The sequence below is a fragment of the Sphingopyxis granuli NBRC 100800 genome (genome assembly GCF_001591045.1).
Classification (GTDB): domain Bacteria; phylum Pseudomonadota; class Alphaproteobacteria; order Sphingomonadales; family Sphingomonadaceae; genus Sphingopyxis; species Sphingopyxis granuli.
In genome coordinates, this window is sequence record NZ_BCUA01000020.1 from 1 (window position 1) to 54,366 (window position 54,366).

Annotated in this window: 41 protein-coding genes and 1 riboswitch; of the genes, 24 read left to right on the plus strand and 17 right to left on the minus strand. The window is 67.0% G+C overall.

Annotation, left to right across the window (positions count from 1 at the left end; translation table 11 throughout):
• Positions 1-41 precede the first annotated feature (41 nt).
• On the minus strand, positions 42-1,292 hold the full coding sequence (locus SGR02S_RS07000; RefSeq protein ID WP_067107239.1) for a NupC/NupG family nucleoside CNT transporter: 1,251 nt from the start codon (positions 1,290-1,292) through the stop codon (positions 42-44).
• A 126-nt stretch (positions 1,293-1,418) separates the two neighbouring features.
• Between SGR02S_RS07000 and SGR02S_RS07005 the strand changes: the two genes are divergently transcribed.
• The 6 genes from SGR02S_RS07005 to SGR02S_RS07030 are packed head-to-tail and all read left to right on the plus strand — an operon-like array spanning position 1,419 to position 5,548.
• Positions 1,419-2,093, plus strand: a complete 675-nt coding sequence (locus SGR02S_RS07005) for a queuosine precursor transporter (protein ID WP_067107241.1) — start codon at positions 1,419-1,421, stop codon at positions 2,091-2,093.
• Positions 2,090-2,998, plus strand: coding sequence for an acetylglutamate kinase (gene argB / locus SGR02S_RS07010; protein ID WP_404950385.1), 909 nt, complete (start codon positions 2,090-2,092; stop codon positions 2,996-2,998). Before SGR02S_RS07005 ends, argB begins: the two co-directional genes overlap by 4 nt.
• A 45-nt stretch (positions 2,999-3,043) precedes the next feature.
• Entirely contained in the window at positions 3,044-3,343 is a 300-nt protein-coding gene (locus SGR02S_RS07015; protein ID WP_067107243.1) for a YggT family protein, read from the plus strand.
• Positions 3,343-4,242 carry a bifunctional methylenetetrahydrofolate dehydrogenase/methenyltetrahydrofolate cyclohydrolase FolD gene (gene folD, locus SGR02S_RS07020; protein ID WP_067107245.1) on the plus strand — a complete coding sequence of 300 codons (900 nt, stop codon included), beginning with the start codon at positions 3,343-3,345 and terminating at the stop codon, positions 4,240-4,242. Before SGR02S_RS07015 ends, folD begins: the two co-directional genes overlap by 1 nt.
• Positions 4,242-4,922, plus strand: coding sequence for a hypothetical protein (locus SGR02S_RS07025; protein ID WP_067107247.1), 681 nt, complete (start codon positions 4,242-4,244; stop codon positions 4,920-4,922). Before folD ends, SGR02S_RS07025 begins: the two co-directional genes overlap by 1 nt.
• Positions 4,919-5,548 (plus strand): MarC family protein, encoded by a 630-nt coding sequence (locus tag SGR02S_RS07030; RefSeq protein ID WP_067107249.1) that lies wholly within the window; start codon positions 4,919-4,921, stop codon positions 5,546-5,548. The genes SGR02S_RS07025 and SGR02S_RS07030 overlap by 4 nt, the downstream gene beginning before the upstream one ends.
• 54 nt (positions 5,549-5,602) lie before the next feature.
• Here the strand turns inward: SGR02S_RS07030 and SGR02S_RS07035 are convergent, their stop codons facing one another.
• On the minus strand, positions 5,603-6,292 hold the full coding sequence (locus SGR02S_RS07035) for a YiaD family glycine zipper/OmpA-like lipoprotein (protein ID WP_067107252.1): 690 nt from the start codon (positions 6,290-6,292) through the stop codon (positions 5,603-5,605).
• A gap of 217 nt (positions 6,293-6,509) precedes the next feature.
• Between SGR02S_RS07035 and SGR02S_RS07040 the strand changes: the two genes are divergently transcribed.
• On the plus strand, positions 6,510-7,832 hold the full coding sequence (locus SGR02S_RS07040; protein WP_067107255.1) for a hemolysin family protein: 1,323 nt from the start codon (positions 6,510-6,512) through the stop codon (positions 7,830-7,832).
• A 49-nt stretch (positions 7,833-7,881) separates the two neighbouring features.
• Here the strand turns inward: SGR02S_RS07040 and SGR02S_RS07045 are convergent, their stop codons facing one another.
• The 3 genes from SGR02S_RS07045 to purD form a co-directional block, all read right to left on the minus strand.
• Positions 7,882-8,259 carry a hypothetical protein gene (locus SGR02S_RS07045; protein ID WP_067107258.1) on the minus strand — a complete coding sequence of 126 codons (378 nt, stop codon included), beginning with the start codon at positions 8,257-8,259 and terminating at the stop codon, positions 7,882-7,884.
• A gap of 275 nt (positions 8,260-8,534) precedes the next feature.
• Complete coding sequence (locus SGR02S_RS07050) at positions 8,535-9,104, minus strand: helix-hairpin-helix domain-containing protein (protein ID WP_067107261.1); 570 nt, start codon at positions 9,102-9,104, stop codon at positions 8,535-8,537.
• 189 nt (positions 9,105-9,293) lie between these two features.
• Positions 9,294-10,571: a phosphoribosylamine--glycine ligase gene (gene purD, locus SGR02S_RS07055; protein WP_067107264.1), complete on the minus strand. Its 1,278-nt coding sequence runs from the start codon at positions 10,569-10,571 to the stop codon at positions 9,294-9,296.
• Between purD and xseA the strand changes: the two genes are divergently transcribed.
• The 4 genes from xseA to SGR02S_RS07075 all read left to right on the plus strand — a co-directional run bounded on the left by xseA (position 10,570) and on the right by SGR02S_RS07075 (position 16,534).
• A complete protein-coding gene (gene xseA, locus SGR02S_RS07060; protein ID WP_067107267.1) occupies positions 10,570-12,024 on the plus strand; it encodes an exodeoxyribonuclease VII large subunit in 1,455 nt (484 codons plus the stop codon). The two genes, purD and xseA, sit on opposite strands and share 2 nt — an antisense overlap.
• 76 nt (positions 12,025-12,100) lie before the next feature.
• The gene (locus SGR02S_RS07065) at positions 12,101-12,313 is read left to right on the plus strand and encodes a DUF2093 domain-containing protein (protein ID WP_067107269.1); all 213 of its coding nucleotides are present in this window, start codon (positions 12,101-12,103) and stop codon (positions 12,311-12,313) included.
• Positions 12,310-13,251, plus strand: coding sequence for a M23 family metallopeptidase (locus SGR02S_RS07070; RefSeq protein ID WP_067107271.1), 942 nt, complete (start codon positions 12,310-12,312; stop codon positions 13,249-13,251). Before SGR02S_RS07065 ends, SGR02S_RS07070 begins: the two co-directional genes overlap by 4 nt.
• Before the next feature lie 268 nt (positions 13,252-13,519).
• Entirely contained in the window at positions 13,520-16,534 is a 3,015-nt protein-coding gene (locus tag SGR02S_RS07075; protein WP_067107273.1) for a TonB-dependent receptor, read from the plus strand.
• A 338-nt stretch (positions 16,535-16,872) separates the two neighbouring features.
• Here the strand turns inward: SGR02S_RS07075 and SGR02S_RS07085 are convergent, their stop codons facing one another.
• Entirely contained in the window at positions 16,873-17,913 is a 1,041-nt protein-coding gene (locus SGR02S_RS07085) for a hypothetical protein (RefSeq protein WP_067107277.1), read from the minus strand.
• Between the two features lie 76 nt (positions 17,914-17,989).
• Here SGR02S_RS07085 and SGR02S_RS07090 point away from each other — a divergent pair, with 76 nt between their 5' ends.
• Entirely contained in the window at positions 17,990-19,168 is a 1,179-nt protein-coding gene (locus tag SGR02S_RS07090; RefSeq protein WP_067107279.1) for an aspartyl/asparaginyl beta-hydroxylase domain-containing protein, read from the plus strand.
• 60 nt (positions 19,169-19,228) lie between these two features.
• Positions 19,229-19,471, plus strand: coding sequence for a hypothetical protein (locus SGR02S_RS07095; protein ID WP_067107281.1), 243 nt, complete (start codon positions 19,229-19,231; stop codon positions 19,469-19,471).
• A gap of 121 nt (positions 19,472-19,592) precedes the next feature.
• Here the strand turns inward: SGR02S_RS07095 and clpB are convergent, their stop codons facing one another.
• A complete protein-coding gene (gene clpB / locus SGR02S_RS07100; RefSeq protein ID WP_067107283.1) occupies positions 19,593-22,172 on the minus strand; it encodes an ATP-dependent chaperone ClpB in 2,580 nt (859 codons plus the stop codon).
• A gap of 446 nt (positions 22,173-22,618) precedes the next feature.
• Here clpB and SGR02S_RS07105 point away from each other — a divergent pair, with 446 nt between their 5' ends.
• From SGR02S_RS07105 to SGR02S_RS07120, 4 genes are all read left to right on the plus strand, one after another.
• Positions 22,619-24,775, plus strand: coding sequence for an acylase (locus SGR02S_RS07105; protein WP_174521639.1), 2,157 nt, complete (start codon positions 22,619-22,621; stop codon positions 24,773-24,775).
• Positions 24,776-24,870: 95 nt separating this feature from the next.
• Entirely contained in the window at positions 24,871-27,756 is a 2,886-nt protein-coding gene (locus SGR02S_RS07110) for a M16 family metallopeptidase (RefSeq protein WP_067107284.1), read from the plus strand.
• Positions 27,757-27,781: 25 nt separating this feature from the next.
• Positions 27,782-28,084 carry a hypothetical protein gene (locus SGR02S_RS07115; protein WP_067107285.1) on the plus strand — a complete coding sequence of 101 codons (303 nt, stop codon included), beginning with the start codon at positions 27,782-27,784 and terminating at the stop codon, positions 28,082-28,084.
• Between the two features lie 208 nt (positions 28,085-28,292).
• On the plus strand, positions 28,293-29,477 hold the full coding sequence (locus SGR02S_RS07120; RefSeq protein WP_234002514.1) for a multidrug effflux MFS transporter: 1,185 nt from the start codon (positions 28,293-28,295) through the stop codon (positions 29,475-29,477).
• Between the two features lie 94 nt (positions 29,478-29,571).
• Here SGR02S_RS07120 and SGR02S_RS07125 read toward each other — a convergent pair whose 3' ends face one another.
• The 5 genes from SGR02S_RS07125 to SGR02S_RS07145 all read right to left on the minus strand — a co-directional run bounded on the left by SGR02S_RS07125 (position 29,572) and on the right by SGR02S_RS07145 (position 40,585).
• Positions 29,572-31,101 carry an amino acid permease gene (locus SGR02S_RS07125; protein WP_067107288.1) on the minus strand — a complete coding sequence of 510 codons (1,530 nt, stop codon included), beginning with the start codon at positions 31,099-31,101 and terminating at the stop codon, positions 29,572-29,574.
• A gap of 170 nt (positions 31,102-31,271) precedes the next feature.
• Complete coding sequence (gene pbpC, locus SGR02S_RS07130) at positions 31,272-33,407, minus strand: penicillin-binding protein 1C (RefSeq protein ID WP_067107290.1); 2,136 nt, start codon at positions 33,405-33,407, stop codon at positions 31,272-31,274.
• A 65-nt stretch (positions 33,408-33,472) separates the two neighbouring features.
• Entirely contained in the window at positions 33,473-39,304 is a 5,832-nt protein-coding gene (locus tag SGR02S_RS07135) for an alpha-2-macroglobulin family protein (RefSeq protein ID WP_082797003.1), read from the minus strand.
• Between the two features lie 529 nt (positions 39,305-39,833).
• Positions 39,834-40,211 (minus strand): histidine triad nucleotide-binding protein, encoded by a 378-nt coding sequence (locus tag SGR02S_RS07140; RefSeq protein ID WP_067107293.1) that lies wholly within the window; start codon positions 40,209-40,211, stop codon positions 39,834-39,836.
• Between the two features lie 11 nt (positions 40,212-40,222).
• The gene (locus SGR02S_RS07145; RefSeq protein WP_067107332.1) at positions 40,223-40,585 is read right to left on the minus strand and encodes a phosphoribosyl-ATP diphosphatase; all 363 of its coding nucleotides are present in this window, start codon (positions 40,583-40,585) and stop codon (positions 40,223-40,225) included.
• A 196-nt stretch (positions 40,586-40,781) separates the two neighbouring features.
• On the opposite strand from SGR02S_RS07145, the gene SGR02S_RS07150 reads away from it, so the two are divergent.
• From SGR02S_RS07150 to SGR02S_RS07170, 5 genes are all read left to right on the plus strand, one after another.
• Positions 40,782-43,076: a TonB-dependent receptor domain-containing protein gene (locus SGR02S_RS07150; RefSeq protein ID WP_067107296.1), complete on the plus strand. Its 2,295-nt coding sequence runs from the start codon at positions 40,782-40,784 to the stop codon at positions 43,074-43,076.
• Positions 43,077-43,145: 69 nt separating this feature from the next.
• On the plus strand, positions 43,146-44,003 hold the full coding sequence (locus tag SGR02S_RS07155; protein ID WP_169799652.1) for a TonB-dependent receptor domain-containing protein: 858 nt from the start codon (positions 43,146-43,148) through the stop codon (positions 44,001-44,003).
• 113 nt (positions 44,004-44,116) lie between these two features.
• Positions 44,117-44,830 carry a uracil-DNA glycosylase gene (gene ung, locus SGR02S_RS07160; protein ID WP_067107301.1) on the plus strand — a complete coding sequence of 238 codons (714 nt, stop codon included), beginning with the start codon at positions 44,117-44,119 and terminating at the stop codon, positions 44,828-44,830.
• A 106-nt stretch (positions 44,831-44,936) separates the two neighbouring features.
• Positions 44,937-45,191, plus strand: coding sequence for a DUF2061 domain-containing protein (locus SGR02S_RS07165; RefSeq protein ID WP_067107304.1), 255 nt, complete (start codon positions 44,937-44,939; stop codon positions 45,189-45,191).
• 12 nt (positions 45,192-45,203) lie between these two features.
• On the plus strand, positions 45,204-45,635 hold the full coding sequence (locus tag SGR02S_RS07170; RefSeq protein WP_067107307.1) for an OsmC family protein: 432 nt from the start codon (positions 45,204-45,206) through the stop codon (positions 45,633-45,635).
• A 10-nt stretch (positions 45,636-45,645) separates the two neighbouring features.
• On the opposite strand, the gene SGR02S_RS07175 is transcribed toward SGR02S_RS07170, so the two are convergent.
• Both SGR02S_RS07175 and SGR02S_RS07180 read right to left on the minus strand, forming a co-directional pair.
• Positions 45,646-46,233, minus strand: coding sequence for an Ivy family c-type lysozyme inhibitor (locus SGR02S_RS07175; RefSeq protein ID WP_067107310.1), 588 nt, complete (start codon positions 46,231-46,233; stop codon positions 45,646-45,648).
• A gap of 218 nt (positions 46,234-46,451) precedes the next feature.
• Positions 46,452-46,832, minus strand: coding sequence for a glycine zipper 2TM domain-containing protein (locus SGR02S_RS07180; protein ID WP_067107313.1), 381 nt, complete (start codon positions 46,830-46,832; stop codon positions 46,452-46,454).
• A gap of 176 nt (positions 46,833-47,008) precedes the next feature.
• Between SGR02S_RS07180 and SGR02S_RS07185 the strand changes: the two genes are divergently transcribed.
• Entirely contained in the window at positions 47,009-47,896 is an 888-nt protein-coding gene (locus SGR02S_RS07185; protein ID WP_082797005.1) for an arylamine N-acetyltransferase family protein, read from the plus strand.
• Positions 47,897-47,998: 102 nt separating this feature from the next.
• On the opposite strand, the gene SGR02S_RS07190 is transcribed toward SGR02S_RS07185, so the two are convergent.
• Positions 47,999-48,511, minus strand: coding sequence for a 2'-5' RNA ligase family protein (locus SGR02S_RS07190; protein WP_067186357.1), 513 nt, complete (start codon positions 48,509-48,511; stop codon positions 47,999-48,001).
• Between the two features lie 202 nt (positions 48,512-48,713).
• Here SGR02S_RS07190 and SGR02S_RS07195 point away from each other — a divergent pair, with 202 nt between their 5' ends.
• A complete protein-coding gene (locus tag SGR02S_RS07195; protein WP_082737372.1) occupies positions 48,714-50,396 on the plus strand; it encodes an ATP-dependent nuclease in 1,683 nt (560 codons plus the stop codon).
• 40 nt (positions 50,397-50,436) lie between these two features.
• Here the strand turns inward: SGR02S_RS07195 and thiC are convergent, their stop codons facing one another.
• The gene (gene thiC, locus SGR02S_RS07200) at positions 50,437-52,329 is read right to left on the minus strand and encodes a phosphomethylpyrimidine synthase ThiC (protein ID WP_067107320.1); all 1,893 of its coding nucleotides are present in this window, start codon (positions 52,327-52,329) and stop codon (positions 50,437-50,439) included.
• 40 nt (positions 52,330-52,369) lie between these two features.
• A riboswitch (TPP riboswitch) is annotated at positions 52,370-52,481 on the minus strand.
• Between the two features lie 44 nt (positions 52,482-52,525).
• Positions 52,526-54,091, minus strand: a complete 1,566-nt coding sequence (locus tag SGR02S_RS07205) for a flavin-containing monooxygenase (protein ID WP_067107322.1) — start codon at positions 54,089-54,091, stop codon at positions 52,526-52,528.
• Between the last annotated feature and the right edge of the window lie 275 nt (positions 54,092-54,366).

Consider the following 54,366-nt stretch of genomic DNA (forward strand, 5'->3'; position numbering starts at 1 on the left):
CGCACGATGCTTTAAGGGGGCGGCGGGACGCCGCGGCGGCGCTACAGCGGCGCGGTGAAGGACAGCATCAGCCCGGCGAGCGCCGCCGACATCAGGTTCGACAGGCTGCCCGCAAGCAGCGCCTTCAGGCCCAGCCGCGCGATCATCGGGCGCTGGTTCGGGGCGAGGCCGCCGGTCACCGCCATCTGGATCGCGATCGAGCTGAAATTGGCGAAGCCGCACAGCGCGAAGGTCGCGATCGCCACCGAAGTCGCCGACAGCCCGCCCTGTATCTTGCCGAGGTCGATGAAGGCGACGAATTCGTTGAGCACGACCTTGGTGCCGAACAGCCCGCCCACCGACGCGCTCTCGTCCCACGGCACCCCCATCAGCCACATTACCGGGCGAAAGATCGCGCCGATGATCGCCTGGAACGACAGGTCGGGCTGGCCGAACCAGCCGCCGACCCCCGCGAGCAGCCCGTTCGCCAGCGCGACCAGCGCGACGAAGGCGAGCACCATCGCGCCGACCGCGACCGCCAGCCGGACGCCGGTCTGCGCGCCCTGCGCCGCCGCCATGATGATGTTCGCGGGCTTCTCCTCGTCATGGCTCGCCTCGGGCATGATCACGGGTTCGATGCCGATGTCCCTGGGGTCGTCGGGCATCATGATCTTCGCCATCAGGATGCCGCCGGGCGCCGACATGAAGCTCGCGGCGAGCAGATAGGGCAGCAGCTGCTCGCCGATCATGCTCGCATAGGCGCCGAGGATCGTCCCCGCGACCCCCGCCATCCCCACGGTCATCACCGTGAAGAGCTGCGACGGCGTCAGCCCGGCGAGATAGGGGCGGATGACCAGCGGGCTTTCGCTCTGCCCGACGAAGATGTTCGCGGCGGCGCCCAGGCTCTCGACCTTGGTGATGCCCGTCACCTTCTGGATCGCGCCGCCGACCCATTTGATTACGAGCTGCATGATGCCGAGATAATAGAGGATCGAGATCAGCGAGGCGAAGAAGATGATCACCGGCAGCGCGGCGATGGCGAAACTGTTCGCGCCCATTTCGGGCGAGGCGAGCGGGCCGAAGATGAAGTCGGTGCCCGCCTTCGCATAGCCGAGCAGGTTGGAAACGCCGTTCGACATCGCCTGGATGACCGCGCGCCCCCACGGCGTGCCGATCACCAGCAGCGCGAACCCCGCCTGCAGCAGGAAGGCGGGGACGACGACGCGCAGACGGATCCAGCGGCGGTTCGAGGAAAAGAGCACGGCGATCGCGAGCAATGCGACGATGCCGAGCAGACCGATCAGGCGTTCCATGGATAGAGTGCGTACCCCGCAAGGTTGTTTCGCCTGTCTAGCGGGCTTTGGCGGCGGGGCAAGGGGCGCGCGCCGAGCCGTGTTTCTCGGCCTTCCCTGTCCTGGCAAAACCGACTATCGGGCGGCATGACCGACACCACATCGACGGCGTTGCCGCGCACGTTGTCCCCATCGCTGTTCCTGTTCTCCATCCTCTACGGCGGGATGGTGGTGCTGGCGGGCGTGCTCGGGAACAAGCAGGTGGCGCTGGGAAGCTGGCTGGCGGTCGAGGCCGGAATATTCGCCTTCCTGCTGCTGGTCGCCCTGTCGAGCGCGGTGTCCGAACTGCACGGACAATCGGTCGCCAATCGGCTGGTGCTGTGGGGGTTCGTCCCGCTGGTGCTGTCGATCATGCTGACGGCGCTGGTGCTCGCGCTGCCCGCGTCGCCCGAAATGCAGCCCGAACGGCTGGCGGCGTTCGACATGATCCTGGGGCAGAGCCCGCGCCTGATGGCGGCGGGCATCGTCGCCTACGGGACGTCGCAATTCCTGAACGTCACCATCTTTTCCCGGCTGCGCGGCAGCGTCGGGACAGGCACGTCGACATGGCTGGCGATCCGCGGCGCGATCGCCAGCGCGCTCAGTCAGATCGTCGACACGCTGCTGTTCGTCACCATTGCCTTTTACGGCGTGTTTCCGATCGCGAACCTGATGGGCGGCCAGATGCTCGCCAAGGTCGCGCTGTCGGTGCTCGTCATCCCGTTCGTGATTACCGGCCTTGTCGCTCTCGGCCGCAACCTCGATGCAAAGACCGCTGGATGATATCGATGACCGACCCTTCGAAAATGCCCGACCTGCTTGCCAAGGCTGAAACGCTCGTCGAGGCGCTGCCCTATCTGCAACGCTATGCAGGCCAGACCTTCGTCATCAAATATGGCGGCCATGCGATGGGCGATCCGGAGGCGCAGCGCGACTTCGCCGAGGATGTCGTGCTGCTGAAAGCCGTGGGGATCAACCCGGTGGTCGTCCATGGCGGCGGCCCGCAGATCGGCCGGATGCTGAAACAGCTCGGGATCGAATCGACCTTCGTCGGCGGACTGCGCGTCACCGACGCCGCGACCGCGGAGGTCGCGGAAATGGTACTCGCGGGCAAGATCAACAAGGAGATCGTCGGCTGGATCGCCGGGCTCGGCGGCCGCGCGGTCGGCCTGTCGGGCAAGGACGCCAACCTCGTCCTCGCCGAAAAGGTGCGCCGGACCGAACCCGACCCCAATTCGGGGATCGAGCGCCATGTCGACCTGGGCTTCGTCGGCGAGCCGGTGGCGGTCGATCCGACGATCCTGACCAATCTGGCGAACGACAATTTCATTCCGGTGGTGGCGCCGGTCGCGCTCGGGGCCGACGGTGCGACCTACAACATCAACGCCGATACCATGGCGGGGGCGATCGCCGGCGCGCTCGGCGCGAAGCGCTTCTTCCTGCTCACCGATGTCGCCGGGGTGCTGGGCAAGGACGGCGCGCTGCTCACCGATCTCGACCGTGGCGGGATCGAGGCGCTGAAGGCCGACGCGACGATCACCGGCGGCATGATCCCGAAGGTAGACACCTGCCTGGCGGCGGTCGACGCGGGGGTCGAGGCGGCGGTCATCCTCGACGGCCGCATCCCGCACGCGATGCTGCTCGAAATTTTCACCGCAAGGGGTGCGGGCACGCTCATTCACCGCTAAGAAAGCGGACCAACGCCTCTAGACGGAGACCCTGCCTTGCTTCTCATGCTCCTCCAGATCGTCGACATCCTGCTGACGGTGCTGTGGTGGTTCATCATCGCGCAGGCGGTGATGTCGTGGCTGATCGCCTTCAACGTGATCAACACGCACAATGATTTCGTCGGCCAGCTGTGGATGGTGCTCGACCGGATCACCGAACCGCTCTACCGGCCCTTCCGCCGCATCATGCCCGATTTCGGGGGCATCGACCTGACCCCGATGCTGGTGCTGATCCTGATCATCATCCTGCAGGGACCGGTGCTCGGTTACCTCGCGCGCTTCGCCTACACCAACGGGCTCGCGTGATGGCGGCGGGGGCGCACATCATCGACGGCAAGGCGTTCGCGGCGGGCCTGCGGGTCCGGATCGCAGAAGCGGTGCCGGCGTTCCGCGCCGCGACCGGGCGCGCGCCCGGACTGGCGGTCGTGCTCGTCGGCGACGATCCGGCGAGCGCGGTCTATGTCGGCTCGAAGGGCAAGGCGACGGTCGCCGCGGGCATGGAAAGCTTCGAGCACCGCCTGCCCGCCGATGCGACGCAGGAAGAGGTCGAGGCGCTGCTCGCCTCGCTCAACGCCGACGACGCGGTCGACGGCATCCTGCTCCAGCTTCCGCTGCCCGGCCATCTCGACGAGCAGCGCGCGGTGGCGACGATCGATCCCGACAAGGACGTCGACGGGCTGACCCCGGTCAGCGCCGGGCGCCTCGCGCTCGGCATAGCCGGCATGGTGCCGTGCACGCCCTATGGCTGTCTGCTGCTGCTGCAGGACCGGCTCGGCGACCTCAGCGGCAAGGATGCGGTCGTCGTCGGCCGCTCGATCCTGGTCGGCAAGCCGATGGCGGCGCTGCTGCTCGGCGCCAACTGCACCGTCACCGTCGCGCACAGCCGCACGAAGGACCTGCCCGCGCTCGTCCGCCGCGCCGACATCGTGGTCGCGGCGGTCGGGCGGCCGGAGATGGTGCGCGGCGACTGGATCAAGCCCGGCGCGGTGGTCATCGACGTCGGCATCAACCGCCTGCCGCCCGCCGACGGCGCGGCGAAGGGCCGACTGGTCGGCGACGTCGCCTATGCCGAGGCGGCCGCCGTCGCCGACGCGATCACCCCGGTGCCGGGCGGCGTCGGTCCGATGACCATCGCCTGCCTGCTACGCAACACGCTGGTCGCGGCGCACCGCCGCGCCGGCCTCGCCGATCCGGAGGGATTCTGATGCGGCGGCTCTGGCTCGCGGGCGCCGCGCTCGCGCTGCTCGGCGGCTGCGCCGGGCCGGGGTCCGACATGCGGAACCGGCCGCTCGCGCCCAATCCGAGCGGCTTCGTCGCCGCCGAACTCGCCTTCGCGCGGCTCGCGCAGGACAAGGGACAATGGACGGCGTTCCGCGAGACCTCGGCGCCCGATGCGGTGATGTTCGTGCCGGAGCGGGTCAATGCGAAGGCCTGGCTCAAGGGGCGCGCCGACCCGCCGGCGTCGGTCCGCTGGCAGCCGCACGCGGTCTTTTCGAGCTGCGACGGCAGCGCCGGCGCGACGACCGGGGCGTGGCAACAGCCCGACGGCAGCACCGGCTATTACACCACCGTCTGGCTGCGCGACCCGTTGAAGGGCGAACTGCGCTGGGTGCTCGACCATGGCGACGGGCTGGTGACGCCGCGCGAAGTGCCCGAGTTCATCGCATCGAAGCAGGCGGCGTGCGGCGCCCGCCCGGCGGTAGGAATCGAAGCCGGCGGTGAGGGCGACGATACCGCGGTCGGCCTGTCGCGCGACCAGACGATGAGCTGGACCTCGACCGTCCGGCCGGACAAGTCGCGGCGCGTCACCATCCGCCTTTGGGACGGCGAGGCGATGGTGCCCGTCGTCGACGACGTGGTCGCGGCGCCCGGCGCGGCGGCATGATCGACCTCTTCATCTCCGCCTTCGTCACGCTGTTCGTGGTGATCGACCCGCCCGGCTGCGCGCCGATCTATGCCAGCCTGACGACCGGCGCGGGCGCGGCGCAGCGGCGCTCGATGGCGTTCCGCGCGGTCGCGATCGCGGGCTGCATCCTGATCTTCTTCGCGATGTTCGGCGAGGCGCTGCTCAGCTTCCTGCACATCGACCTCGACAGTTTCCGCATCGCCGGCGGGATCATGCTGTTCATCATCGCCATCGACATGGTGTTCGAGAAACGCACCGAACGACGCGAACAACGCGCCGAGAAAGTGAAGGCCGCGGCCGAGGTCGACGATGTGTCGGTGTTCCCGATGGCGATGCCGATGCTTGCGGGTCCCGGCTCGATCGCATCGGTGATGCTGCTCGTCGCGCAGAACAACGGGCTCGACCGCGCGCTGGTGATCTTTGCCGCGCTGCTGCTCGTGCTGCTGCTGACGCTGGCGGCGCTGCTGATGGCGGGGCCGATGATGCGGCTGATCGGCAACAAGGGCGAGGCGGTGATCACGCGCCTGCTCGGCGTGCTGCTCGCCGCGCTTGCCGCGCAGTTCGTGATCGACGGGCTGAAGGCGAGCTTCCCGACGCTGGCCTGACGCAGGCCCCGCCCGGCATCCCGAAGCGCGGGAGGCCGGACGGGGGAGCGTGGCTTACCGCGCGGCGTTGACGTCGTTCTGCGTCACCGGCGCGATGCGGATTTCGACGCGGCGGTTGCACTGATAATCGGCCTCGCTGCGTTCGGGCGCGCATTTGAGCTGCGATTCGCCATAGCCGATCGTCGCCATGCGCGCGCGGTTGACGCCCCGGCCGGCGAGATAGTCGGCGACCGACGAGGCGCGCCGTTCGGACAGGCCCTGGTTGTAGCTGTCGCTGCCGGTCGAATCGGTGTGGCCGTAGACGTCGATATAGGTGCTGGGATATTCGGAGAGCGTCGAGGCGACGCTGTCGAGCGCGCTGCGGAACTGCGATTTCACGACCGCGCTGTTATAGTCGAAGGTCACGTCGCCGGGCATGTTGAGGACGAGCTGGTCGCCCTGGCGCTCGACGTCGATGCCGGTGCCGGCGGTGCGTTCGCGCAGCTTCTTTTCCTGCTGGTCCATGTAATAGCCCGCGCCCGCACCCGCCACGGCACCGATGCCGGCCCCGACGATCTTTTCGGTGCGGTCGCGCTTGCCGCCGATGAGGTCGCCGAGCAGATAGCCGCCGAGCGCGCCGCCGACGCCGCCGATCGCGGCCTTGGAAATGCGCTGCTGTCCGGTCTCCGGATCGGTCACGCAGCCGGTGAGCATCAGCGCGCCGACGGCGGTGAACATGGTGAGCTTGATCGTCCTGTTCTTCATGGGTCGCTCCCTTTCATGGGCGCCGCCGGCTGGTCTTGCGGCGGCCGCCCTCCATGGCGATAACATATGGCCGCGCATCTGGTTCCAGAATCTTGCTGAACGGCGGCTGAGCCGGCTTGCGGAGCATATTGTTGTGCAACGCGGCGGCTTTGCCGTATAGGGGCGCCATGACCGATCCTTGCAGGGGCCAGGCGCCGGAGCGCCCGTTGCCCGTCCCATGACGCCCTTCCCCTGGTCGGACGTCGCCATCATCGCGATCCTCGTCCTGCTCAACGGCGTTTTCGCCATGTCCGAACTGGCCATCGTGTCGTCGCGCGACCCGCGGCTGCAAGCGGCCGAGAAAAGAGGGAGCAACGGCGCACGGATCGCGCGTCAGCTCGCCGCCGATCCGGGCCGCTTCCTGTCGACGGTGCAGGTCGGCATCACGCTGATCGGCGTTCTGACCGGTGCCTATTCGGGCGCCAGCCTGGGCCAGCCGGTCGCCGACCGGCTGGCGGCGTTGTTCGGAATCGACCCGCAGACAGCGCTGAGCGCGGCGTTTGCCATCGTCATCGCGCTGACCACCTATGCCTCGCTGATCGCCGGCGAACTGGTGCCCAAGCAGTTCGCGCTGCGCTCGCCCGAGCGCGTCGCGATCATCGTCGCACCCTTCATGTACTGGCTGTCGCGCATCGCCGCGCCGCTGGTCTGGCTGCTCGACACCAGTTCGAGTCTCGTCTTTCGCCTGCTCGGCCTCAACCGCGAATCGGAGGACAGGGTGACGGCGGAGGAATTGCACCTGATCGTCGCCGAGGCGTCGAAATCGGGGGTGATCGAGGAAAGCGAGCGCGCGATCATCTCGGGCGTCGTGCGGCTGGCCGACCGGCCGGTGCGCGAGGTGATGACGCCGCGCAAGGACGTCGACTGGATCGACGTCGCCGCCGACGCCGCCGCGGTGCGCGCCAAGCTGCTCGAAACGCCGCACACGCGGCTGCCGGTGGCGCGCGGATCGGTCGACGACATCGTCGGCGTCGTGCAGGCGCGCGACATCGCCGCCGCGCTGTTCCGCGGCGAGACGCTCGCGCTCGAGACGCTGACCCGCCATGCGAGCGTCATCCATGATCAGATCGACGCGATGGACGCGCTGGAAGGCCTGCGTGCGGCCGACGTGCCGATGCTGCTCGTCCACGACGAATATGGGCATTTTGAGGGGCTGGTGACCCCCGCCGACCTGCTGTCAGCGATCGCCGGCGAATTCGCGTCCGACCAGGATATCGGCAGCGAGCCCTTCGTCGTCGAGCGTGACGACGGCAGCCTGCTGATCGCCGGATCGATGCCCGCCGACCAGATGGCCGAGCGGCTGGGGATCGAACTCGACGACGACCGCGACTATGCGACCGCCGCCGGCCATGCGCTCGCGGTGCTCAAGCGCCTGCCTGAGGAGGGCGAGCATTTCACCGACAAGGGCTGGCGTTTCGAGATCGTCGACATGGACGGGCGCAAGATCGACAAGCTGCTGGTCAGCGAAATCCGCAAGCCGCGGGAGGACGAAGGCGAGTGACCTCGTGCTTTTGTAACTCTTGAAGCGACAAAGAGACGGACGTGCGCCGTCATTCTGTCTCCTTTGTCGCCTTGGTGGGACAGGGCCGCTTTGCTTCGCCGCGCAAGGCGGCATGGATAACCGCTATGTCGGGACCGTCGCTGACATCAATCGCTCCGCCGTTGAGAACGCGAACGGTCGTAACGCCGTTGAGCGCGCGATCCATCGCGATGCTGTACTGATGCGTGCGCCCCATCGAAATCGCGCGATCCCATGCGGCGGCAAAGCCGGCCGCGCCGGGGCGGTCGCGGAGGCGATAGGCCGACGCGCGGCCCATCCCGACGGCCTTTGCGGCCTTTCCCACCGAACCCATGGCTTCGAGCGCGCGAATGGAATGCGCCTGCGTTTCGGGCGTCCAGCCATCGGCGCGCTGCCGCCGCGAGCGCACGGGAGTGAAGGCGAGGCAGCTGTCGGCAAGCAGCCGCCGGGGCGAGGCTGGTGTGCGCTCTATCCGGCAGTTTGGACCACGGCGGAACAATGTGGGGAAGGATTATTTTCGAAAGGTGGCGGCTTTGGGACGGCTTCCCGATATCCCCCTTCTTCGTCATCCCCGCGAAAGCGGGATCGAGAGCATTCGTCAGCCGACCTGTCCCGGGATTCCCGCTTTCGCGGGAATGACGATGTGAAAAACGGGAATGGCGCCTTTCGGCTGCGTCCCTGCCGCTACAATTCGCCGCCGAGCGCCCCGTATTTCGCCTCGAACCCGGCCTTGTCGCGGCGCGCGAGGTAGGAGGCCTGGTCGACCCAGTTGTCGCGGACGATGCGGCCCTGGAAGGTGCCGAGTTGCGGGTCGATGGCGGCGATGTCGGCTTCGGTCCATGCCGCGATCTGGTCGAAGCGCGTGATGCCGAGGTCGTTCAGCAGCGTCGCAAGCTTGGGGCCGACGCCCTTCAGCAGCCGCAGATTGTCGCCGGCTGCCGCTGGCTGGGCGGGCGGCGGCGGGGCTTCGACTGGAGCTGGAGCCGGGAGCGGCGCTTCGGCGGCCGGGGCGGGCGGCGGGGGCGGTGCGGGGGGGATGGGGGCCGGAGCCGGCTCGACGGGCTTGAAGCGCGCGGGCTCGGCGGCGACGATGTCGGGCTTCGTCGGTTCGAGCGGTTTGCGCGGCTCGGCGGGCGCGACGGTCGGCGGCGCGGCCTCTTCGGCTTTCGATCGCCCGAACAGCCACCAGAGAAGCGCGATCGCGACGACGAGCCCGACGACCGCGATGATCCAGTTTTCCTGTAGCCACGTCATGATGATCTCCCTGCTTTGCCGTCAGTTTATGCGGCGGCGCGCGGCGCGTCCAGTGCCGCGCCATCGCGGTCGGGCTGGGTCCCCGCGCAGGCGGGGACCCAGAGCGGCATAATACCACGCAGGCTTTTCGTCGTTCTGGGCTCCCGCCTGCGCGGGAGCACAAGGCTGTTTTTTCAGGCGATTCCGCCCTTAGCGCGCCTCGCGCGCGACTTCGCGCCAGCCGATGTCGCGGCGGCAGAAGCCGCTGGGGAAATCGAGCCGGTCGACCGCGGCATAGGCGCGCGCCTGCGCCTCGGTGACGCTGTGGCCGGTCGCGGTGACGCTGAGCACGCGGCCGCCGGCGGCGACGATCGCTCCGTCGGTGCGTGCGGTGCCGGCGTGAAAGACGCGCACGCCGCCCGCTTCCGCCTCCGCGATGCCGCGGATGGCGCCGCCCTTTTCGGGGGTGCCGGGATAGCCGTTCGCGGCCATGATCACCGTCAGCGCATAGTCTCCAGAAAAGGCCGGCGGTGGCGCGTCGGCGAGGCCGCCGGTCGCGGCGGCGTGGAGCAATCCGGCGAAATCGCCGAGAAAGCGCATCATCAGCACTTGGCATTCGGGATCGCCGAAGCGGCAGTTATATTCGATGAGCTGCGGCCCCGTGTCGGTCAGCATCAGCCCGGCGAACAGCACGCCGACATAGGGGGTGCCGTCGGCGGCGAGCGCCGCGACCGTCGGGCGGACGATGCGGTCCATCACCTGCGCCTCGAGATCGGGGTTCAGTACCGGCGCGGGGCTGTAGGCGCCCATGCCGCCGGTGTTGGGGCCGGTGTCGCCGTCGCCGACGCGCTTGTGGTCCTGCGCACTGCCGAAGGCGATGACGTCGGTGCCGTCGGACAGCGCGAAGAAGCTCGCCTCCTCACCGGTCAGATAGTCTTCGAGGACGACCTCTGCCCCCGCGCCGCCGAAAGCGCCGGCGAACATGTCCTCGATCGCCGCCTCTGCCTCGGCGCGCGTCGCGGCGATGATCACGCCCTTGCCCGCGGCGAGGCCGTCGGCCTTGATGACGACGGGAATCGAAAAGCCGTCGAGCAGCGCCAGCGCTTCCTCGGCCGAGGTGGCGCGGGCGTAGGCGGCAGTGGGGATGCCGGCGCGCGCGCACAAATCCTTGGTGAAGCCCTTCGACCCTTCGAGCCGCGCCGCGGCGGCCGAGGGGCCGAAGACCGCGACGCCGATCGCGCGCAGCCGATCGGCGAGGCCGGCGACGAGCGGCGCCTCCGGTCCGACGACGACGAAGTCGACGGCGTGCGTCCTGACGAAGGCGACGAGGCCGTCGAGGTCGTCGGCGGGAATCGGCACGCATTCGGCGTGCGCCTCTATCCCTGGGTTGCCGGGGGCGGCATAGAGCTTGGCGCAGCTTGGCGATTGTGCCAGTTGCCAGCTCAGCGCATGTTCGCGGCCCCCCGACCCGATGAGCAGGATATTCATGGCAGTCCCTTTTCCCGATCCGGCGTCCGACAGCGAAGCGCCCGCGCGGCTGTTAGCCGAGGCAGGCGCGCGCGACAATGCGTCCGCGGCATCCGGGGCGTCTGGCGCGCCCGCGATGACGGTCAGCCAGTTGTCGGCGGCGATCAAGCGCGCGGTCGAGGATGGATTCGGCCGCATCCGCGTCCGCGGCGAGCTGTCGGGCACCAAGCGCGCGGCGTCGGGGCATTTCTATGCCTGCCTGAAGGACGACAATGCGCTGATCGACATGGTGATGTGGAAGGGGCAGGCGGGCCGCCTCGCCTTCCGGCCCGAGGACGGGATCGAGGTGATCGCGACCGGCAAGCTCACCACCTATCCCGGCCGCTCCAAATATCAGCTCGTCGTCGAATCGCTCGAGGTCGCGGGCGAGGGTGCGCTGATGCTGCTGTTCGAGAAGCTGAAGGCGCGGCTCGGCGCCGAGGGGCTGTTCGACCGCGAGCGCAAATATGACCGGCTGCCCTTCCTGCCGCGCACGATCGGGGTCGTGACATCGCCGACCGGCGCGGTGATCCGCGACATCCTCCATCGCCTCGCCGACCGCTGTCCGACGCATGTGATCGTCTGGCCGGTGCTGGTGCAGGGCGAGGGCGCGGCGGCGCAGGTCGCGGCCGCGATCCGCGGCTTCGACGCGCTGGAACCCGGCGGTCCGATACCGCGTCCCGACCTCGTCATCGTTGCGCGCGGCGGCGGCTCGATCGAGGATCTGTGGGCGTTCAACGAGGAGGTCGTCGTGCGCGCGATCGCCGATTGCCGCATCCCGACGATCAGCGCGGTGGGGCACGAGACCGACGTGACGCTCGCCGACTATGCCGCCGACGTGCGCGCCCCGACCCCGACCGCAGCGGCCGAGATGGCGGTGCCGGTGCGTGCCGAGCTGATGACGCAGCTGGCGACGTGGCGCGGTCGGATGCTCGGCGCGGCGAATCGCCATCAGGGGCTGGCAGGCGAGCGGCTGACTGCGCTGGCGCGGCACCTGCCGCGGCGCGAGGCTCTCTATGCGCCGCAGCGCCAGCGGCTCGACGATGCCGGGGACAGGCTCGACCGCTGTCAGCGCCACCGGCTCGCGGTCGTCGCCGAGCGGCTGGCGAGTCGGTCGGCGGCACTGCGCCCGGCGCTGCTGGCGCGGGCATGGGATCGCGACCGGGCGCGGCTGTCGGGCCTGGCGCGGCTGCTCGCCTCGCTCGATCCGCGCGCGCTGCTGTCGCGCGGCTATGCGATGGTGCGCGATGCCGGCGGGACGATCGTGACGACCGCGGCCGGCGCGCGCGCGGCGGGGCATCTGCGGCTCCAGTTCGCCGATGGCGAGGTGCCGGTGCAGGCGGCGGCCGATGGAACGCCGCCTACGCCCGCGCCGAAACCCGCCCGCAAGCCGCCGCTCGCTGCGCCCGGACGCGGGCAGGGCGAGCTGTTCTGACGGCGGCGGGGGTGGCCGCCGGGGGCGGAGCTGCTATAAGCTCTGCCATGATTTACGCTCGAACGGACATCGAATCATGCTGATCGCCAGCCGCAACCGCCTCGCCCGCCTGCAATACGGCCCGAACGGCTTTCGCACCCTGTCGCCCGGCGACCATGTGCTGTGCGCGGTCAGCGGCGCGCCGATCGGGCTCGACGAACTGCGCTACTGGTCGGTGGCGCGGCAGGAACCCTATGCGAGCGCCGCAATCGCGACGCGGGCGATGCTGGACGCGGTGCCCGGCGCATGACGGCACGCGGGGCGCGGCCCCGGGGGCCGGTCTTCCTGTCGCTGCTTGGCATGATCGTCGTCGCCGGCTGCGTTCCGGCAGCGGAGGACGCGCCGCCCGCCCCGCCGCCGCCGCCGCCCGCGCCCGAGGCGTCCGTCGCGACGCCGCCCGCCCCACCGCCTTCCGTCGCCGGGTCCGCCGATTTCCATTTTCGCGGCACCGCCGTCCAGGGCGGCGCGCTGATCGGGCAGGCGCCGGGCGGCACGCGCGCGCTGGCGCTCGACGGCGAAGCAGTGGCGCTCGCCGCCGACGGGGCATTCCTGGTCGCCTTCGACCGCGACGCGCCCGCGACCCAGCGCCTCGTCGCGACGCTGTCCGACGGGCGACGGGTCGAACGGACGCTGGCGGTCGCGGTGGGCCAGTGGCGGATCGAGCATGTCAACGCGCCTTGGCGCGGCAGCGCGGCGAGCGACGCGGAGTTCGAGCGGCGGCGCCCCGACGAGCTGGCGCAAATCCGCGCGGCGCGCGCGGTGCAGGCCGATTCGGACGGCTGGCGCCAGACGTTCCTCTGGCCGGCGACCGGCCGCCTGTCGGGCTTCTTCGGGTCGCAGCGCGTCTATCAGGGCAAGCCGGGGAGCTATCACAGCGGCACCGACGTCGCGGTTCCCGCCGGCACCCCCTTCCGCGCCCCCGCCGACGGCGTCGTCGTGCTGGCGGCGGCGGTTCCCTTCACGCTCGAAGGCCATCTGCTCATCGTCGATCACGGCATGGGCCTCAACAGCGCCTTCCTGCATTGCCAGCGGCTCGACGTGGCGGTCGGCGACCGGGTGGCGCAGGGGCAGGTGCTGGGAACGGTGGGCCGGACCGGCCGCGCGACAGGACCGCATCTGCACTGGGGCCTGATGTGGCGCGGCGCGCGGCTCGACCCCGGCACGCTCGCGGGTCCGATGCCGCGCTGACCGACGGGAGCCGGGCCGCAAAATCGTAACCATTGAAACAAAATAACGCAAAGTGGTCGCCCCGGCGCATAGTGTTTCGTGACGTCTCCGGGTTGTTGCAAATACGTCACAATCGCTGGCGAAACGGCAGAAAGCGCCGGGAATTTCCTTTACTCCAGATGAATGACCGGCCATCCCGCACGCTATCGGGGTGTCTATGCGGGGGCGTTGAATCGTCCACGCCGTGTATGCCCGGGTATCTCGATCCATCAGAGCAAGGGACTGCACTGTGAAGAAAACCCAATATTCGAAGCTGAAGCTGGGCGCTGCGCCGCTGGTGCTCGGCGTCGCCCTCGTTTCGGCTCCTGCCTATGCGCAGGACGAAGGCGCGACCAGCAGCTCGGAAATCGTCGTGACCGGCACGTTGATCCGCAACCCGAACCTGGAATCGGCCTCGCCCGTTACCGCCATCGGCGCGGATGAGATCGACATGCAGCAGGCGAACGTCGCCGAAGAACTGCTGCGCGAACTGCCCGGCGTCACGCCGTCGATCGGCTCGGCGGTCAACAACGGCAACGGCGGTGCGTCGTTCGTCAACCTGCGCAACCTCGGCTCGAACCGCAACGTCGTCCTGATCGACGGCGTCCGCTTGGTGCCCGCCGAACTGAACGGCCGCTTCGACCTCAACAACATTCCGCTGGCGCTGATCGAGCGCGTCGACGTCCTGACCGGCGGTGCTTCGACCACCTATGGCGCCGACGCCGTCTCGGGTGTCGTCAACTTCATCACGAAGCGCAACTTCGCGGGTATTGAGGCCAATATCTCGAACCAGATCACCGAGCGCGGCGACGGCCACACGCTGCGCGCCGACGTAACGATCGGTGCGAACTTCGACGATGGCCGCGGCAACGCCGTGTTCAGCATCGGCTATCAGGAATCGGACCCCATCTATCAGGGCGGCCGCGAGCATGGCCTCTATGCTCTCAGCTCCAGCTCCGGCGGTGCGGGCGGTTCGGGAACCGCAGTTCCCTCGCGCTTCTCGCTTCCGGGTCAGGGTACGCGGCAAATCAACGCCGCCGGCACGGACTTCAATCCGGGCACCACCTTTACGGCGTTCAACTTCAACCCGTACAACGTCTACCAGACACCCTTCAAGCGGTTCAACATGTACGGTGCCGCCAACTATGAGATCAGCGATGCGCTGGAAGTCTATACGCGCGGCGTTTTCTCGAAGAATACCGTCAGCACGATCATCGCACCGTCTGGCGCTTTCGGCATCGGGGTCGATATTCCGCTGAACAACCCGTTCCTCAACGATGCTTTGCGCACCACCTTCTGTGATGCGAACGGCATTGATGTAGCGACCTGCACCGCCGCCGCCGATCCGTCTCTGACGCCCGGCGATGCAGCCTATCGGACGGTGACGAGTTCGTTGTTCCGTCGTGCGACCGAAGTCGGCCCGCGTATCAGCGAATACACGACCAACTTCTTCGATTATCGGCTGGGTTTCCGTGGTGGTGTGACCGATACGATCAGCTGGGATGTCTTCGGCAGCTATGGCGAATCCGAAAACCTGCAGCAGATCGGCGGCTATACGCTGAACTCGCGGGTGCGCGACAGCTTCCTCGCGAACAACACGACAAGCTGTTTTGACGGCGCGGCCGCAGGCTGCGTTCCGATCAACTGGTTCGGCGTGGAAGGCAACAGCAGCTGGACGCCCGAGGCGATCAGCTTCCTGAACGAAGTGTCGACGGTCCGCACCAAGACGTCGATGGCGCAGGCCCGCGCGATGCTCAGCGGTGACTTCGGCGTTGCCAGCCCGATGGCGTCAGACCCGATCTCTTTCGCGGTCGGCGGCGAATATCGCGAGTATAAGGCGTCGCAGGCGTCCGATACACTCGCAGCTGGCGGTGACCTCGGCGGTGCCGGTGGCGCCGCGCCGAACATCGATGGTGGCTTCAACGTCTATGAAGCGATCGGTGAACTCATCGTTCCGCTGGTTCAGGACAAGCCCTTCTTCGAGGATCTGACCATCGAAGGCGGCATCCGCTATTCGTCCTACAAGGTCGATGCGGTCGGCAGCCCGTCGTACAACACCACGACGTGGAAGGTCGGCGGCAGCTGGACTCCGATCAGCGACATCAAGTTCCGCGGCAACTATGCGCGGGCGGTTCGTGCGCCGAATATCGCCGAACTGTTCTCACCGGTGAATACGACACTGACCAACCTGCAGGACGATCCGTGCGCGACGCGCGACGATAACGGCAACGTCATTCGTGCTAACCCGACCGGCGAACTGCGCGCTGTCTGTATTGCGCAGCTCGCGCCGGGTACGCCGGCCAGCACGGTGGACTTCATCGCCCAGCCGATTTCGGGTCAGGCCAACGCTACGGGCGGCGGCAACCTGAACCTTGGGCCGGAAATCGGCAAGACCTGGACGGTGGGTGTCGTGCTGCAGCCCAGCTTCGTTCCGAAACTGTCGCTGTCGGTCGACTATTACCACATCAAGATCACGGGTGCGATCACGTCGCCGACTCCTGGTGACGCTATCTCGGCCTGTTTCGGTGCCGATCCCTCGTCGCCGGCGGCAGGCGCATCGTCAACGGCCGCTTGCACCTCGATCCGTCGCGATCCGCTGACGGGTGGTCTGAACGGTGATCCGAACACGACGCCGGGTCTGTTCCTGACGACGTCGAACCTCGGCACGCTGGAAACCAGCGGCATCGACGTCAACCTGAACTACTCGCGCGACGTGGGCTTTGCGAACCTCAGCTTTGCCGGCCAGTTGAACTGGACGGAGCAGTCGAAGTTCCAGTCGGCTCCGGGCGGCTACAACCGTGATTGCGTCGGCTACTTCTCGGCGAACTGCGGTCAGCCGATCCCCGAGTGGCAGTGGTCGCTTCGCACCTCGCTGGCTTTCGACGACTTCGACGTCTCGCTGCTGTGGCGCCACATCGGCGGTAGCAAGTATGAAGGTCTGGCCAGCGACTACGCGGACCGTGGTTTCGATGACAACTCGCGCGAAATCTTCGAGGGCGCGCTGGGCGCCGGCACGGGCACCCTGTCCGGCAAGCAGGTCAACTTTAATCGTATTAAGGCATATGATTATTTCGACCTGACGACGCGGTTCAACGTTCTCGAGAACCTGACCGTGACGGTGGGCGTGCAGAACCTGTTCGACAAGAAGCCGCCGCTGGTTGGCGGTGAAGCGGGTTCGACGACCTACAACAGCGGCAACACCTTCCCGTCGACCTACGATTCGATCGGGCGCCGTTACGTCGCCGCGGCTCGCGTCCGCTTCTAAGAGCGAATAGGCGAAAAAATCGGGAGCGGGCAGTGATGTCCGCTCCCTTTTTTTATGGGTGATCGCCGAAGAATGGCTCGAACGGTTTTGTTCGAAGGGGAGACACGGTTCTTCTGGGCGGTAACGCCATTCACGCCTCTCGCTATGTCAGGGAAATCGATCCGAAACGCCGTACGCGAGCGGGGCAACCAATCCATCTTCCCGATGCAAAGCCATATCGCCTTTGGTGAAGACCGTACCGCCTTCCGGAACCCCCACGAAAGCAAGGTTTCAGATAGCATGGTGCGCCTCGCGCGGACCCCGCTTTGGCCGGCGATTCTCGCGATAGTCGTCCCGCGCTAACGCGCACCGGCAGGAGGTAACAAGGCGTTCGGCAGGGCCAGCGGGATCGCGGCGGCGTCAGCCACTGCCAGCGTCCAATCATGCACCTTGTCGATCTCGTCGCCATAGGCTGTCGTCGCCGCGGCGCGCTCCTGCTTTCGCGCTTCGACCGAGAAATCGGCGCCCGATTTACTGTGCCGCGAGAAGACGGCGCGGCCGGCCAGGTCGCCGCCTGCCGCCGCTGCGGCCGGAAGCATCGAAAAGTCCGCGAGCGCCTTGAGCGTGGCCGCGGGGTCGGCCAGCAGGCTTTCCGAATCGAGGGTGCGGACGCGATCGGGAAAGCGTTCGGCCAGTGCGATGAACAGGCGCTGCTGGGCCAGCCATCCGACCGCCGCCACCTGAAGGTCGCTGAGCCGGAAATAGTCGCGGGCCTCGAAGCCCAGATCGACGAGATTTTCGCGCAGCAATCCTTCTAGAAGCTCGCGCGCCCACAGACGGCACCACAAACCCTTGTGCGCGACCGACAGCAGGAACTCGCGCAGGGGCGCATGCAGGAGCAGCGCATGGGCGTCGGGGCGCAGTGCCATCATCGGCGTCATCAACCCCGCAAGGATGTTGGAAGGCTTGACCACGACCGCCTCCGCTGGTGTCCAGCGCCGCGCGAGCAGCAGGAGCGCATCGTCGAGCAGATGTGCAAGCTCCGCCCCCCGGCGCTCGCCACGGCGATGAATGCCGGTGATGTCGTTGAGCAGGACGGGTTCGGAAAGACCCATCGAATGACCCGGAATATCCAGCGCCCGCACGAGCAGCGTCGAGGCGCAGAAGGCGGAATGAAACAGGAAATGGATTGCGCCGGCGTTACCGCGCGCGGCCTCGACGCTCGCGGCGCGCGGCGCGATAATCTCGGGCTGCCCGCCGACAAGTTCGTCGGTCAGAAATGGTCCCGCGGCGTGCATTGCGTGGGGCACGTGACGGAACAGCAGGCGGTCCGCCGCCATGTCGTAGCGGTGGGCAAGCCAAGTCGGATCGGCGGGATCGAAAGCGGGTGTGGAAACCATAGTCGCACCATAATCGGGACCGGCCGGGCGACAAGTGCCGTCTTTCCAATGCGCCGTTCGCAGCGTAGGGAAAGCCATGTCCAAGTCGACTCTTTCGTCCCACGAAGCCAATGCCCAGGGGCTCGCAGCGCTGAACGCCGGTGATTCCGCGACCGCGGTTCGGCTGTTCACGCACGCCGTCTCGATCGATCCGCAAGCCGGAAGCCTGTGGCGCAACCTCGCGCATGCGCACCGCCTGCTCGGTGACGACGACGGTGAGCGGCAGGCCCTGCAAGGCGCGCTCGAGACCGATCAGCGCGACGTTGCCGCGCTCGTCCGGCTGGCCGAACTGCACGAACGGCGCAGCGAAACGCGCGACGCGCTTCTGCGCTGGTCGGCGGTGCTCCAGCTCGGCGAGCAGATCGCCGATCCCGCGCCGGCCTTTGTGCAGATTCTCGATCATGCGCGCGCCTATTGCCAGGCGCAGCAGGCCGCGCTCGCCGGCTTCGTCGAGCGCGAATTCGGTTCGCGCCTCTCGGCGCTCGATGAAACGGCGCGCCGGCGTTCCACCGCTTTCCTCGACCATGCCCTCGGGCGTCGCCGCGTCTATCGGAACCAGTGCGCGGGCCTCCATTATCCGTTCCTGCCGGCCGACGAATATTTCGACGACCGCCATTTTCCGTGGTTCGACGATCTGGCCGCGCGCGCTCCGGCGATCCGCGCCGAACTCGAGGCGCTGCTCGCCGATCCCGGCGACGCGCTGCGGCCCTATGTCCGCATGGACAAAGGTGCATCGGGCAGCCAGTGGGACCAGCTGGATCACAATGCCGACTGGAGCGCCTGTTTCCTGTGGGAATATGGCCAGCCCAACCAGCCCGTCCTCGACCGCTGTCCGGAAACCGCCGCCGCGCTCGCCGCGACGCCCAGCGCGCATATTCCGGGCCGGGCGCCCAGCGCCTTTTTCTCGATGTTGCGCCCGCATACACGCATTCCGCCGCACACCGGCGTCACCAATACCCGGGCGATCATCCATCTGCCGCTGATCGTGCCGCCGCATTGCGGCTTCCGCGTCGGCGGGGAAACGCGCGAATGGGTCGAAGGCCGGCCCTTCGCTTTCGACGACACCATCGAACATGAAGCCTGGAACGAAAGCGACTCGCTGCGCGCCATCCTCATCTTCGACGTGTGGAACCCGCATTTGAGCCCCGAAGAGCAGGCCGTCATCGCCGATTATTGCCGGACGGCCGACGCGCTGACCGAGCCGGCGGCGCGATGAGCCTCTTGCGAGTGGCGCGATCCATTGGTAATTCGGGCTGATTGGCCGGAAGGGGCAGACATGTACGTGGCATCCATTATCCTGAGCGCCCTCTTGCAGGCGTCCAACCCGCAGCCCGTGGCGGACAAGAAAGAGGACCCCGATGCGGAAATGGTTTGCCGCCGGGTCGACGTGACCGGCTCGCTCGCCCGCAAGGAACGGGTGTGCAAGACGCGCGGTGAGTGGCGCCGTCTGGCGGATTCCGGCAATGCGGCCGCCCGCGACATCATAGACTTCAGTCGCAGCCGCCCGAGTGGGCAGTAGGCTCCAGCGCATCGAACGCCAGGTGCCTGGCCTGACAAAACGGCAAAATATACGGTAGAAGCGGATTTCAGAACCACCGGTCTGGATCGAATCCAGACCGGTGGTCCTGTCTTTGGCCTCCTTATACCGGCGTCAGCACCAACGCCCCGTCGCCCTCGTCGACCTTGACCGTCTGACCTTCCCTGACCTCGCCCTTGAGGATGAGGTCGGCGAGCGGGTCCTGCAGATATTTCTGCACCGCGCGCTTGAGCGGGCGGGCGCCGTAGACGGGGTCGTAGCCGACACGACCGAGCCAGCTGCGCGCCGCGTCGGTGAGGTCGAGCGTCACCTTGCGGTCGGCGAGCAGTTTCTGCACGCGCGCGACCTGGATGTCGACGATGCCGCCCATATGCTGCTGGCCCAGGCGGTGGAACAGCACGATCTCGTCGAGCCGGTTCAGGAACTCGGGCCGGAAATGGGCGCGCACCACCTCCATCACCGCAGGCTCGGCTTGCTCGACCGGCGCGTCGTCGGGGAGTGCGGCGATCGCCTGGCTGCCGAGGTTCGAGGTCAGGATGATCAGCGTGTTGGTGAAGTCGACCGTGCGGCCCTGCCCATCGGTCAGCCGCCCGTCGTCGAGCACCTGGAGCAGGATGTTGAACACGTCGCCATGCGCCTTCTCGACCTCGTCGAACAGCACGACCTGATAGGGGCGGCGACGCACCGCTTCGGTGAGCACCCCGCCTTCCTCGTAACCGACATAGCCCGGCGGCGCGCCGATCAGTCGCGCGACGCTGTGCTTTTCCATGAATTCGGACATGTCGATGCGGACCATCGCATTGTCGTCGTCGAACAGGAAGCGCGCGAGCGCCTTGGTCAGCTCGGTCTTGCCGACACCCGTCGGGCCGAGGAACAGGAAGCTGCCGAGCGGCCGGTTCGGGTCCTGCAGCCCGGCGCGCGCGCGGCGAACCGCGGTCGAGACCGCGCGCACCGCCTCGTCCTGCCCGATCACGCGCTGGCCGAGATGCGCCTCCATGCCGAGCAGCTTCTCGCGCTCGCCCTCCAGCATCCGGTCGACCGGAATGCCGGTCCAGCGGCTGACCACCGCGGCGATGTCGTCGGCGGTGACCTCCTCGCGCAGCATCGCATTGCCCGCGACGGCCTGCGCCTCCTCGAGCTGCTTTTCGAGCGCGGGGATGGTGCCGTAGCTGAGTTCGCCCGCCTTGCCGAGGTCGCCCGCACGCTGCGCCTGGTCGAGCGCGACGCGCGCGGCGTCGAGCTGTTCCTTGATCTTCGCCTCGGCGTGGATCTTCTCCTTTTCGGCCTGCCACTTCTGGGTGAGTTCGGCCGACTGCTGTTCGAGGTTGGCGAGTTCGGCCTGCAGATTCGCAAGCCGGTCGCGCGACGCGTCGTCGCTTTCCTTGCCGAGCGCGGCTTCCTCGATCTTCATCTGGATGATGCGGCGGTCGAGCGTCTCGATCTCTTCGGGCTTCGATTCGACCTCCATGCGGATGCGGCTCGCGGCCTCGTCCATCAGGTCGATCGCCTTGTCGGGCAGGAAGCGGTCGGTGATATAGCGGTTCGACAGCGTCGCCGCGGCGACGATCGCGCCGTCGGTGATCCGCACGCCGTGGTGCAGCTCGTATTTCTCCTTGAGCCCGCGCAGGATGCTGATCGAATCCTCGACCGTCGGCTCGCCGACGAACACCGGCTGGAACCGCCGCTGGAGCGCGGGGTCCTTCTCGACATATTTGCGATATTCGTCGAGCGTCGTCGCGCCGATGCAGTGGAGCTCGCCGCGTGCGAGCGCGGGCTTGAGCAGGTTCGAGGCGTCCATCGCGCCCTCGCCCTTGCCGGCGCCGACCAGCGTGTGCATCTCGTCGATGAACAGGATGATCTCACCCTCGGCCGACTTGACCTCGTCGAGCACGCCCTTGAGGCGCTCCTCGAACTCGCCGCGATATTTGGCGCCCGCGATCAGCGCGCCCATGTCGAGCGCGAGCAGGCGGCGGTCCTTGAGGCTGTCGGGGACGTCGCCGTTGGCGATGCGCAGCGCGAGCCCTTCGGCGATCGCGGTTTTGCCGACGCCGGGTTCGCCGATGAGGACGGGGTTGTTCTTGGTGCGGCGCGCGAGAATCTGCACGGTGCGGCGGATTTCCTCGTCGCGGCCGATGACCGGGTCGAGCTTGCCCTCGCGCGCGACTTCGGTAAGGTCGCGGGCATATTTCTTGAGCGCTTCGAAGCTGTCCTCGGCGCCCGCGGTGTCGGCGGTGCGGCCGCGGCGCAGCTCGTTGATGACGGTGTTCAGCGCGTCGGCCTTCACGCCGGCGTCGGCGAAGGCCTTGCCGACCGGGGTCGTCGCGGCGAGCACCATGGCGAGCAGCAGCCGCTCGACGGTGACGAAGCCGTCGCCGGCCTTGGTGGCGACCTGTTCGGCCTGATCGAGCAGGCGCACCGCGTCATTGTCTAGCCCCGGCGTGGCCTGCGCGCCCGATCCCGACACGGCGGGCACCTTGGCGAGCAGGGCGTCGATGCCCTGCACGGCGCGCGCGGCGTCGCCGCCGGCGCGCTGGATCAGGCCGGCGGCCATGCCGTCCTTGTCCTCGAGCAGCGCCTTGGCGATGTGCTCGGGGCCGATCCGCTGGTGGTTCATGCGGATCGCGATCGTCTGCGCCGACTGGAGGAAACCCTTGGCGCGGTCGGTGAATTTTTCGAGGTTCATGTAAAGGATCCCCTTTCTTGCCGACAGAGATAGTGTTGCCGTTATGCAACACAAGAGCGCGTTTCGAGATTCGCGTGGAGAGGGGGAGGTGCGGCGAAAATCGGCCGGGAGGAGCGCAGGGTTGGGGAAGATACGCGCAGAGGCGCAGAGATCGCAGAGAGTTTGAATCGGGTTCACGCGGAGCCGCGGAGACGCGGAGAACTCGCGCTTGCCGCGAAGCGGCTTCTTCTCGCCCACCTTGTCGTCAGGCGCCGAGATCGGGAAAATATGGGGCCTGTCGGCCCTAACCATATCTCCGCGCCTCCGCGGCTCCGCGTGAACATGATCTCTGCGATCTCTGCGCCTCTGCGCGAATCGTTTCCGAAGCCCCCAGGCGACACAGCCGCTTGCCTTCGCACCGTTCGCCCGCCACACCATCGCGGCCGAAGACAGGAAGGATGGCGGACATGCTGCGACGGGCTGTGCTGGGATTGCTCCTGCTGCTGGCGGCCGCCGCGCTGGGGCTGGCCTTGTGGGAGCCGCTGACGGCGCAGGCGCCCGCCGCGCCTGCCTTCCGGCCGACCGACGTCCAGATCGCGCGCGACAAATTCGGGGTGCCGCACATCTTCGGCAAGACCGATGCCGACGTCGCCTATGGCGTCGCCTATGCCCATGCCGAGGATGATTTCTCGACCCTGCAGGAGGTGCTTGCGATGACCCGCGGGCGCGCCGGGGCGATGCTGGGCGAGGACGGGGCGAAGATCGATTATGTCGCCGAACTGCTCGGCGTGCGCGCGACGACCGCGCGCGACTGGCCGCGCCTGCCTGCGGACGTGCGGGCGCTGTTCACCGCCTATGCCGCCGGGCTCAATCATTATGCCGACAAGCATCCGGACGAAGTCCGCCTGTCGGGGCTGTTCCCCGTCACCGGCGAAGATGTCGTCGCAGGCTTCGTGCTGCGGTCGCCCTTCTTCTTCGGGCTCGATTCGACGATTGGCTCGCTCGCCGAGGGCACGCCGCTGGCGCGCGAGGGCGGGCCGGCGCTCGACCCCAAGGGGCAGCCGGTCGCGCGCGACCTGACCCCGGTCGGGCGCGATCCCGACGACAATGGCTCGAACGCGATGGCGGTCGCGCCGTCGCGCTCGACCGACGGCGCGACGCGGCTCGTCTCCAACTCGCACCAGCCGTGGACGGGCGGCGTCGCCTGGTACGAACTGGTCGTCCATTCGGGCGAGGGCTGGGATTTCGCCGGGGCGAATTTTCCGGGGTCGCCCTATCCTTTCCTCGGTCACAACAAGTATCTCGGCTGGACCAACACGGTGAACCGGCCCGACCTGATCGACGTCTACCAGCTGGCACTCGATGACAGCGGCGAGAATTACCGCTTCGACGGGAAGTGGGTGCCGCTGGAAACGAAGCGGGTCTGGCTGCGCGTCAAATATGGTCCCTTCGTGCTGCCGGTGCCGCGCACCGTCCATCGCTCGGTGCACGGGCCGGTGATCGTCGGTGCCAAGGGCGCCTTCGCCATCCGCTACGCCGGGATCGACCAGGCGAACATGGTCACGCAATATTACCGGCTGAACAAGGCGCGCGATTTCGCCGAGTGGCGCGCGGCAATGGCAGGGCAGGGCGTGCCGGCGACCAATTTCGTCTATGCCGATGCCAGGGGCAATATCGGCTTCTTCTATAATGCGATGTTCCCCGACCGGCCCGCCGGCTATAATTGGCGCGGCGTCCTGCCGGGCGACACATCGGCGAATTTGTGGACGAAGGCGCTGCCCTTCGACCGGGTGCCGGCGCTGGTCAATCCGCGCTCGGGCTATGTGATGAACGCGAACAACACGCCGTGGGTCGCGGCGGGGCCGGGCGACGAGCTCGACGCTGCGGCCTTTTCGCCCTTGCTGGGGATCGAGGACGATATGACCAACCGCGCGTCGCGGCTGATCGAGCTGTTCGAGGCGTCGGGGCCGATCGACGAGGCGCGGCTGAAGGCGATCAAATACGACACCAGCTATGCGAAGACCGGCTATGCCAAGGCGTGGATCGACCGGCTGCTCGCGCTCGACGTCAGCGGCGACCCGGCGCTGGCCGAGGCGCAGCGGCTGCTGCGCAAGTGGGACTGGAACCTCGACGGCAAGGGGCATGGCGATGCGCTGGCGCTGATGCTGCTGCGCCCCGCGGGCGGGCGCCATTACCAGCGACGCCCGCCGCCCGACCCGCTGACCGTGCTCAAGCAGACGGTCGTGCATCTACAGGACCATTTCGCGACGCTCGATCCGAAGCTGGGCACGGTGCTGCGGCTGCGGCACGGCGAGGGACCGCACCGTGTCGACCTGCCGCTCGACGGCGGCAACGACACGATCCGCGCCTCGACGCTGTGGGATGTGGAGCCCGACGGGCGGCTGAAAGTGCGCCACGGCGACAGCTTCATCCTGTTCGTGACGTGGGACCGCGACGGGCGGGTGCATTCGGAATCGATCCAGCCCTTCGGGGCCGCGACGACGCGGCCGGACAGTCCGCACTATAACGACCAGGCGCCGCTGTTCGTGGCGCACAGGTTGAAGCCGGTGCTGTTCGACCCGGCGGCGCTGCGCGCCAGCGGGGCGCGTTTCTATCGGCCTTGAAAGCCCCGCACGGCCGTCCTACACCATTGATACACTGCCGTTCGGCACGGCCGGTCCGCAGGCCGGCCGGTTTCTCCCCGTTCGAGAGGATGTCCATGCCGCGTCTTTCCCGTCTCGCCGCCGCCCTTGCCCTGTCGACCGCGCTGGTCGCCGCCGGTCCCGCGCTCGCCAAAAGCAAGGCGGCGCAGCCCGCGCCGGTCGCCGAACTGGTGAAGGCGGTCGACATTCCGTGGCAGGCTTTCACGCTCGACAACGGCCTGCGCGTGATCGTGCACGAGGATCGCAAGGCGCCGGTGGTCGCGGTGTCGGTGTGGTATCGCGTCGGGTCGAAGCATGAGCCGAAGGGCAAGACGGGCTTCGCGCACCTGTTCGAGCATCTGATGTTCAACGGATCGGAGAATGCGCCCGGCGATTTCTTCGAGCCGCTGCAACAGGTCGGCGCGACCGATTTCAACGGCACCACCAGCATGGACCGCACCAATTATTTCGAGACGGTGCCGACCGGCGCGCTCGACCGCGCGCTGTTCCTCGAAAGCGACCGCATGGGGCATCTGCTCGGCGCGGTGACGCAGGACAAACTCGACAATCAGCGCGGCGTCGTCCAGAACGAGAAGCGGCAGGGCGACAACAATCCCTTCGGCCTGCTGCGCTACGAGATTTTCGAGAATCTCTTTCCCACCGGCCATCCCTATCATCACAGCACCATCGGCTCGATGGCCGACCTCGATTCGGCGTCGCTCGACGATGTGAAGCGCTGGTTCACCGACCATTACGGACCGAACAACGCGGTGCTCGTGCTCGCGGGCGACATCGATGTCGCGACCGCGAAGGCGAAGGTGACCGAATGGTTCGGCGACATTGCGCAGGGCCCCGCGGTGACCGCGCCACCGGTGTCGGTGCCGACGCTGCCCGCGCCGCTCGCCAGGGAGGTCCGTGACCTGATCCCGACGACGCGCCTCTATCGCATGTGGGCGATCCCCGGTCTCAACGATCCCGAGGCGGTGCCGCTGCAGATGGCGGCGACCGTGCTCGGCGGGCTTTCCTCTTCGCGGCTCGACAATGCGATGGTCCGCAAGGACCCGGTCGCGGTGGCGGTCGCCGCCTATGCGCAAACCTTTGAGGATGCGGGCATATTGATTGTCCAGGCGGACGTGAAGGAAGGCGTCGATCCGGCGCTGGTCGGCCAGAAACTCGACGCAGAGATCGCCAGATTCCTCGAAACCGGGCCGACCGCCGACGAACTGCAACGCGCGGCGGCGAGCTATCTGGGCGGCACGATCGCCGGGCTCGAATCGGTCGGCGGCTTCGGCGGCAAGGCGGTGACGCTGGCCGAGGGCGCGCTCTATTCGAACGATCCGGATCATTACCGGACCGAGCTCGACCGGCTTGCGAAGACGACCCCCGAGCAGGCGGCGGCGGTGGCGCGCAAATGGATGGCGCGACCGGCCTTCTCGCTCACCTACACGCCCGGCGAGCGCACCGAGGGCGGCGAGAACCGCGGCGGCGCGGTGACGGCGGGCAAAGCCGCGGCGGCCGTCGCGCCCGACCGCTACTGGAACGCGGCGCTCGGCGACGTCGGGCCCGATACGGGTGCGGCGGGGGCGACGGCGATCGCCGACCGGTCGCAGCTGCCGGCGGTGAGCGGGCTCACCGCGCTCGACTTCCCGGCAATCGAGCGCACGACGCTGCGCAACGGGATCGAGGTCGTCTTCGCGCGGCGGACCGCGGTGCCGACGGTGCAGGTCGCGGTCAGCTTCGACGCCGGCTATGCCGCCGACCCGCACGATGCGCTTGGCACCCAGTCGCTGATGCTCAGCCTGATGGACGAGGGGACGACCAGCCTCGATTCGATTGCCTTCGCCGAGGCGAAGGAGCGGCTCGGCGCGCAGATCGACGGGACCGCCAACGCCGACGAGACGATTTTCAGCCTGTTCGCGCTCAAGCCCAACCTCAGCGCCTCGCTTGGCCTGCTCGCCGACTATATCCGCCACCCGGCCTTCGACGCGCAGGAACTGGAGCGGGTGCGCGCGCAGCAGCTCAACCGCCTGAAGGCCGAGCTCAACAACCCGAACGCGATCGCCTCGCGCGTGCTGCGGCCGGCGCTTTATGGCGCCGACCATCCCTATGGTATCCCGCCCTCGGGCCTCGGGAATGCCAAGGCGGTCGCGGCGGCGACGCGCGACCAGCTCGTCGCCTTCCATTCGGCGTGGATCCGCCCCGACAACGCCCGCATCTTCGTCGTCGGCGATACCACGCTCGCCGAAGTGCGGCGGCAGCTCGACGCGACGCTCGGCCAGTGGAAGCCGCCCGCGGCGCCGAAGGGCGAGAAGCATTTCGACATCGCCATCCCCGCGCCGCAGCCGCGCATCCTGCTGGTCGACCGGCCCAAATCGCCGCAATCGGTCATCATGGCGGGCAAGGTGCTCGCCGCAAAGGGCTCCGACAGCCTCGAGGTGCTGCGCGCCGCGAACGACATTTTCGGCGGCGACTTCCTGTCGCGCTTCAACATGAACCTGCGCGAGACCAAGGGCTGGTCCTATGGCGTGCGTTCGGCGGTCTCGGCCGACAAGGACCGGCTGACCTGGGTCGTGGTCGCGCCGGTGCAGACCGACCGCACCGGCGATTCGATCCGCGAGTTCCGCAGCGACCTCCAGACCTTCCTCGGCGACAAGGGGGTGACGGCGGCGGAGCTGGAGCGGACGGTCAACGGCAGCGTCCGCGAATTGCCCGGCAGCTTCGAGACGTCGGGCGACGTGCTCGGCGGGCTGCGCTCGATCGTCAAGTTCGATCGCCCCGACAATTATTACGAGACGATCGCCGCGAAATACGAGGCGATGTCCATGCCCGCCGTCGACGCCGTGGCGCGCGAGGCGCTGAGCGTCGACGATCTCGTCTATGTCGTCGTCGGCGACGCCTCGATCGTGAAACCACAGCTTGACGGACTGGGTTTGAACGTCGAAACAGTGGCTCCAGCTAATTGACATTAGTTTCAGTAGGAGGGTTTCGATGTCTCAAGTCGACGGCAGCTATGATTGCGTGACCAAGTCGCCGATGGGCGACCAGAAGTCGGTCTTCACCGTGAAGAGCGAGGGCGACAGCTTCACCGGCCAGAACGCCGGCACGATGGGATCGCTCGACGTCGAGAACGGCAAGGTCGACGGCAACAAGCTGAACTGGACGATGAACATGAAGGTGCCGATGCCGATGACGCTCGAATGCGAAGCGACCATCGACGGCGACACGCTGACCGGCACGATCAAGGCCGGTCCCTTCGGTTCGATGGCGATGACTGGCACCCGCCAGGCCTGACCGTCCGGTCCGGACCATATTTCCGGCGAAGGGGCCGTCCCGGGCGACCGGGGCGGCCCTTTGCTTATGGGGCCGTCCAGTCTTTCGCCGGCCGGCACGTGGATAGGGGCTATCCAAAGCGGCGGCATGTGCATACATTGTTGCAATGCACAAAATGACAGAGCCTTCGCCGCGGTTGAGCCTCCCCGGCGATCGTGAAATGGTGATCATGATGGCGATGGTTATGGCGCTGAACGCGCTCGCCATCGATTCGATGCTGCCCGCGCTGCCCGCGATCGGCCGCGGGCTGGAGGTCGCGGTGGCGAACCACCGCCAATATGTGATCTCGGTCTATCTGCTCGGCATCGGGATCGGTTCGCTCGTCTATGGCCCGCTCGCCGACCGCTTCGGGCGCAAGGGGGTGCTGGTGCCGGCGCTGGTCGGCTATGTGATCCTGTCGATCGGCTGCGGGCTCGCGATGAGCTTTCCGATGCTGCTCGCGCTGCGTTTCGGGCATGGGCTGGTCAGCGCTGCGCTGGGCGTGATCGTCGTCGCGGTGATCCGCGATCTCTTTTCGGGCGATGCGATGGCGAAGCGCCTGTCGCTGATCTTCCTCGTCTTCATGGTCGTGCCGATCATCGCCCCGACGATGGGCGCGGGGGTCGAGGCGGTCGCCGGCTGGCGTGCGATCTTCATCGTCCTCGCGGTGATGGGGGTGGTGATGATCCTCTGGCTGCGCCGGCTGCCCGAAACGCTCGCTCACGCCGACGTGCGCCCGCTCGACTGGCGCACGATGGTTGCGGGCTGGGCGACGGTGACGCGGCACCGCCGCGCCGCGGGCTACATGATCGCCTCGGGCATGATGCAGGCCGCGCTCTATGGCTATCTCAATAGTAGCGAGCAGATCATCGCCGACGTCTTCGACGCGCGAAGCCTGTTTCCGTTGGTCTTCGCCTGCGTCGCCATCGGCATCGCGGCGGCGAATTTCTCGAACGCGGCGATCGTCGAGCGCTTCGGTGCACGGCGCGTGTCGCAAAGCGCCGTCTTCGCCTTCATGGCGACGTCGATCGCACAGATCCTCGTCGCGCTGAGCGGCGGCGAGACGCTGTGGATGTTCACGGTTCTGATGATGATCAACGTCGGTCTGATCGGGTTCATCGGCAGCAATTTCGGTTCGATCGCGATGGAGGATTTCGGCCATATGGCGGGCGTCGCCTCCTCCTATCAGAGCTTTGCGAAGACGCTGCTCGCCGCGGGGGCGGGGGCGCTGATCGGGCAATTGTACGACGGGACGACGCTGCCGCTCGCCTATGCCTTCTGCGCCTGCGCCGTCATCGGCCTGGCGCTGGTCCTGTGGGCCGAGCGCGGCAAGCTGTTCACCCGGCCGGGAACCGCGGCCAAAACCCCCTTCTGACGCGCCGGACGGTGGCGGCCCGCGCAGCAGAGAGGCCGCGCAAGAGAAAGGGGGCGCGAGGCCCCCTTTCGTCTTTCGAGTTCCGATCGCCGGCTCAGGGGATCGGGGGCACCGGCTGCGGCGGTGCGTCGGGATCGTCTTCGTGCACGTCGATGATCCCGCGGCCGACATAGCTGCGCGAGCGGCTGTACAGGAAATAGACGACGAGACCGACCGCCGCCCAGATCAGGAACAGCGTGATGCTCTTGTGATCGAGGTTGAAGAACAGATAGATGCAGCCGAGGACCGCGATCGGCGCCGTGACGAAGATCATCGGCGTCTTGAACGGCCGGTGCCGGGTCGGATCGGTGCGGCGGATCGTCATCACCGCGATCGACACGGCGGCGAAAGCGAACAGCGTGCCCGAGTTGGAGATGTTGGCGAGTTGTCCGACCGGGAAGAAGGCGGCGAACAGCGCCACGGCAATGCCCGTGATGATCGTGATGACATGCGGGGTGTGGAACTTCGGGTGAATCCGCGAGAAGGCCTGCGGCAGCAGCCCGTCGCGGCTCATCACGAAGAAGATGCGCGTCTGGCCGAACATCATCATCAGGATGACCGACGGCAGGGCAAGCCCGGCGGCGAGGCCGATCAGGTTGCCGACCTGCGGCCAGCCGATTTCACGCATCGTCCAGGCCAGCGCCTCCTTCGAACAGACGACCGCCTGGTCGCCGATCGCGCCGCATGCCGACGCCAGCGCGCGGCTTCCGGGTTCGAGCGCGTGACCGGTGGCGGCGTCGATGCCGACCGGCTGTGCGCCGACGGTGCCGATGACGCCCGCGGCGACAAGCAGGTAGAAGACGGTGCAGATGGCGAGGCTGCCGATCAGGCCGATCGGCATGTTGCGTTGCGGGTTCTTCGTCTCTTCCGCCGCGGTCGACACGGCGTCGAACCCGACATAGGCGAAGAAGATGGAGGCGGCGGCGGCGCCGATCCCCCCGATGCCGAGCGGTGCGAAGGGTTCGAAATTCTCCATGTTCATCACCGGCACCGCGAGCGCGATGAACAGCGTCAGCGCCGCCACCTTGATGACGACGAGGATCGCGTTGACGGTCGCGGATTCGCGCGTGCCGATCACCAGCAGCCAGGTGACCAGCCCCGCGATGGCCATCGCCGGCAGGTTGATCATCCCGCCGTCGAACGGCCCGAGCACCCATGTGGAGGGTATGTCGATCCCCAGCGCATTCTCCGCCAGCCCGACGACATAGCCTGACCAGCCGACCGAGACCGCGCCCGCGGCCACCGCATATTCGAGGATCAGTGCCCAGCCGACCATCCAGGCGATCAGCTCGCCCATCACCGCGTAGCTATAGGTATAGGCCGATCCCGAAACCGGCACCATCGCCGCCATTTCGGCATAGCAGAGCGCGGCAAAGGCGCAGACGAAGCCGGCGATGACGAAGCTGATCATCATGCCGGGCCCGGCTTTTTGCGCCGCCTCGGCGGTCAGCACGAAAATGCCGGTGCCGATCACCGCGCCGATCCCCAGCATGGTGAGCTGGAAGGCGCCGAGCGAACGGTGCAACGATTTCTTTTCCGCCGTCGCCAATATGGCGTCCAGCGGTTTGACACGACCAAATACCATGCGAGTGTCCCCTTGTCGGGCGGCAAGGGCCGCCGCCCGTCTCCTGGCGGCGCAGACTAACCGCTCCGCCGGTCAGCGCAACATAATTTCATGGGGAATGGCTTAACTTCGCTTCCATCGCTCCGCCGTGAATTTGGCGGCTCCGGGCGCGGTTCGGTGGCCGGCCTGTCCTATCGCACCGTGAAGCGCACGCGGTCGATCGTCCGCCCGCCGGGATCGGTGAGGGTCAATATATGACTGCCGGGGCGCGGCACGATCTGCTGTCCCGCGTCGGCGTCGCCGAGCACTTGCTTGTCGAGAATCAGGCGGAAACCCGTGACCTCGCCGCTGACCACGACCGCGAGTTGCTGGCGGCCCGCCGGGATGTCGGGGTCGAGCGCATAGACGCTGCCGCTGACCGGGCTGGTGATGCGCTGGCGGCGCGCGGCGGCGGGGGCGGCCGCCATCTCGGCCTGCGCGGTGCCGCGCAGGAAATATTCGCGGCGCGGCGGCTCGCGCGTGCCGGGCAGGTTGACGCGGCGCGCCTCGACGCCTTCGGGTATCCCCGGCGGCCTGCCGGGGCGGCCGGCGTGGAGCGCGAGCATCACGTCACGCCACACCGGCGCCGCGCCCGAGGTGCCCGACACCGCGCGCATCGAATCCCCCTCCAGATTGCCGACCCAGACCGCGACCGTGTAGCGATCCGAAAAGCCGACGCACCAGTTATCGCGCATCCCCTTCGATGTCCCCGTCTTCGCCGCGGCCCAGAAGGGCAGGCGCAGCGCGCTGTCGGCACCGAAGGCGTCGGCGCGCGCCGTGGCGTCGGCCATGATGTCGGCGACGATGAAGGCGGCGCCGGGATCGACGATCCGGCGTTCCTCCCCCTTTGCCGCGCCCTTCACGAAACGGATCGGCGACCAGCGGCCCCGGTTGGCGAGGGTGCGGAAGGCGTTCGCCTGTTCGACGAGGCTGACCTCGGCCGACCCGAGCGCGAGGCTGAAGCCGTAATAGTCGCCGTCCTCGACCAGTCCATGATAGCCGAGCGCCCACAGCCGGTCGCGGAACTGCTGGACGTCGTCGATGACGAGCGCGCGCACCGCGGGGACGTTGAGTGACGCGGCGAGTGCGTGGCGCACGCTGACCGGCCCCTTGAAGCTGCGGTCGTAATTCTTGGGGACATAGAGGCCCGAGGCGGTGTCGAGCTGCACCGGGCTGTCGTCGAGAATCGAGGCGGCGGTGAGCCAGCCCTTTTCGATCACTTGCGCATAGAGGTGCGGCTTGAGCGTCGAGCCTGCCTGCCGCTGGGCGTTGGCGCCGTCGACCGCGGCGGCGGTCGATTTCAGCCCGACCCCGCCGACATAGGCGAGCACGTCGCCGGTGGCGTTGTCGAGGACGACCACCGCGCCGTCGCGCACCCGATCGGCACCGAGCCCGGCGAGCTGGCGGCGCATCGCGACGATCGCTGCGCCCTGGATGCGGCGGTCGATCGTCGTCGTCACGCGCTTGCCCGGCGCGTCGAGCAGGCGCACGGCGAGGTGCGGCGCGAGGGCGGGGTCGAAGCGCGCGGCGCGCTCGCCCGACACCAGAGTCGCGGCGGCGGCGCGCAGCGGGGCGCAGTCGTCGTCACGCGCGAGGCGACAGGCGCGCCGCCCGAGCACCCCGGCATCGGCCGCCGGATTGGGGAGCAGCGCTGCGAACAGCACGGCGTCGGTGCGCGTCATCTGTGCCGGGGGCTTGCCGAACAGGCTGCGCGCGCCGGCGCCGACCCCCTGCACCTCGCCGCGCAGCGGCACGAGGTTGAAATAGGCCTCGAGCATCTGTTCGCGGGTCCAATGCGATGCGAGCGCCTGCCCGGCGCGCATCTGGCGAAGCTTCGCGCGCCAGCCGCGCTGCCCCGGCTGTGCGAGTTCGGGCGCGAGGAAGGCGGCGAGCTGCATCGGCAGCGTCGAGGCACCGCGCGATCGGCCGCCGCCCCAGCGCGCGCGGGCCGCGCTCGCCATCGCGAGCCAGTCGACGCCGCCGTGCGACCAGAAGCGTTTGTCCTCTGCCGCGACCACCGTATCGCGCAGCGCGGAATTGATCGCCGCCAGCGGCACCCACGCCGTCCGCCGCCGTTCGAAATCGACGCGCTTGCTGTCGAGAAGGCGGCCGTCGCGGTCGTAGAGCCACGCCTCGCTGGGCTTCCAGCCGGCGCGCACCGTTTCGTAATCGGGCATCGCGGGCGGGCGGGTGAGAAGGTGCGCGATCGTGACGAGAACGAGCATGGCAAGTGCGGTCCACAGCAAGGCGTTGCGCCAGCGGCGTTTGCGGGGGACGTGTTCAGTCATCGTCGGACTGCGAACTTGCGATGCGCGCCATCATCACGGCGATGGAAAGATGCGCTTCAGCTCCATCACTCCGCCGCCACCGTCAGCGGTGCGTTCGGCCACTGGCCGCGGATCGCGGGCGAATACATCGCCTCGACCCGCGTCGCGGGCAGGGTGAAGCGGCCCGATCCGTTGAGCCGCACGACATATTCGACCGCGTGCTTGCCCGCGGGCATCCAGCCGAAATAGCCGCGCCAGCTGTCGCGCCCGCGCTCGACATAGCTTGGCTGCCAGCCCGACCCGCTGGCCTGATCGGCAAGCATTTCGGACTGGCCGCCGAGATTGCCGACGATCGTCGCGCCGGGCGGGATCGGATCGTTGACGATCACCCATGTCCGGCCCGCGGCCGCGGTGATCTCGATCCGCACCTTGACGACGTCGCCGCGCGTCAGCCGGTCCTTGTTCGCCGCCTTGACGATGTGCATCGACCGCTTGATGCGATAGCCGGCGTTGAGCGGTTCCTTGAGCGGCACTGCCGCCCGGACGCGGACGGTCGCCCATGGCGCTCCGCTGCCCTGGTGGGCGAGCGTCATCGGCGCGGCGGCGAGCGGAAGGCGCAGCGGCGCGGCGTCGGCGGGCAGCGGCCAGCCTTGCGACGCGCTGGCGCCCGCGAGGCCGACGGTGGTGGTGCCGGTGATCGCGCTCGCCGGATAGAGATCGGCGAAGCGGCGCACCGTCACTGCGCCCCAGGCGTTGGCGGGAGTGGTGTCCCAATGGCCCTTGCGCTGGCGCTGCGCGACGCCGACCATCAGCCGGCCCGCGTCGTCTTCCCAGCCCTTGCGGCCGAGCACGGCTTCGAGCGTCTTGATCGCCATCTCGTCGCCGCTCGTCATCATCCACCATGGCGCCTTCGCGTCGTCGACGAGGTCGAGACGCATGCCTTCGTAGACGAGCCGCTTGCGCAGTTCGGCCTCGGCGGCGGTGCGCAGCGCGGCCGCGCCCCGGACGCCCGGCGTCCGCTCGATCGCGACGAGCCAGTCGGCGAGCGTGCCGGTCGCCATGTCGGCGGGCGCCATGTCGATCGCGGCCACCAGCGCGGGGCTGGCCGCATTATTGCGCGCGAGCGCCGCCAGCGCGGCAACGCGCACCGGCCGGATGTCGTAGGGACCATATCCCTTCCGGGTCAGCCGTCCCTCGACGACCGCCTGCAGCGCCTTGACCATCTTTGTCTTCGATGCCTCGGGGATCGCGAAGCCGTTCGCTGCGGTAATCGCGAGGACATAGGCGGTCAGCTCGGGCGAGCCTTCCAGCCGGCTGCTCGGCCAATAGCGCAGCAGGCCGTCGTCATCGAGATAGGTCGGCATCGCGCCCGCGAGCGCTTGCCAGCGGCCGAGGTCGCCGAGCGCGACCGCGCGCGAAGTCGATTGCTCGAAACAGTCGTAGGGGTAGATCGCCATATAGTCGCGCACCCCGGCAAGCGGCGGCGCGAGCGTGCCCGCCAGCGCGATGTCGACGGTGCCGCCGGGCAGAGCCCCCGCCGGAATGGCGATCGGCAATGACGTGTCCGACCCGACGCGCAACAGGCTGGCGGCCCATGTCTCGACCGGCACGGCGGGTTCGACCTGCTGCGCGAAAACCAGCCGGTCGCGTTGCCGGCCGTTCTTCGACACCGCCTCGATCGTCCATTCAAGCGGTCCCGATTCGGCGGGGGCGGTCATCGACCAGCTGATCGGCACCGCGCCGCCCGCCGGGATGGTGACGGTCAGCGACTGGCCGGTCGCCACCGCGGGCGACAGCGTCGGGGTCGCAACGACCTCCATCGGTCGGTCGGTGCCGTTGCGCAGCGTGAAGCGCGCGTCATAGGTGTCGCCGGTGCGCACCAGCTCGGGAAGCCCGGCAAAGACCGCGAGGTCCTGCACGGTGCGCACGCTCGTTTCGCCGGTGCCGAAATATTGCGCGCCGTCGGTGGCGATCGCGACGAGGCGGAAGCCCGACAGATTGTCGGACATGGGCACCTCGACCGTCGCACGGCCCTTTGCGTCGAGCGGGACATGCCCCTTCCACAGCAGGACGGGACGGAAATCCTCGCGCGTCAGGCCGCTGAGGTCGCCGCCGCCGCCTCCGCCGGGGGCGAGTGTTTTGCGGCCATAGTGGCGTTTGCCGACCACCTGCATCTGCGCGGTCGAGGTCAGCACGTCGAGCGTGCGGTCGCCCATCATCGCGTCGAGCAGCGCCCAGCTGTCGTTCGGCGCGAGCTGGAGCAGCGCCTCGTCGACCGCGGCGAAGGCGACGTCGGCGCCCGCGGCGGGCTTGCCGTTCGGGGTCCTGACCTCGATCGCCACCTTCGCGGTTTCGCGCACCGCATATTTGTCCTTGTCGGCCTTCACCTTGACGCCGAGCCGGTGGCCTTCCCAGCCGACCTTGATCCGCGCGATGCCCATGCGATAGGCGGGCTTGGCGAGATCGACGAGCGCGGTCGGCGGCGCGCCCTCGCTGTTTTCGATGCGGAAGCCGACCGCGCGCTTCATCTTGCGGAACCAGCTTTCGCCGCCGGTCACGCGCCCGCGCACCGCCATCACCGAGACATAGACGTCGGGGGCATAGGTCGCGGGCAGCTTGACCTTCACCACCGGGTCGGTGCCCTTCAGCGGCGTGACGAAGCTCGACAGCACGCCCTCGCGCTCGACGGTGACCAGCGCCGTCGCCTCGCGGAAGGGCATGCGGACCTGGAAGGTCGCGGTGTCGCCCGCGGCGTAGCGCGGCTGTTCGGCGATCACGTCCATGCGGTCGCCATTATCGCCGCCGAACCACCAGTCGTCGTCGCCCGCGAGCCAGACCGAGCGAACCGCGCGCGCTTCGTTGCCGTCGGCGTCGGTCGTCGTCGCGACCACCGTGACCTCGCCCGAGACGCCGGGCGCCATCGCGCAGCTCGCGCGGCCGAGACTGTCGGTCGTCGCGCTGCACGCGGCATCGAGCTTCGTCGTGCGCATCTGGTTGTCATAGGCGTAGAAACCGCCGATCAGCCGCCGCCGCGCGGTGATGATCTCGCGATTGTAGAGGGTCACCGCGACGCGCTGGCCGCCGATCGGCTTGCCGTCCAGATCGAGCGCGATGAATTTCAGGCGCAGGTCGTTGTCGCGCATCAGCCAGCCGTCGGTCTTGACCCCCAGCCGCACCGCCGACGGATAGAGGGTGATGCGCCGGCTGCTGGTCAGCGTCTCGCCGTTCGCATCCTGATAATCCATCTCGACCGCCATCTGGGTCGGCCGGACGATCGGCTGGTCGACGACCACGCTCGTCGACGCGGTACCGTCGGCGCCGAGGGTGATCGGCACCGACCGCGCGAGCGGCATGTCGGCTTCGGGTTCCTCGCCGCTGTCGTCGAGTTGGACCACCCCTTCGCGGACCGGCTGGCCGTCGAAGTCCCAGTCGCGATAATCCTCGGGCGGCGACCAGCGCGGGGTGAAGGCGGTGCGCACCTCGACGGGCAGGTTCCCGGCGGGACCGCCCGACAGATAGCCGACGAACAGCGCCAGCGGCACCGCGGTCGGGCGGACGAGCGCCGATTTGGGCCCGGTGACCGTCGCCTTCATCGTCGGCAGGCGATATTCGTCGACGCGGATCGACGCGTCGCTCCAGATCGTCTTGTCCTCGCCATCCTTGTCCTTGGTGACGAAGACGAGGTCGTAGTCGCCCATCGGCGCCGAGGCGGGAACGTTCCATATCGTGTCGCCGCTGCCGCTCGCGTCGATGGCGAAGGGCATTTCGAACTCGGTGTCGGAGCCGCGATGGACGAGGCGGAGCCGGCCCGCCATCGGCTGCGGAACCGCGAAGCCCGTGCCCACGGGGCGGCGCAGGATATGCTTCATGTTGACCGTCTCGCCCGCCTTGACGAGCGCGCGGTCGAACAGGGTGTGGAGGATGTCGCCGCGTTCGGACCAGCCATAGGGCAGGTCGAAGTCATAGGGGCGGATGCCGCTGCCCCAGTCGGTGAGGGTGAAGCTGAAATCGTCGCCCGCGCGCGCGGTGACCATCAGCGCATGGCCTTCGCTGTTCGACGGGTCGGCGTCCGTGTCGCAGCTCGACCAGGTTTCGGGCTGCGGCAGGCCTTTCGGGAAGGCGAGGCGGCCCGCCTTGTCGGCGGTGCCGCGTGCGAGCAGGCGGCCGGTGCAGCTGTCGCTGACGCGAATTTCCGCACCCGCGACGGGCAGGCCGGTGTCGAGCGCCGTCACCCAGGCGAGCGAGCTTTCGCGGCCCCATTTGAAATGCACCGCCATGTTGGTGACGAGCGCGGCGGTCGCGACATAGCGCGTCGCCTTGCGCCCGAGCAGCGCGGCGCCGAGTTCGGGGCTCGCGATCTCGACGACGTGAAAGCCCTTTTCGGTCAGGGGGATGCCGACGACCTCGAAGTCCTTGCCGCCGCCGGGGGGCGACAGCGTCAGGTCGCGGCGCTCGCCGCCCGCCGGCGCGCCGTCGAACACCGATGTCGTGCCGGTGTAATTGACGGTAACCTCTTCGCCGCGCGCGTTCTTTTCCTCGCGATAGTCGGTGTCGTCGGCGTCGTCGACGCGCTTCAGCCAGCGCGCGACCGCCGCATCGTCGTCGCCGACCTTCAGCGCGGTCGCCGGTATCCTGAGGTTCGCCTGGACGAGCGACGATTCGACCCCGCGCACCGTGACGGGCAGCACGCCGCCCTCCTTCGCCTCCAATATGCCGAAGCTCGCGGCGAACTTGACCAGCGGCGGGGCGCGGTCGATGTGGAATTTCAGCGGGAAGTTCGACGCGTTGGCGAGCTTGCGGCCGCTCTGGTCGACGACGTCGGCGGGCAGGGTCAGCGTCGCGTCGACATTCTGCGGCAGCGGCCCGGCGAAGCGGACCTGGGTCAGCCACCGATCATTGGCATCGTCGGCGTCGGCTTTCGCGGTCAGGCGCTTGCCATCGGCGGTGGCGAGCGTCGCGGCGAGTGCGGTCTCGCGCGCCACCGGCGAGGCGAACTTGACCACGACGTCCTTGATCGGGTTGCAGCCCGCCTGCGGATTGACGCGGCTGCACGCCATCTTGGCGGTGAAGGCCGGGCGCACATTATAGTCGAAGCGCTGGTCGCGACCGGCGGTACGGCCGGGGACGCCGGCCTGCTGGATGCGGGCATCCCAGACGAGCGCCATCTCGCGGCCCGGCGGCAGCGGCCGGCGGCACTTGACCGGCACGATGCGATCGAGCGCGGCGTCACGATCGGCGCCGGCCGCGGGCAGGCGCAGCGGCAGGCCGGCGTCATAGGCGAAGGACTGGCGCGACCAGTCGCCGTCGCCGAGCCCGGTCAGAATCCGCTCTGCGGTATCGCGCGGCAGCACGTCGACCGGAATCTTCTCTCCGATCCCGTCGACCGCGCAATAGGCGAAGCGGCCGACCGAAGCGCGGTCGGCGGCGACGTTGGTGGCGACGAGGAAGAGCTGATCCTCCTCGATCCCGTCATAGGTCCCCCCGGCGAGCACGGCGCGCGCCGACGGACCGCCGGTGTCGATCGCGAAGCGGCCGTTGCCGACGACCGAAACGCCGCGCGCGGTGGCGAGGTCGGAGCGCAGTTCGACGTGGCAACGCTTGCCGCCGGGCAGCGGCGCGTCGAATTCGAGCACCCACGTCCGCGTATCGACCCAGCGTCCGGTGCCGGGTACCTTGCAGTCATGGGTGGCGGGCGCCTTCGCGCGCGGATCGCCGAGCGGCACCATGTCTTCGGAGAAACGCAGTGTGAAGCGGCTGATCGCGCCGTCACCGCCGCTGGCGCTGCCCGGCGTCGCGAGCGTGACCTGCGGCACCGTGTCGCCGCCCGCCGCCGCGAGCGCGAGACCGAGCGGAACCAGCAGGGCCAGCCGCATCTTTCCGGCCAAGCGTGCGCCCAGCCCCTGCCATCGCTGCATCATCGCCTCAACTCTCCTGCGCCGGCTGGCGTATCTATCCTGCTGGAAACAGGGGCAGGAGTCCACCCGCTGCCGCGCAGCGCACAGGATCCGCCACGCACGGCGTCATCGCTGTGATCGCGATCATTGCGAGGCGGTGGGGGTGCTGTCCTGGAGCGTGATGACATCGAATGGAGATGACATCGAATGGAATCGTCATTGCGAGCGGCGAAGCCGCGCGGCAATCCAGAGCAGGCATAAACCGCTCTGGATTGCTTCGCTCCGCTCGCAATGACGAAGGGGGTCAATCCAAAATCATCAGAGTTTAGAGCATTGAGCCTTAAATCTGCCGGATAAGGGTCGTTGCAGGTTTATGGCACGCCGCGCTATGGCCTGTGGAGATTCAGTTTTTCCGCAAAACAAAACCAGGTTCTCCCGCGAAGGCGGGAGCCCAGAGTGGAGGAAATCAGGGTTTGCGTCCCACCGCACTGGGTCCCCGCCTTCGCGGGGACACGCCCCTATGCGTCCGCAAGCGCCCGAATCCCCACAGGCCCTAGCGGACGAGCATCGGGCCGAGCCCATGTCCGCCGAACAGGTGGACGTGCAGGTGCGGCACCTCCTGCCCGCTGTCGGGACCGACATTGGCGAGCAGGCGATAGCCGGGTTCGACGAGGCCGAGGTCGCGCGCGATCTTTCCCACCGCGCGAACGAAGCCCGCGATTTCGGCGTCGCTCGCGCGCGCCGAGAAATCGTCCCAGCTGACATAGGCGCCCTTGGGAATCACCAGGATATGCGTCGGAGCCTGCGGGTTGATGTCGTGAAAGGCGAGTGCATGCTCGTCCTCGTAGACGGTCTTCGCGGGCAGTTCGCCGCGCAGGATGCGGGCGAAGATGTTACCGTCGTCGTAGGGCAGCGTCGCGTCGATCGCCATGTCGGGGGCTCCTATGATTGTCGGGCGGCTTTTTCGGCGTGGCCCGAGACGCCGTCGCGCCGGTCGAGCTCGGCGGCGATCGCATCCCAGCCGAGGCCCCGCTCGGCGAGCAGAACCGTCAGGTGAAAGACGAGGTCGGTCGCCTCTCCGGCCAGCGCCGTCCGGTCTTCGGCCAGCGCCGCGATGACGGTCTCGACCGCCTCTTCCCCCAGCTTTTGCGCGATCTTCGCCGGACCTTTGGCGGCGAGGCTGGCGACATAGGAGGAGGCGGCGGTTCCCGAATCGAGCCGCTCGCGCACGGTCGCCTCCAGACGCGACAGCGCGGCGCCGATCGGCGGCGTGTCGGGTGTCAGGCTTGTCGTTCCGCTGCTCATGATGCGACCGTTAGCGGCGCCGTCGCGACACAGCAAGGCGGCCCGGCGGGCGATGGGAAGCAGGTGTCGCATTTCTGCCACAGCTGCCACTTTTTTTCCGGCGAAACGGATAGTCAATTCGCGTTAGGCATTTATACCGAAGTCGTGGGGCAAAACACGGGATCGCGCATGCGATTCAGACAACCGGGGATGCAGTATGAAAATTGGAACAAGGACGTCGGCGATCCTGACCGCAACGGCATCGCTGATCGCGATCACCATGTCGGCCGCGCCGGCACAGGCGCAGCAGGCGGAGGATTGCTCGGCCTATGACACGCAGGCCGAGCGCGATGCCTGCGCCGAGCGCGTCAACACGACCGTCGCGAGGCCGGACAGCGTCAGCAGCGACGACGGGGCCATCATCGTCACGGGCTCGCGCATCCGCAAGAGCGAATTCAACAGTCCCGACCCGATCCAGATCATCAACCCCGACCTGGGGCAGAAGCAGGGCCAGAACCAGCTTGCCGACATCCTCCAGTCGTCGCCGGTCGCGGCGGGCTCGATCCAGATCACCTCGGCGATTTCGAACAGCTTCGTCACCAACGGCGGTGCCGACGCGCAGACCGTCTCGCTGCGCGGTCTCGGTGCCGAGCGCACGCTGGTGTTGCTCAACGGTCGCCGCGCCGGCCCGGCGGGCGTCCGCGGTGCGGTGTCGTCGTTCGACCTCAACGTGCTGCCGCTGTCGGTCGTCAAGCAGGTCGAGGTGCTGAAGACCGGCGCCTCCTCCATCTACGGCTCCGACGCGGTCGCGGGCGTCGTCAACATCCTGACCAAGACCGACACCGACGGCTTCGAGGTCGGCGGCTTCACCTCGGTTCCGGTGCACGGCGGCGGCGAAACCTATGATTTCAACGTCACCTGGGGCAAGCGCTTCGACCGCGGCCATGTGCTGGCGACGGTCGATTATTACCAGCAGCAGAATCTGCGCCGGAACGACCGCAAGTTCCTGGGCTGTCAGGAGGAATATCTGACGCGCGAGGACGGAACGCGCGCCGACATCGTCGATTTCCGCACCGGCAAGCCGGCGTGCAACGGCATCATCGGCAACCTGATCCTGACCAACAATGATTTCAGCGGCGATCCGATCGTCAACGACGACGGCGACCTTGTGGGGTTCCAGCCGACGCTGCTGGCCCCCAACGGCCAGCAACTGTTCATCGGCCAATATGGATCGCAATTCGGCCAGGTCGGCATTTCGTTCAACGATTACGGGGCGTTCGGTATATCCGCCCCGACCGATTTCTTTGGGCTGAACTTCGACGGTCCGTCGACCGGCGCGACGAATCAGTATCTGCCGCTCGAGCAGATGTCGGACGTGTTCTCGAAGGTCACGCGTCTCACCGGTTATCTCGACGCGTCCTACGAACTGACCGATAATGTCGAAATCTACACCGAACTGCTGTTCAACAACCGCAAGTCCTACAACAACAGTTTTCAGCAGGTCAGTGTGTTCCAGTTCACGGGCGATTCGACCCGAACCGGGGCCCTGCCGGTTCCCATCACCCTGCTGTTCTGCGACCCGTCGGTGTATAACTGCACGCCCGGCGACCTCGGCGATCCTTTCAACACCGAATTTACCGGGGCTTTCCTGCTCCGCCCGCTGGTTCTGACCAAATCGGACTTCAGCACCGACGTCGACTATTATCGCGGCGTGCTGGGTCTGCGCGGTGACTTCGGCGGCTTGCTATCGGGCTGGAACTGGGACGTCTACGGCCAGTACAGCCGGTCGGACGCCAAATATACGCAGGATGTCGTCTATCAGGATTCGCTCGATTCGCAGACCTTTCGCACCCGGTCGTGCGTCGGGCTGACGACGGCGATCCGCGGCGTGCCGTGCATCGACATCGACTTCACCGATCCCAGGGTCCTGAACGGCGATTTCACGCCGCAGGAACGCGCCTTCCTGTTCGGCAAGGAAACCGGCCGCACGCTGTTCACCCAGACATCGGCCGAAGCCACCGTCGCCGGCGACCTGTTCGAACTGCCCGCGGGCAAGGTCGGCGCGGCATTCGGCGCGCAAATCCGGCAGGACAAGATCAACGATACGCCGGGCGAGGTGACGCTGGCGGGCAATGCCGCGCTGCGCACCTCGTCGGGGATCACCGCCGGCAAGACGGTCAGCAAGGAAGTCTTCGGCGAACTCCAGATTCCGCTGATCCACGACACGCCGTTGATCCAGCGCCTGACGCTGTCGGGCGCCGGCCGCTATACCAGCGTCGACGCCACGCGCCGCGACGGGGTGAAGGACAGCTTCAGCGACGCGACGTGGAAAGCCGGGCTCGACTGGGAGGTCACCGACTGGCTGCGCTTCCGCGGCACCTGGGGCACCTCGTTCCGCGCGCCCGCGCTGTTCGAACTGTTCCTCGAGAACCAGACGGGCTTCCGCGATCAGCAGGATATCGACATCTGCCTCAACGCCGCGACCAAGCTTGCCGCGGGTACGATGAGCTAGCGAGTCTACGACAATTGCATCGCGGCGGGCGTTCCAGCCAATTTCACCGGCGCGACGGGATCGGCGACCGTGGTGTCGGGCGGTGGCATCGGGCAGCTCAAGCCCGAAACCTCGACCGCCAAGACGGCGAGCGTCGTCCTGACGCCCGACCTGTCGGGCGTGCTGTGGAGCGGCCTCAAGACCAGCCTCGCGGTCGATTATTTCGACATCAAGGTGAAGGACGAGATCACGACGCTTGGCGCCGCGAGCATCATCAGCGGCTGCTACAATTCCGAGTTCGGGCTCGACGATCCGCTCTGCGACCTGATCACGCGCGCGCCGTCGGGCCCCGAGGAGCATAATATCACCGATGTGCGCGACACCTATGTGAACATCAACCGCCAGCGCAACCGCGGCATCGACGTGACGCTGCTGCTCGACCAGGACCTCGGCAACCTCGGCTCGCTGGCGTTCCGTGCGCAGATGACGTGGCAGATCGAGGACAAGGTCGCGCTGTTCGACGGCTTCGTGATCGACGACAATGGCGAGGCCGGCGATCCGAAATGGGTCGGCGATTTCAACCTCGCGTGGGAAAAGGGGCCGTGGACGCTCTTCTACGGTCTCGACGTGATCGGCGGCACATCGAACCAGCAGGACCTGCTCGACGAGCAGGGCAGCGCATGCCGTACCTCGATCTTCCGCCCCGGCGGCACCTTCTGCCCCGACACGCGGCTGGCGCCGACCTTCTATCATTCGATGTCGGTGACGCGCGATGTCGCCGACCGTTTCGAGATCACGGTCGGCGTGGCGAACATCTTCGACACCGCCCCGCCGCGGGCGTCGACGATCTACACCAGCGTTTCGGCCCTCGGCCAGGCGCCGGTGTTCGGTTCGCAATATGATTATCTCGGCCGCCGGGTGTTCCTGCGCGCCAGCGGCCGCTTCTGACACGCGCCGCCACGGAAGCATCGGGCGGCGGGAGCGATCCCGCCGCCCTTTTTATGCCCGCGGCGGGCGAAGCATGCTGGACAAGCGGCGCCGGCTCTGGTCGAACGGCGCGCATGGCGGACGTCAAGCTTCATCCCGACTGGCTCGCACGGATCGGCGGCGAGTTCGATCAGCCCTATATGGGCGCGCTCAAGCAGTTCCTCGCCGACCAGCGGGCGAAGGGAAAGCGCGTCTATCCAAGGCCGCGCGACTGGTTCGCGGCGCTTGACGCGACGCCGCCGCAGGACGTGCGCGTCGTCATCCTGGGGCAGGACCCCTATCACGGCCCCGGGCAGGCGCATGGCCTGTGCTTCTCGGTCCAGCCGGGGGTCCGCGTGCCGCCGAGCCTCGTCAACATCTACAAGGAGATGCAGAGCGACCTCGGCATCCCGCCGGCGCGCCACGGCTATCTGAAACACTGGGCCGAACAGGGTGTGCTGCTGCTCAACAATTGCCTGACCGTCGAGGCGGGGCAGGCCGCCTCGCACCAGGGCAAGGGGTGGGAGCGTTTCACCGACGCCGCGGTCGCCGCGGTCGCCGCCGACCCCGCACCCAAGGTCTTCATCCTGTGGGGCAGCCATGCGCAGCGCAAGGCCGCGAACGTGCCGGGGCTGGGACCGGGCACGCCGCATCTGATCCTGCGCGCGCCGCACCCGTCGCCGCTGTCGGCGTCGAACGGCTTTTTCGGATCGCGGCCGTTCAGCCAGGCGAACGCCTTTCTGGCGGAGCACGGCCGCGGCACTATCGACTGGCGCCTGCCCGAGACGGCGGAGGTCGCCGCCGGCTGACCGCCGCATCGCGCGGACGAATCGATCAGAGTGAGCGAAAGCGTGCGTTGGCGCGGCGCCGTGCATCGGGTCTACCCCATGCCCTTGCCCCGCTGGAGACGCGCCGATGCCGACCGACCTGATGAAGACGCTGACCTATTTGTCGCTGCACCTAGCGATCGGCTTCGGCGTTGCCTATGCGCTGACGGGATCGGTCCGGGTGGCGGGCGGAATCGCACTGATCGAGCCGTGCATCAACGCCGTCGCCTTCTTCTTCCATGAAAAGGCGTGGCGCCGCGCCGATGCGATGCGAATCGCCGTGCCCGCCCGACTGCGCGGGAACCCCGGCTGCCCCGGCGCCGTTGCACTGCTGTGTCGATGAAGGAGAAGAAGCATGACGGTGAACAGCGCAAGCGCCCGCTACGAAGGGCTGGGCAAGGACGGCAAGGGCCATATCTGGACCAAGCGCGGCACGCTCGATGGCGCGCCCTACGGTTTCGCCTCGCGCTTCGAGGACGGGCCGGGCACCAACCCCGAGGAACTGATCGCCGCGGCGCATGCCGCCTGCTTCACCATGGCGCTGTCCTTTGCGCTGGCGCGCGCCGGCCATAGCGACGGCCAGCTCGACACGCGCGCCGACGTCACGCTGGGCAAGGACGGCGATGGCTTCGCGGTGACGAAATCGGCGCTGACCCTGACCGCGAAGGTGCCCGGGATCGACGCCGACGCCTTTGCCGCGATCGCGGCCGATGCCAAGGCCAATTGCCCGATTTCGAAACTGCTGAACTGCGAGATCACACTCGACCACAGCCTCGAAGGCGGGTGAGCGCCGCGGTTCAGCCGGCGCCGAACTGGCAGTTGCCCTTGCGCCTTTCCTCCTTGCCGCCGGCGAGGAACCAGCGCGCATCGCTCGCCGACGCCGCTTCGTCATAATAGCAGACGTCGGTCGCGCCGGTCGCGGGATCGACCAGCACCGCCCATTGGTGCGGTCCGCAATTATGTTGCTGGCACGCCCAGGCCATGACCTTGCCGTCGTGCATCTCGATCGGCGCCGCCGGACCTTCCAGCGTCTGGATGGCCTTCAGCACCTTCGCGTCCTTCACCGTCGCGGCGAGCCCCGCCTTGACCGCGGGATGATCGTCCCACGCGACGCCATCGACCTTGTCGAACGGATATTTGCCGACATAGGCGGCGAGGTTCTTCGCGTCGCCGGCTTTCGCGGCAGGCGCCGCGTCGGTCGGCGCGGGCACTGCCGCAGCTTCCGACGGCGCCGCCGGCTGATCGGCAGCGGCCTGCGCGTCAACGCCTTGCGCATCGATGGGGGGCGGTGGAGCGGCATCGTCGCCCGAGCCGCAGGCGGCGAGCGCGAGCAAGGCGGCTCCGGCGAGCGCGGGAAAGACTGGCAGGCGGCGGATTAGCGTCATGGCAGGTCCCCTTTCGCGGGCGATCATGCCACGGCCCGGCCGCCGCCGATACTCTTTTCCGCCGGCCGCAGCGCCCTAGGACGGATCGACATTCAGAGGATGGCGAGCCGAAATGGTGGATTTGCGAGACCCGGAGCGCAGCGTGCTGATGGCACGTGAGCACCGGAAGCTCGCAAAGCCGCCATTTGCAGGCCGCCAGAGCTGAATGTCGATCCGTCCTAGCGGCAGCGCACGTCGTCGTTGCCGCCCTTGTCGATCGCACGGCCCGCGACCGCGCCGCCGATCGCGCCGAGCACGGTGCCGAGCGTCTTCGAATCGCCCGGCGCGATGACGTTGCCCAGCGCGCCGCCGGCGATGCCGCCGATGATCAGCCCGGTCGTGCCGTCGGAGCGCTTGCAATAATAGCGCCCGTCGCGCCCGCGATAGATGCGGTCGCCCTTGCCGAGGCGGCGCTCGCGGTAATCGCCGTCGCGATAATGGTCGTCGGCATACCAGCCGCCGCCGCGGCGCGGTCCGTCGTCATAGCCATAGCCGGTCGAGGCGCAGCCGCCGGCGAGCGCGGTCGCGGCGACGAGCGGGGCGAGCAGAAGCTTGTTCATGGGACATTCCTTTGCAGGTGGGCCGCGGGACGGCGGACTTTCTGCCTGATAGACACGCGGGAGCGGCCCGAAGTTCCGGCGGCGGCCGTTTTTCGCCCCGCGCCCTTATCGCTTGACCTCAAGCGCGGTTGAGCTTGCATCAGGGGGGCAGACGATTCGCGAGACGGAGATCTGCCATGCTGTACCGCCCGACATTCGAAGCCTCCGACGGTCCCGCCGCCGCGCGCCCGGCGCCGGGCGGCGACCTGTTGCCGCGCTATTTCGCCCGCATCGGCTACGACGGGCCGGCCGAGCCGACGCTGGCGGTGCTGCGCGCGCTGCACGCCGCGCATATCGCGGCGATTCCGTTCGAAGCGATCGACGCGCTGGTCGAGGGCAATGTCGACATCGGCGCCGAAGCGGTGGCCGCGAAGCTGATCGAAGGCGGGCGCGGCGGCTATTGCTTCGAGCAAAACGGCCTGTTCCTGCGCGTGCTGCGCGCGATCGGCTTCGAGGCCGAGGGCCTGCTCGGCCGCGTGCGCTGGCTGCGCGACCCGGCCGCGCCGCCCGCGCCGCGCAGCCATATGGTGGTGCGCGTCCGCGTCGACGGGCGCGCCTGGCTGGCCGATGTCGGTTTCGGGTCGGCGGTGCCGCCCGCGCCGCTGGCGATGGACGGCGCGGCGCCGCAGCCGACCGCGCACGAAAGCTATCGCGTCGCGCGCGGCGACGCGGGCAGCGGTATATGGGAGGTGTCGATCGCGATCGGCGACGACTGGGCGCCGCTCTACGACATCGACGACGCGCCCGCGCCCGCGATCGATTACGAGGTCGCCAACTGGTACACATCGACCCACCCCGATTCGCATTTCCGCCACCAGCTGATCGCCGCGCGCACCACCGCCCGCGCGCGCTATGCGCTGCGCGACAACCGGCTGACGATCCGCCACGCCGACGGGTCGAGCGAGCGGCGCTATCTGACCGCCGATGCGATCGAAGCCGCGCTCGTCGAACTGTTCGGCCTGGCGGTGCGGCCGCACTGGCGTGCGGCGATCGAGCGCGCCGCGACCGCGGAGGTCGAGGGGTAGGGGTCCGGCCCGCGCCGGCGAACGAAGGAAAGCGGGCCCCGCGACTGGCCCGCGACGACAATGGTGCGGGCAAGGCCTGCGCCTCCGCCGAACCGCCGCGCGTCAGCCCGCGTCGGAGCGGAGCGGCCAGCGGCCGCGTTCGACATGGGTGGTCTTGCCGACGATGCTTTCGGTCAGGATGATCTCGTCGACCGTCCAGCCGATCGGCGCGATCGTCTGCGCGCCCAGCCGGTCGCCGCGATAGTTGATCGTGACGTGCGGTTCGGGCGTGGTGCCGTCCATGATCGGCGCCTTCGCGGCCAGCATATGGTTGACCAGCGCCTTCTGGAACGCCCGCGCCCCGGCCAGCGGATCGCGCGTCCGCAGCGTCACCGCCTTGCGGTTCTCGATCCGGTCGAAGCGGAGCGGGAAGGGCGGTGCGACGAAGCTGTCCAGCGCGGCGACGGTCGCGGGCAGCCAGTCGGGCGGCGCATAATGCAGGTCGTAGAGCGAGATGAGCGTGACATGGAGAAGGTGGGGGCCGCGCGAAGGATCGTTGCGCGGCAACGCGGCGATCTGCGCCTGCACCTCCGGCGGCGGCTTCGCCATGACGTAGAGGGGGTTCCGGGCGCGCATGGGTGGGAGTGTAGCATGGTGTGGGGCGTAAGGGCATTGCCGGCGCGAGTTATTACAGCTTTCAGGACAAATGGTCTGTCTATTCGCTCCTCTGCGCTGTGCCGTCTTTTGCACATGAGAGTAGGTTAAGACGCATTCTGTTGGCCTTGAAAATGCGAAAAGAAACGATCATTCTCGATAGCTGTAGGGGAGGCAAGGCGCAATGAAGATAAGCAAAATAAGAATTCGTTCCTTTAAAAATATAGAAGATGTCACGCTCGATCTAGACGACATGAATCTCTTGGTTGGAGGAAATAATGCAGGAAAATCTTCATTTATCCAAGGAATACATTTCACTATTAGTGCTCTTAGATCTGCAAAAATGCACGGTAAGAGCGCCAATATGCCTGCCAGTACTTTAGGGGTAAATCAATTTACTTTTTTACCAACTCAAGAAATTATGGAAATAAATCATTGGTTTCCAATGACGCAGGACTATGGTCCCAAGTTTGACTTTGAGTATTTCGACGAAGACGGAGACCTTCAAGATTTTCGTTTATCTCTTTATCGAGGAAAAAACGCAAACGTATCGCTAAATTTTCCTAAGGGCTCCCCATTTTTTCGCGCTGCATCTGACGTCAGGGCGCCGTTCTCCGTATACGTTCCGGGGCTTGCTGGAATTCCGTTGGCCGAGGAGCGGAGAGCAAACTCGATCGTCCAAACTGGCATTGCGCAAGGGGATGCGAATCTTTTTCTTCGAAACGTACTGCACAGACTGGAAAAAGAGCCGCTTCAAATGCAGGCGCTTCGTACTTTAATGAGAAACATATTCCCGAATTTTGCGGTCGAAACGAAATTCGACGAAAATGTGAATCAATTCATCTCTTCTAAGGTTAGGTTGGGGGGTACTTGGACGCCGCTAGAAATGGCTGGAACCGGCTGTTTGCAGGCTTTGCAGCTTGCTGCTTACGTGATTCTCTATGAGCCAAAATTACTACTGTTAGACGAGCCCGATGCTCATCTTCATCCCGGCAATCAGAAGCTACTCGTAGAGCTTTTGTTTTCGTTATCTGAAACCGCGGGGACGCAAATCATTCTCGCTAGCCATTCCCGTCACGTATTTGACTCCATAAAAAACAACCCGTTAGGCTCCGTTTATTGGCTAAGCGATGGAAGTTTGGTCGAAGATTTGGACGCTGACGTGGGGCTTCTTTTGGAACTCGGTGCTCTTGATCGATTTGAGGAGCTAAGAAACGATGAACCCAAGGTCCTTGTATTTGCCGAAGACGAAAAGACGAAAAAACTTGAAATCCTGCTTCAGTCTAACGGTTGGGATATGGAGAAGTGTAAGTTTGTTTCGTTTAACGGAGTAGATAACCTTGAGGCAACTAAGATAGTTGTGGAGTATTTTTTAAGCATGAACGAGGAGTCAAAGGTTTTCATTTACAGAGATGGAGATGGAATGACTCCAGATGAGAGAATTTGGGCGCTTAAGAGGTATGAAAATGTACTTCCCGACAGGTGCAAGATGTTCATATCTACACTTACAGATATTGAGCACTTTTTCTGTGGACCGGATCATGTCGCGGAAATCTGCGAAATCGATGAAGACGAGGCTTTTGCGATAGTTGAAGGGGTTATTGACGAAAATCAAGCGAAGCTATCTTCAAAAATGACGAGAAAGAGAGAGGATTTGAAGTTCAAAATTCTAAGGAACTTTCAAGGCAGGGCGAATATTGACAATATTATTGGTGATAGGGTCAGCTTCCACTACTCTCTTGGTAAAATTTTACTTCCACAAATCGAAGGCCGTCTTCGAGAGCTTGGACACAATTTCCGAAGCTTGGTAGCGCCGAGCGCGGCTCTCAGAGTGCAGGAAATCGAAGATTTCGAAATGCCTGATTAACCGAGAAGTTAGAGAGCATGTGATTGGGTCTGGAGATGCCTTAATCATGCTCGCGGCCGCCCGCGCCCATATACAGTTCGCGCCCCGTTTCTTCATAGACTTCGCTCATCTGCGCCATGCCCTTTTCGGCTTCCTCCGCCGCAAGGAAACCCGCGCTGTCCTGATTTTGCAGCTTTGCGAATTCGCGCACTTCCTGGCTGATCTTCATCGAGCAGAATTTCGGCCCGCACATGCTGCAGAAATGGGCGGTCTTGGCGCCCTCGGCCGGGAGGGTCTGGTCGTGGTATTGCTCGGCCGTGTCGGGGTCGAGGCTCAGGTTGAACTGGTCGCGCCAGCGGAATTCGAAGCGCGCCTTCGACAGCGCGTCGTCGCGGACCTTGGCGGCGGGGTGGCCCTTGGCGAGGTCGGCGGCGTGGGCGGCGAGCTTGTAGGTGACGACGCCGACCTTCACATCGTCGCGGTCGGGCAGGCCGAGATGCTCCTTGGGCGTGACGTAACAGAGCATCGCGGTGCCGTACCAGCCGATCATCGCGGCGCCGATGCCGCTGGTGATATGGTCGTAGCCCGGCGCGATGTCGGTGGTCAGCGGCCCGAGCGTGTAGAAGGGCGCCTCGCCGCACGCCTCTAGCTGCTTGTCCATATTCTCCTTGATCTTGTGCATCGGGACGTGGCCCGGGCCCTCGATCATCACCTGCACATCCTGGTCCCACGCGCGCTTGGTCAGTTCGCCCAGCGTGTAAAGCTCGGCGAACTGCGCCTCGTCGTTCGCGTCGGCGATGCTGCCGGGGCGCAGGCCGTCGCCGAGGCTGTAGGCGATGTCATAGGCCTTCATGATCTCGGTGATCTCGTCGAAATGGTCGTAGAGGAAGCTTTCCCTGTGATGCGCGAGGCACCATTTCGCCATGATGCTGCCGCCGCGGCTGACGATGCCGGTGACGCGCTTCGCGGCGAGCGGGACGTAGGGCAGGCGGACGCCCGCGTGGATGGTGAAATAGTCGACGCCCTGCTCGGCCTGCTCGATCAGCGTGTCGCGGAAAATCTCCCACGTCAGCTCCTCGGCGATGCCGCCGACCTTCTCCAGCGCCTGATAGATGGGGACGGTGCCGATCGGGACGGGCGAGTTGCGGATGATCCATTCGCGCGTGTCGTGGATGTTGCGCCCCGTCGACAGGTCCATGACGGTGTCGGCGCCCCAGCGGATCGACCAGACCATCTTGTCGACCTCGGTCGCGACGTCGCTCGCGACCGCGCTGTTGCCGATATTGGCGTTGATCTTGACGAGGAAGTTGCGGCCGATCGCCATCGGCTCGCTTTCGGGGTGGTTGATGTTGCTGGGGATGATCGCGCGGCCGCGCGCGACCTCTTCGCGGACGAATTCGGGCGTGACATAATCGGGGATGCTGGCGCCCCAGTCCTGCCCGTCGCGGACATATTCGGCGAGTCGCTCGCGACCGAGATTCTCCCGCGTCGCGACATATTCCATCTCGGGCGTGACGATACCGCGGCGGGCATAGTGCATCTGGCTGACGTTCGCGCCCGGCCTGGCGCGCAGCACGGTCTTGCGGACGTTGGGGAAGGCGGGGACGCCGCCGCTGCGGTCGGGGCCGAGCTGGCCGTTGTCCTCCGGCCGCACCTCGCGCTGCGCCACCTCCTCGACGTCGCCGCGGGCGCGAATCCAGGCGCTGCGCAGTTCGGGAAGGCCCTGTGCGATGTCGATGCGGGCGTTCGGGTCGGTGTAGGGGCCGCTGGTGTCGTAGACGCGGACGCTGGGTTCGCCGCTGTGCGGGTCGAGGTCGATCTCGCGCATCGCGACCCGGATGCCGCTGCCGGTGGGACACGCGACATGGACCTTGCGGCTGCCGCGGATCGGGCCGGTGGTGACGCCGATGCTGGCGGCGGTCGTCTTGTCGAGGCGGGAATCGATGTCGGCCATGGCAGTCGCTCCATTGCTACGGAGCAAGGCCTGGGATTCCGCGCGGAACGCCAACCCTCCCTCCGCCCGAGTTACCGGGATCAGGTTCGACGGGTCGCGGTCTATTCCGCTCTCAACCTGCGTTTGCGCGCCAGGCTCCCCGGGGATGCCGCCACCTTAGCCGCGCGGTCGCGCGCTGTCCATCGGCGGTTCCGGGTTACTCCGCCGCCACCGCCTCGCGCTTCGTCGCCCGCTGGCCGTCGTAGACGAAGGCGGGGTCCGTCAGGTCGATGTGCGGGAAGGCGTCCTTTTCGGCCCAATAATCCTGGTTGTGGCGCCATTCGGATTTGTCGCCGCGCTTCGGCATTTCCGACAGGCCGCGCATCAGATAGCCGGGGTTGAAATTATCCTCCTCGATCCACGGCAGGATGTCCATGCCCTGATCCTCGGGACGCAGCGCGACCTCGACCTTCTTTGCGCCGATGTCATCCATGTGACCCAGCAGGTTGCAGACGAAGTCGCCCATCATGTCGACGCGCAGCGTCCAGCTCGCGCGGAAATAGCCCATCACCCACGCCAGATTGGGCACCCCCGTCATCATCATGCCGCGATAGGTCACGGTCTCCCCCCAATCGACCGTCCGCCCGTCGACGCTGAAGGGAATGCCGCCCATCACCGACAGGTTGAAGCCGGTCGCGGCGACGATGATGTCGGCCTCGATCTCGGTTCCGTCCGACGTGCGGACGCCCGTTTCGGTGAAGCGGTCGATGGTGTCGGTGACGACGGTCAGCTTGCCCTCGGTCGCCGCGCGGAAGATGTCACCTTCGGGGCAGAAGGCCAGCCGCTGCTGCCATACGCGATAGCGCGGGGTGAAGTGCGGTTCGAACTGGAAGTCCGGGTTGCCCGAAAAAAGGCGGATCAGCTCTTTCAGATCCTCGAACACGGCATCGGGTTCGGTCTGGGCGCGGCGGGTGAGCTGGTCCTGATCGTACATGATCTGCGCGCGCACGACGCGGTGGATCGTCGGTTCGTCGATCCCGACCTCGCGCAGCCGGTCGGCGAGCTCGTTCTTGTTCTCGGAACAGAAGAAATAGGTCGGCGAGCGCTGGAGCATCGTCACATGCGCGGCCTTTTCGGCGAAGGCGGGAACGACGGTCGCGGCGGTCGCGCCCGACCCGATGACGAGGATGCGCTTGCCCGCATAATCGGTGTCCGGGTCCCACAGCTGGGCGTGGACGAACCGGCCCTTATAGTCCGACAGGCCCGGCCAGTCGGGAACATAGGGCTTTTCATGGTCGTAATATCCCTGGCACATCCACAGGAAATCGGCGGTGAATGTGACGGCGACGCCGTCCGCCTTGCGCACCGCCTCGACCGTCCAGCGATTCTCGTCGCTCGACCAGCGGCAGGCGGTGATGCGGTGGCCGTAGCGGATATGATCGCCGATGCCGTTTTCCTCGATCACCTCGCCCAGATATTTGAGGATCTCGGCACCGCTGGCGATCGGCGCGCCGACCCACGGCTTGAAGCGGTAGCCGAAGGTGTAAAGGTCCGAATCGGACCGCACGCCGGGATATTTATGCGTCTCCCACGTGCCGCCGAACGTCTCCTTCATCTCGAGGATCGCGTAGCTTTTGCCCGGGCATTGCTGTTGCAGGTGCCAGGCCGATCCGATGCCCGAAATGCCCGCGCCGACGATCAGCACGTCGACGTGAGTCGGTTCGGCGGCCGTGCCGGGGGTGGAGGTGGCGGCGGCCGACGCCGCCCCGATCGCTGTCGTCATGGTCTGTTCCGCTCCCATATTATCTGGCTAGGGTTTATGCCCTAATCTGTCGTGCGAGTCACGTCTCTGCATTGATCGAGGTCAAAGCCGGGGTGAGGTTCAGCCTTCCGTAGGCTGACCCGTTCCTTCGTCATGCTGAACTCGTTTCAGCATCCATGGCCGGGCCTTCCTTTTTGCGTCGCCTTTTTATTGGAGGGCAGACCATGGACCCCCGGATCGGGTCCGGGGCAGGCTCTGAAACAAGTTGGTGTTTATACCCTTGAGACAGGGACGCT

Coding starts and splice junctions, on each gene's coding strand:
- argB (WP_404950385.1), top strand. CDS start 2,090: ATGATATCGATGACCGACCCTTCGAAAATGCCCGACCTGCTTGCCAAG.
- xseA (WP_067107267.1), top strand. CDS start 10,570: ATGGCAGTCCCTTTTCCCGATCCGGCGTCCGACAGCGAAGCGCCCGCG.
- SGR02S_RS07000 (WP_067107239.1), bottom strand. CDS start 1,292: ATGGAACGCCTGATCGGTCTGCTCGGCATCGTCGCATTGCTCGCGATC.
- SGR02S_RS07040 (WP_067107255.1), top strand. CDS start 6,510: ATGACGCCCTTCCCCTGGTCGGACGTCGCCATCATCGCGATCCTCGTC.
- SGR02S_RS07065 (WP_067107269.1), top strand. CDS start 12,101: ATGCTGATCGCCAGCCGCAACCGCCTCGCCCGCCTGCAATACGGCCCG.
- folD (WP_067107245.1), top strand. CDS start 3,343: ATGGCGGCGGGGGCGCACATCATCGACGGCAAGGCGTTCGCGGCGGGC.
- SGR02S_RS07140 (WP_067107293.1), bottom strand. CDS start 40,211: ATGGCGATCGACGCGACGCTGCCCTACGACGACGGTAACATCTTCGCC.
- SGR02S_RS07170 (WP_067107307.1), top strand. CDS start 45,204: ATGACGGTGAACAGCGCAAGCGCCCGCTACGAAGGGCTGGGCAAGGAC.
- thiC (WP_067107320.1), bottom strand. CDS start 52,329: ATGGCCGACATCGATTCCCGCCTCGACAAGACGACCGCCGCCAGCATC.
- SGR02S_RS07165 (WP_067107304.1), top strand. CDS start 44,937: ATGCCGACCGACCTGATGAAGACGCTGACCTATTTGTCGCTGCACCTA.
- SGR02S_RS07185 (WP_082797005.1), top strand. CDS start 47,009: ATGCTGTACCGCCCGACATTCGAAGCCTCCGACGGTCCCGCCGCCGCG.
- SGR02S_RS07110 (WP_067107284.1), top strand. CDS start 24,871: ATGCCGCGTCTTTCCCGTCTCGCCGCCGCCCTTGCCCTGTCGACCGCG.
- SGR02S_RS07005 (WP_067107241.1), top strand. CDS start 1,419: ATGACCGACACCACATCGACGGCGTTGCCGCGCACGTTGTCCCCATCG.
- SGR02S_RS07135 (WP_082797003.1), bottom strand. CDS start 39,304: ATGATGCAGCGATGGCAGGGGCTGGGCGCACGCTTGGCCGGAAAGATG.
- SGR02S_RS07050 (WP_067107261.1), bottom strand. CDS start 9,104: ATGACGTGGCTACAGGAAAACTGGATCATCGCGGTCGTCGGGCTCGTC.
- SGR02S_RS07175 (WP_067107310.1), bottom strand. CDS start 46,233: ATGACGCTAATCCGCCGCCTGCCAGTCTTTCCCGCGCTCGCCGGAGCC.
- SGR02S_RS07145 (WP_067107332.1), bottom strand. CDS start 40,585: ATGAGCAGCGGAACGACAAGCCTGACACCCGACACGCCGCCGATCGGC.
- SGR02S_RS07150 (WP_067107296.1), top strand. CDS start 40,782: ATGAAAATTGGAACAAGGACGTCGGCGATCCTGACCGCAACGGCATCG.
- SGR02S_RS07015 (WP_067107243.1), top strand. CDS start 3,044: ATGCTCCTCCAGATCGTCGACATCCTGCTGACGGTGCTGTGGTGGTTC.
- SGR02S_RS07085 (WP_067107277.1), bottom strand. CDS start 17,913: ATGGTTTCCACACCCGCTTTCGATCCCGCCGATCCGACTTGGCTTGCC.
- pbpC (WP_067107290.1), bottom strand. CDS start 33,407: ATGACTGAACACGTCCCCCGCAAACGCCGCTGGCGCAACGCCTTGCTG.
- SGR02S_RS07105 (WP_174521639.1), top strand. CDS start 22,619: ATGCTGCGACGGGCTGTGCTGGGATTGCTCCTGCTGCTGGCGGCCGCC.
- SGR02S_RS07095 (WP_067107281.1), top strand. CDS start 19,229: ATGTACGTGGCATCCATTATCCTGAGCGCCCTCTTGCAGGCGTCCAAC.
- SGR02S_RS07190 (WP_067186357.1), bottom strand. CDS start 48,511: ATGCGCGCCCGGAACCCCCTCTACGTCATGGCGAAGCCGCCGCCGGAG.
- SGR02S_RS07120 (WP_234002514.1), top strand. CDS start 28,293: ATGATGGCGATGGTTATGGCGCTGAACGCGCTCGCCATCGATTCGATG.
- SGR02S_RS07070 (WP_067107271.1), top strand. CDS start 12,310: ATGACGGCACGCGGGGCGCGGCCCCGGGGGCCGGTCTTCCTGTCGCTG.
- clpB (WP_067107283.1), bottom strand. CDS start 22,172: ATGAACCTCGAAAAATTCACCGACCGCGCCAAGGGTTTCCTCCAGTCG.
- SGR02S_RS07205 (WP_067107322.1), bottom strand. CDS start 54,091: ATGACGACAGCGATCGGGGCGGCGTCGGCCGCCGCCACCTCCACCCCC.
- SGR02S_RS07025 (WP_067107247.1), top strand. CDS start 4,242: ATGCGGCGGCTCTGGCTCGCGGGCGCCGCGCTCGCGCTGCTCGGCGGC.
- ung (WP_067107301.1), top strand. CDS start 44,117: ATGGCGGACGTCAAGCTTCATCCCGACTGGCTCGCACGGATCGGCGGC.
- SGR02S_RS07125 (WP_067107288.1), bottom strand. CDS start 31,101: ATGGTATTTGGTCGTGTCAAACCGCTGGACGCCATATTGGCGACGGCG.
- purD (WP_067107264.1), bottom strand. CDS start 10,571: ATGAATATCCTGCTCATCGGGTCGGGGGGCCGCGAACATGCGCTGAGC.
- SGR02S_RS07115 (WP_067107285.1), top strand. CDS start 27,782: ATGTCTCAAGTCGACGGCAGCTATGATTGCGTGACCAAGTCGCCGATG.
- SGR02S_RS07180 (WP_067107313.1), bottom strand. CDS start 46,832: ATGAACAAGCTTCTGCTCGCCCCGCTCGTCGCCGCGACCGCGCTCGCC.
- SGR02S_RS07195 (WP_082737372.1), top strand. CDS start 48,714: ATGAAGATAAGCAAAATAAGAATTCGTTCCTTTAAAAATATAGAAGAT.
- SGR02S_RS07035 (WP_067107252.1), bottom strand. CDS start 6,292: ATGAAGAACAGGACGATCAAGCTCACCATGTTCACCGCCGTCGGCGCG.
- SGR02S_RS07030 (WP_067107249.1), top strand. CDS start 4,919: ATGATCGACCTCTTCATCTCCGCCTTCGTCACGCTGTTCGTGGTGATC.
- SGR02S_RS07090 (WP_067107279.1), top strand. CDS start 17,990: ATGTCCAAGTCGACTCTTTCGTCCCACGAAGCCAATGCCCAGGGGCTC.